Source organism: Mycoplasma tracheobuteonis (assembly GCF_054456995.1).
This window is the reverse complement of record NZ_JBTKTG010000004.1, coordinates 1-57,671: the sequence shown is the minus strand read 5'-3', so window position 1 is coordinate 57,671 and position 57,671 is coordinate 1. Positions and strand designations below refer to the sequence as shown.

42 protein-coding genes, 5 tRNA genes and 1 other RNA gene (1 of these 48 running past the window's edge) are annotated in these 57,671 nt (G+C 29.1%); 26 read left to right on the top strand and 22 right to left on the bottom strand.

What is annotated here, in order from left to right:
• From ACX1M8_RS01650 to ACX1M8_RS01615, 8 genes are all read right to left on the bottom strand, one after another.
• Window positions 1-3,657, bottom strand: the 5' portion of a protein-coding gene (locus ACX1M8_RS01650) for a rhoptry family protein (protein ID WP_458836657.1). It extends 2,406 nt beyond the left edge of the window; only the first 3,657 of its 6,063 coding nucleotides appear in the window; its start codon is at window positions 3,655-3,657; its stop codon lies beyond the left edge, outside the window.
• A gap of 359 nt (window positions 3,658-4,016) precedes the next feature.
• A complete protein-coding gene (locus tag ACX1M8_RS01645; RefSeq protein WP_458836656.1) occupies window positions 4,017-5,765 on the bottom strand; it encodes a hypothetical protein in 1,749 nt (582 codons plus the stop codon).
• 34 nt (window positions 5,766-5,799) lie between these two features.
• A complete protein-coding gene (locus ACX1M8_RS01640; protein ID WP_458835703.1) occupies window positions 5,800-7,131 on the bottom strand; it encodes an ABC transporter ATP-binding protein in 1,332 nt (443 codons plus the stop codon).
• A 2-nt stretch (window positions 7,132-7,133) separates the two neighbouring features.
• Complete coding sequence (locus ACX1M8_RS01635; RefSeq protein ID WP_458616709.1) at window positions 7,134-8,411, bottom strand: ABC transporter ATP-binding protein; 1,278 nt, start codon at window positions 8,409-8,411, stop codon at window positions 7,134-7,136.
• Between the two features lie 7 nt (window positions 8,412-8,418).
• Complete coding sequence (locus ACX1M8_RS01630) at window positions 8,419-9,531, bottom strand: ABC transporter permease (RefSeq protein WP_458616707.1); 1,113 nt, start codon at window positions 9,529-9,531, stop codon at window positions 8,419-8,421.
• Entirely contained in the window at window positions 9,491-10,540 is a 1,050-nt protein-coding gene (locus tag ACX1M8_RS01625; protein ID WP_458616704.1) for an ABC transporter permease, read from the bottom strand. The genes ACX1M8_RS01630 and ACX1M8_RS01625 overlap by 41 nt, the downstream gene beginning before the upstream one ends.
• Before the next feature lie 3 nt (window positions 10,541-10,543).
• A complete protein-coding gene (locus ACX1M8_RS01620) occupies window positions 10,544-13,603 on the bottom strand; it encodes an ABC transporter substrate-binding protein (protein WP_458836655.1) in 3,060 nt (1,019 codons plus the stop codon).
• Between the two features lie 12 nt (window positions 13,604-13,615).
• Window positions 13,616-19,399, bottom strand: a complete 5,784-nt coding sequence (locus tag ACX1M8_RS01615; RefSeq protein WP_458836654.1) for a PDxFFG protein — start codon at window positions 19,397-19,399, stop codon at window positions 13,616-13,618.
• 139 nt (window positions 19,400-19,538) lie between these two features.
• Here ACX1M8_RS01615 and ACX1M8_RS01610 point away from each other — a divergent pair, with 139 nt between their 5' ends.
• Complete coding sequence (locus tag ACX1M8_RS01610; protein WP_458836653.1) at window positions 19,539-21,950, top strand: hypothetical protein; 2,412 nt, start codon at window positions 19,539-19,541, stop codon at window positions 21,948-21,950.
• A 31-nt stretch (window positions 21,951-21,981) separates the two neighbouring features.
• Here the strand turns inward: ACX1M8_RS01610 and ACX1M8_RS01605 are convergent, their stop codons facing one another.
• The 6 genes from ACX1M8_RS01605 to infC all read right to left on the bottom strand — a co-directional run bounded on the left by ACX1M8_RS01605 (window position 21,982) and on the right by infC (window position 28,325).
• Window positions 21,982-24,930, bottom strand: a complete 2,949-nt coding sequence (locus ACX1M8_RS01605; RefSeq protein ID WP_458836652.1) for a hypothetical protein — start codon at window positions 24,928-24,930, stop codon at window positions 21,982-21,984.
• A 113-nt stretch (window positions 24,931-25,043) separates the two neighbouring features.
• Window positions 25,044-25,925 carry a translation elongation factor Ts gene (gene tsf, locus ACX1M8_RS01600; protein WP_458616691.1) on the bottom strand — a complete coding sequence of 294 codons (882 nt, stop codon included), beginning with the start codon at window positions 25,923-25,925 and terminating at the stop codon, window positions 25,044-25,046.
• 36 nt (window positions 25,926-25,961) lie between these two features.
• The gene (gene rpsB / locus ACX1M8_RS01595; protein ID WP_458798107.1) at window positions 25,962-26,792 is read right to left on the bottom strand and encodes a 30S ribosomal protein S2; all 831 of its coding nucleotides are present in this window, start codon (window positions 26,790-26,792) and stop codon (window positions 25,962-25,964) included.
• A gap of 371 nt (window positions 26,793-27,163) precedes the next feature.
• Entirely contained in the window at window positions 27,164-27,517 is a 354-nt protein-coding gene (gene rplT, locus ACX1M8_RS01590; protein ID WP_078747324.1) for a 50S ribosomal protein L20, read from the bottom strand.
• A gap of 60 nt (window positions 27,518-27,577) precedes the next feature.
• Window positions 27,578-27,757: a 50S ribosomal protein L35 gene (gene rpmI / locus ACX1M8_RS01585; RefSeq protein WP_369810263.1), complete on the bottom strand. Its 180-nt coding sequence runs from the start codon at window positions 27,755-27,757 to the stop codon at window positions 27,578-27,580.
• A complete protein-coding gene (gene infC, locus ACX1M8_RS01580; protein WP_458836659.1) occupies window positions 27,747-28,325 on the bottom strand; it encodes a translation initiation factor IF-3 in 579 nt (192 codons plus the stop codon). The genes rpmI and infC overlap by 11 nt, the downstream gene beginning before the upstream one ends.
• A 379-nt stretch (window positions 28,326-28,704) precedes the next feature.
• On the opposite strand from infC, the gene whiA reads away from it, so the two are divergent.
• Entirely contained in the window at window positions 28,705-29,568 is an 864-nt protein-coding gene (gene whiA, locus ACX1M8_RS01575) for a DNA-binding protein WhiA (protein WP_458807148.1), read from the top strand.
• Window positions 29,569-29,665: 97 nt separating this feature from the next.
• Here whiA and ACX1M8_RS01570 read toward each other — a convergent pair.
• The 5 genes from ACX1M8_RS01570 to ACX1M8_RS01550 all read right to left on the bottom strand — a co-directional run bounded on the left by ACX1M8_RS01570 (window position 29,666) and on the right by ACX1M8_RS01550 (window position 30,146).
• Window positions 29,666-29,749 (bottom strand) — tRNA-Leu (locus ACX1M8_RS01570).
• Window positions 29,750-29,830: 81 nt separating this feature from the next.
• Window positions 29,831-29,906: transfer RNA gene (locus ACX1M8_RS01565), tRNA-Thr, on the bottom strand.
• A 3-nt stretch (window positions 29,907-29,909) separates the two neighbouring features.
• Window positions 29,910-29,985, bottom strand: a tRNA-Val gene (locus tag ACX1M8_RS01560).
• A 5-nt stretch (window positions 29,986-29,990) separates the two neighbouring features.
• Window positions 29,991-30,066: transfer RNA gene (locus ACX1M8_RS01555), tRNA-Glu, on the bottom strand.
• A 5-nt stretch (window positions 30,067-30,071) separates the two neighbouring features.
• A tRNA-Asn gene (locus ACX1M8_RS01550) sits at window positions 30,072-30,146 on the bottom strand.
• Window positions 30,147-30,374: 228 nt separating this feature from the next.
• Here ACX1M8_RS01550 and ACX1M8_RS01545 point away from each other — a divergent pair.
• Window positions 30,375-31,904, top strand: a complete 1,530-nt coding sequence (locus tag ACX1M8_RS01545; RefSeq protein WP_458836651.1) for a transposase family protein — start codon at window positions 30,375-30,377, stop codon at window positions 31,902-31,904.
• Window positions 31,905-32,151: 247 nt separating this feature from the next.
• Window positions 32,152-32,248: signal recognition particle sRNA small type (ffs, locus tag ACX1M8_RS01540), an RNA gene on the top strand.
• Window positions 32,249-32,312: 64 nt separating this feature from the next.
• Here ffs and rplL read toward each other — a convergent pair.
• On the bottom strand, window positions 32,313-32,684 hold the full coding sequence (gene rplL / locus ACX1M8_RS01535) for a 50S ribosomal protein L7/L12 (RefSeq protein ID WP_458616678.1): 372 nt from the start codon (window positions 32,682-32,684) through the stop codon (window positions 32,313-32,315).
• Between the two features lie 34 nt (window positions 32,685-32,718).
• Window positions 32,719-33,216 (bottom strand): 50S ribosomal protein L10, encoded by a 498-nt coding sequence (gene rplJ, locus ACX1M8_RS01530; RefSeq protein ID WP_458616676.1) that lies wholly within the window; start codon window positions 33,214-33,216, stop codon window positions 32,719-32,721.
• Between the two features lie 215 nt (window positions 33,217-33,431).
• Between rplJ and ACX1M8_RS01525 the strand changes: the two genes are divergently transcribed.
• From ACX1M8_RS01525 to ACX1M8_RS01460, 14 genes are all read left to right on the top strand, one after another.
• A complete protein-coding gene (locus tag ACX1M8_RS01525; protein WP_458810908.1) occupies window positions 33,432-34,793 on the top strand; it encodes a hypothetical protein in 1,362 nt (453 codons plus the stop codon).
• A gap of 22 nt (window positions 34,794-34,815) precedes the next feature.
• Entirely contained in the window at window positions 34,816-35,130 is a 315-nt protein-coding gene (locus tag ACX1M8_RS01520) for a 4'-phosphopantetheinyl transferase superfamily protein (protein ID WP_458616671.1), read from the top strand.
• Between the two features lie 10 nt (window positions 35,131-35,140).
• Window positions 35,141-35,911: a lysophospholipid acyltransferase family protein gene (locus ACX1M8_RS01515; protein ID WP_458616669.1), complete on the top strand. Its 771-nt coding sequence runs from the start codon at window positions 35,141-35,143 to the stop codon at window positions 35,909-35,911.
• Window positions 35,895-36,659: a segregation/condensation protein A gene (locus ACX1M8_RS01510; protein WP_458616667.1), complete on the top strand. Its 765-nt coding sequence runs from the start codon at window positions 35,895-35,897 to the stop codon at window positions 36,657-36,659. Before ACX1M8_RS01515 ends, ACX1M8_RS01510 begins: the two co-directional genes overlap by 17 nt.
• Complete coding sequence (gene scpB, locus ACX1M8_RS01505) at window positions 36,649-37,221, top strand: SMC-Scp complex subunit ScpB (RefSeq protein ID WP_458616665.1); 573 nt, start codon at window positions 36,649-36,651, stop codon at window positions 37,219-37,221. Before ACX1M8_RS01510 ends, scpB begins: the two co-directional genes overlap by 11 nt.
• A 58-nt stretch (window positions 37,222-37,279) precedes the next feature.
• Entirely contained in the window at window positions 37,280-38,155 is an 876-nt protein-coding gene (locus tag ACX1M8_RS01500; protein ID WP_458797827.1) for a pseudouridine synthase family protein, read from the top strand.
• 10 nt (window positions 38,156-38,165) lie between these two features.
• The gene (locus ACX1M8_RS01495) at window positions 38,166-38,468 is read left to right on the top strand and encodes an Asp-tRNA(Asn)/Glu-tRNA(Gln) amidotransferase subunit GatC (RefSeq protein ID WP_458807150.1); all 303 of its coding nucleotides are present in this window, start codon (window positions 38,166-38,168) and stop codon (window positions 38,466-38,468) included.
• Window positions 38,468-39,793, top strand: coding sequence for an amidase family protein (locus tag ACX1M8_RS01490; RefSeq protein WP_458797828.1), 1,326 nt, complete (start codon window positions 38,468-38,470; stop codon window positions 39,791-39,793). Before ACX1M8_RS01495 ends, ACX1M8_RS01490 begins: the two co-directional genes overlap by 1 nt.
• Window positions 39,786-41,207, top strand: coding sequence for an Asp-tRNA(Asn)/Glu-tRNA(Gln) amidotransferase subunit GatB (gene gatB / locus ACX1M8_RS01485; protein WP_458616657.1), 1,422 nt, complete (start codon window positions 39,786-39,788; stop codon window positions 41,205-41,207). The genes ACX1M8_RS01490 and gatB overlap by 8 nt, the downstream gene beginning before the upstream one ends.
• Window positions 41,191-42,315, top strand: a complete 1,125-nt coding sequence (locus ACX1M8_RS01480) for a YhjD/YihY/BrkB family envelope integrity protein (RefSeq protein ID WP_458616655.1) — start codon at window positions 41,191-41,193, stop codon at window positions 42,313-42,315. The genes gatB and ACX1M8_RS01480 overlap by 17 nt, the downstream gene beginning before the upstream one ends.
• Window positions 42,316-42,749: 434 nt before the next feature.
• Window positions 42,750-43,259 (top strand): MAG0490 family ComEA-like DNA-binding protein, encoded by a 510-nt coding sequence (locus tag ACX1M8_RS01475; RefSeq protein WP_458616653.1) that lies wholly within the window; start codon window positions 42,750-42,752, stop codon window positions 43,257-43,259.
• Between the two features lie 365 nt (window positions 43,260-43,624).
• Window positions 43,625-44,578: a ComEC/Rec2 family competence protein gene (locus tag ACX1M8_RS01470; RefSeq protein ID WP_458797829.1), complete on the top strand. Its 954-nt coding sequence runs from the start codon at window positions 43,625-43,627 to the stop codon at window positions 44,576-44,578.
• Window positions 44,579-44,581: 3 nt separating this feature from the next.
• Entirely contained in the window at window positions 44,582-45,517 is a 936-nt protein-coding gene (gene holA / locus ACX1M8_RS01465; RefSeq protein WP_458616649.1) for a DNA polymerase III subunit delta, read from the top strand.
• On the top strand, window positions 45,474-46,712 hold the full coding sequence (locus ACX1M8_RS01460) for a hypothetical protein (RefSeq protein ID WP_458834969.1): 1,239 nt from the start codon (window positions 45,474-45,476) through the stop codon (window positions 46,710-46,712). Before holA ends, ACX1M8_RS01460 begins: the two co-directional genes overlap by 44 nt.
• A gap of 32 nt (window positions 46,713-46,744) precedes the next feature.
• Here ACX1M8_RS01460 and ACX1M8_RS01455 read toward each other — a convergent pair whose 3' ends face one another.
• Window positions 46,745-47,668: a nucleotidyltransferase gene (locus ACX1M8_RS01455; RefSeq protein ID WP_458836650.1), complete on the bottom strand. Its 924-nt coding sequence runs from the start codon at window positions 47,666-47,668 to the stop codon at window positions 46,745-46,747.
• Window positions 47,669-47,815: 147 nt separating this feature from the next.
• On the opposite strand from ACX1M8_RS01455, the gene rpmF reads away from it, so the two are divergent.
• From rpmF to ACX1M8_RS01415, 8 genes are all read left to right on the top strand, one after another.
• Window positions 47,816-48,016, top strand: a complete 201-nt coding sequence (gene rpmF / locus ACX1M8_RS01450) for a 50S ribosomal protein L32 (protein WP_305938187.1) — start codon at window positions 47,816-47,818, stop codon at window positions 48,014-48,016.
• 124 nt (window positions 48,017-48,140) lie between these two features.
• The gene (ruvA, locus tag ACX1M8_RS01445) at window positions 48,141-48,740 is read left to right on the top strand and encodes a Holliday junction branch migration protein RuvA (protein ID WP_458616642.1); all 600 of its coding nucleotides are present in this window, start codon (window positions 48,141-48,143) and stop codon (window positions 48,738-48,740) included.
• Window positions 48,715-49,668 (top strand): Holliday junction branch migration DNA helicase RuvB, encoded by a 954-nt coding sequence (gene ruvB, locus ACX1M8_RS01440; RefSeq protein WP_458797832.1) that lies wholly within the window; start codon window positions 48,715-48,717, stop codon window positions 49,666-49,668. Before ruvA ends, ruvB begins: the two co-directional genes overlap by 26 nt.
• Window positions 49,669-49,766: 98 nt before the next feature.
• Window positions 49,767-51,785 carry an excinuclease ABC subunit UvrB gene (gene uvrB, locus ACX1M8_RS01435; RefSeq protein ID WP_458836649.1) on the top strand — a complete coding sequence of 673 codons (2,019 nt, stop codon included), beginning with the start codon at window positions 49,767-49,769 and terminating at the stop codon, window positions 51,783-51,785.
• On the top strand, window positions 51,778-54,624 hold the full coding sequence (gene uvrA, locus ACX1M8_RS01430) for an excinuclease ABC subunit UvrA (protein WP_458836648.1): 2,847 nt from the start codon (window positions 51,778-51,780) through the stop codon (window positions 54,622-54,624). The genes uvrB and uvrA overlap by 8 nt, the downstream gene beginning before the upstream one ends.
• Before the next feature lie 62 nt (window positions 54,625-54,686).
• Window positions 54,687-55,628, top strand: a complete 942-nt coding sequence (hprK, locus tag ACX1M8_RS01425) for an HPr(Ser) kinase/phosphatase (RefSeq protein ID WP_458836647.1) — start codon at window positions 54,687-54,689, stop codon at window positions 55,626-55,628.
• Window positions 55,621-56,598, top strand: coding sequence for a prolipoprotein diacylglyceryl transferase (lgt, locus tag ACX1M8_RS01420; protein WP_458834984.1), 978 nt, complete (start codon window positions 55,621-55,623; stop codon window positions 56,596-56,598). The genes hprK and lgt overlap by 8 nt, the downstream gene beginning before the upstream one ends.
• 55 nt (window positions 56,599-56,653) lie before the next feature.
• Window positions 56,654-57,580: an NAD(P)/FAD-dependent oxidoreductase gene (locus ACX1M8_RS01415; RefSeq protein ID WP_458616629.1), complete on the top strand. Its 927-nt coding sequence runs from the start codon at window positions 56,654-56,656 to the stop codon at window positions 57,578-57,580.
• The last annotated feature ends 91 nt before the right edge of the window (window positions 57,581-57,671 follow it).

The following is a 57,671-nucleotide window of genomic DNA, read 5'->3' as shown; positions in this document are numbered from 1 at the left end:
ATTAGCCAATTTTATAGCTGCATCATTAACTTTTTGAGCTTCTTTAACAATATTATTAATTTCAGTTTCGTTTGATGCTTGGTTAACTTGTGAAATATATGACTGAATTTGATCTTGAGTTAGTCCAGACATATTTCCAATTGTCTCTGATGCATTATTCTTTTGATTATTCAAATCTTCAATAGCTGTATTAAGAGCTGTAGCCTTTCTTACAACTTCTCCCACGCCTTCAGGAGTTGTTGCTTCATTAACTTGTTCAATATAACCTTTCTTTTGTTCTTCAGTTAATAGTGTTAATTCATTAATTGCGTTAGCTGCATCTTGCTTATCATCTGATAATTCTTTATTAAATGTATTTTCGTTTGTAGCTTTAGTTACAATTGGATCTATTTGACTTATATCTGTTGCACCATTTATTTGTGATATGTATTCATTTCTTTTGTCTTCAGTTAATGAAGTTAGACTATTAATAGTAGTAATAGCCTCTTGTTTTTTGTTAGCTAATTCTTGAGCAGTTGTATTTGCTTCTGTTGCAGTATTAACAATTTCATCAATATCAGCAGAATTATTTTGATTGCTTATTTGTTTTTTAAAGTCTGCTCTTTGTTCTTCACCTAGTGATGTTAAAGCATCAATCTTCTTATCAGCTTCAGTTTTCTTATTAGCTAATTCATTTGCAGAATTAGTAGATGTTGCTTCAGCTACGATTGGATCTATATCTTCCTTATTAGCTGCAGCATCAATTTTATCTGTGTATGTTTTTCTTTGTTCAGGAGTTAGAGACATTAATCCATTAACAGTTTTCTTAGCTTCGTTTTTCTTATCTGCTAATTCTTTTGCAGTTGTATTCGCTGCTGTTGCAGTATTTACAATTTGATCAATGTCAGTAAGATTATTTTGATTGTTTATTTGTTCTTTATAGTCTGCTCTTTGTTCTTCACTTAATGATGTTAAACTATCGATTTTAGCATTAGCATCTTGTTTTTTATCAGCTAGTGCTTTATTAGAAGTATTTTTTTCTTTAGCATTATTTACAATTGGATCTATTTGGTTTATATCTGTAGCACCATTTATTTGTGATACATAATCAGATTTTTCACCATCAGTTAATGAGCCTAATTCTTTAATTGTTTCAGTTGCTTCTTTCTTTTTAGTTGCTAATTTTTCAGCAACTGAATTTTCTTCTTTGGCTTGATTTACTAGAGTTTCAACAGTACCCTTATCATTTGCTTTATTAATTTTTTCTTTATAATCTTGTTTTTGTTCTTCTGATAACGAAGTTAATCCACCTATAGTTTCATTTGCGGATTGTTTTTTATCAGACAATTCTTTATTAGATGTATTTTCAGCTGTAGCTTTATTTACTATAGCTTGAACAGCATTTTCGTTTTCAGCTTGCTCAATTTCTTGTGTATATGAAACTTTTTTATCTTGAGGAAGATTTTGTAAGTTTGAAATATTTGTTTTAGCTACTGATTTTGCTTCTGCTAAATTCTTTGCTGTTTCATTTTGATTTTGAGCTTCTTGAAGAACATTTTCAACTGTTTGAGTATCTAGTGCTTCATTTATATTTTTTGTAAAGTTAGTTACTTGATCCTTAGACAAGTATGATAAATTTTTAAGCTCTTTGATAGCATTTTCTTTAGCTGTAGCTAATTGTTGAGCTTGAGTATTAGCTTCTTTGGCTTCCTTTAAAACTTCATCAACTTTTTGAGTGTTATCTGCTTCATTAATTTTAGAAACATAAGCATTTCTTTGTTCTGATGTTAAAGCTTGTAAGCCATTTATTTCGCTTGTTGCTTCTTGTTTTTTATTAGCTAGGGCTTTTGCTGTTTCATTAGCAGAATTTGCAGCTGTTTTTATAGGCTCTAAATTATCTTTATTATTAACTTGTTTAATTTGGTCAATATAAGTGTTTTTTTGTTCTGGGGATAAATATTCCAATCCGTTAATATATGATGTAGCTGCTTCTTTAGCCTTGTTTAAAATTATTTCTTCATTAGCTTTTTCGGCAGTAGCTTTTACTTCATTGATTTTTTCAACATCTTCTAAAGAAGCAACTTGTTTTAGATATTCATCTTTTTGTGTTTTTTCTAATTCACTTAATTGATTAATTGCATTTGTGGCATCTTCTTTTGCACTAGTTAAATTTTGATTTCCATTTAAATGTTCAATAGCTTTATTAAGTTCTGTTAAGTTTCCTTGAATATTCGTCAAATCATTTTGTACTATCAACGAATCCCCATCTGCATCTTCAATAGGTCATGGGGATTCTTCCATATAAGATCTATTAATATTGTATTCTAAGCTTTTAAGGACTCTATTAAAATTTGATTTATTTGGTTTTGCAGATGCTTGAGTATAATTTACAGTTTTTTGAATTTCTTTTGCTCTTTTTACGAGTTCTTGAGCTTTTTGTAAAAGATCAAAGTAATCATGTAATTCTTTTAGTTTTTTAGAATCAGAAGATATTTCACCAAGATACTTTTTATATTTGTCTTTTACTACTTCTGAATCTCCAGTAGAATTATCAATTTGATTTGTAATAGTTTTTGAGATTTGTTCTTTACCATCAAGTTTTTCTTGAGCAACTGTAAGTTTTGTGATAAGTTCATTAATTTGTTGTTCTGTGTCAGAATTACCATCACCATTAATAACTTTTGAGGCTTCATCTAAAATATTAGAAAAATTATCCTTGATCGGGTCAGAAGGTTCATTTGTAGCTTCAGTATAGTTAATTGTTCCTAATTCTTTTTTAGCTTTTTCAATAGTATCTCTTAAAACAGTCATCGTTTCATTAAGTTGACCTGCTTGATTCATAGTGTTATAAAGACTATAGATATTTTGTAAGATAACATCATCATTAGCAATTTTATCAGTTGTATTATTAGAATATTCATTTACTTTTGAATCAAGTGAATTGTCTTGGGTAGTTGTCAATGATTTATAGTATTTTTCTCGAATTTCACGAATATACTTACCTACATTCTCATTCATTATAACAAGTAAATCTAGTACAAAACTTTGTGCTTCTTCAGCTGTGAATGTATTATTAGCTATTTTTGCAGCAAATGCTTTTTCAAATGCATCTGATTTTGCTTCATAATCTGTCATCATATGTTCACGTAAAAAAGTACCTACTTCTGGATTTTTTGTAATTTCAACTAGTTTATTTATTTGAAAATTCATGTAGTAATTATCATATGCGACATCATAGTTTCTGATAACATAGTTTGATATTCAATTTTCTAAATATTTAAAAAGAATTTCTTCTGATGCTACCTTTCCAAACCCGTTTTCTGCAGCTAATTTAAAATATTGTTCTTTAGTATCGAAATTGGCATCACTTAATTTTTTTATAAGTTTATAGACAGAATCAATGTAACCATTAGATTTGTTTAAATTTTCTAATGATTTAACATTTCGATTATTAGGATCATGTTTTTGAAAAGGATAGTTGTTTTCTATTAAATAATGATAAATACTTGTAAATGAGTTTTTTAGCTTTTCAGTCAAGTCCTTTAAAGCCACAATTTTTTGCTTAAATTCAATTAATTCATTGTTATTTTCGCTTTGTGCACTAACAACTGGCAATAAAGGTAATACAGCTATGCTTGGTAGAGTAATTAATGTTTTTAAAATTTTGGATTTTTTCATATTTTTCCCCTTAAAATAGGATTATTCCTTAATTTCTATATATAAATGATATTATTTTCTAAAAGTTTTTTATATATTTTAAATATTTTTTATATATTTTATGGAAATTATGTGGTAAAAATATCGACCCCCAATAAATGTAGCTATATAAGTTTTCTCATTAAAACTTCTTTTTAATAATTTTATTTTCTCTCGCCTTTTGCAATCAGTTTAACCCTTAAGCATTTTGATAAAGCCATTATATATCCATGATAATTATGCATTATAAAAAGTTCACTATTTACTTAAGAAATAGTGAACTGAAATATAGTTATTTTTATAATTTATTTTGTTAATAAAGAGAAGTTTAATTTTATTTTCTATACATTACCATTTTTAGATAAATTTTGAGCCATATAAATTAGATAATTTGCATTTAATAAATAATTTACAGGTACTTTTCTATTTGATATTTTGTCTACCATAGATGGGCCATTAAATAAATCATAATATTCTTCAGCAGGGTTTTCTGAGTAATATAGGGCATCAATAGTGAAAATTATTCTTGATGCGTATTGTTTTATTGTTTCAGTTAATGTTGAAAGCATAATTTTCTTACCTGTTTGATCAGGACTTTTCTCAAATAATGTATCAATAATTAAAGATCTTAAATTCATTAATTTCATCTTAATGTACATATTTTTATCATCTTTTTTTATCTCTTCTAATTCATATTTAATTAAAACATCATAGTTTTGTTTGTTTTTTCTTGCAACTAGTTGCAGTGATTTAGTAGGTCTGTTTGCAGAAGAAGTTTTATCTGTAATAGCATCTGATGTAGTTGTATCTTTAGGTTTATTTGTGTCAGAATCAGAAGCTGTTGCATTTTCTTCATAAAGTGTTGATTTAATAGGAGCAAAATATATTCTTTTATCTGGTGTTGATAACTTATCTATAACAAAGTCTTTTTCAACACTTTTTGAAGGATCTTCTTTTGAAGTTAATTTAATTTTTAATGAAACAGAAGACTTAAATTGAGGTGCAGAAAATGAAAGAAATTGTGAAGGTGGGATAATTTCAAATTTAGGTTTAATGCTTCCTTCCACCACTGAAAAATCAAGCATTTCATCATTATATCCAGTAGCAATGATATCAGATTCCTTAACTAATGAAGGGAATGGTGCTTTCTTTGCAGCATCTAATTTAGTACTTAATTTAATATCATTTATGCTTGCTGCTAATATTTCGTCAATTGTTTGAACAGATTTCTCATCCTTAAAGCCTTCTAATTCTTTAACAACTGTAATTTTAGCTCCACTTTTTACAACAGTAATTGTTAAAGTAGCTTCTAATGTAGTATTAACTGCTTTTGGTCTAAATGATTCTACATCCACTGTATATAATTTTTGTACAGCCTCATCAGCATTACTAATTACTTTTATTTGTTCTTTTGTTAGTTCGCTAATTTTAATGTGTTCTTTATTATCTACTTGAATTGAAAGCCCTTTGATAAATGCTTCTCTTTTTGATTGCTCTAGCAATTCCATAAGATCGTCTTTACTAATATTAAAACCTTCTATATCATTAAATTTTTTAGTTTCTGATAATAATTTAGGCTTGTCTTTAGCAAACAGTTGAACTTCAAGATTAATTACATATTTTGAACCATCTTTAAGTTTCTTTTCTACATTTACTACAGTAAATCCATATTTATCGTTTTCGAATCCAGAATCAACGACTTCAATCTTTTTAGCTAATTCAGCTTTGTCCATTTCCTTGATTTGATCTGCAGTGTACTTAATTTTATCTTTAATATCAAGGTGTTGAAGTCCTTGGATTTTTGCATCTAAATTAGCTTTTAATTGTACATCATCTTTTGGAGAGACAACATTAGAATCCCCCCCGTTATGTCCTTTATCATTTGTATGATTATTACCATTATTATTTGATCCACCTTGAGGTCCTTGAGTACCTTGGCTTCCTTGGTTATCGTTTTTATTATCAGTCTTATCATTTGTACTTGGTTGCGTCTCATTAGGATTTTCTTTACTATTACAACTAATTGCCATTATAGGAGTTGATGCTATTGTAAGGCCACTAATTGTTAATAATATTGATTTTAATTTCATAACATGTTTCCTTTCTTATTTAGATTATTTAAAATTATTTATAAATTCCTTTTCTTCACTCATCTAACTCATCTGGTGTGGCTAAAATGTAGTGATCTTTATTTACTTTAATTCATTGTGGTTGTTTTAAAGATGTATATCCATGAATTGCAGGATCATAAGTATAACCAATTAAACTTCCTTTTTCACCTTCGATTGATGGAACTGCATCTAATAATGATTTTGTATAAGGGTGAAGTGAATGGTTCATAATTTCTTCTGTAGAACCAATTTCTAATAATCTACCCTTATTCATAACTGCGATACGGTCAGAAATATATTCAACCATACGTAAGTCGTGAGCAATAAATAAAATAGTTAGGTTGTATTTTTCTTTAAGTTCGTTAAAGATGTTTACAACTTGGGCTTGGATTGAAACGTCAAGCGCTGAAATAGGTTCATCGGCAATAAGTAATGCAGGACGAACAACTACAGCACGTGAAATCCCAATACGTTGTTGTTGCCCTCCTGAAAATTCAAGTGGGTAACGTTTAAGTACTGAATCATCTAGTCCAACTGATTTTAAGATATCTCTAACTAGGATTCTTTTACATTCAACTTCGCTAAGTTTATTTAATTCTTCTCTATGTTCTTTAGCTTTTAATAAATATTCATAAGCTTCTACTAATTCTGGATATGCAGCTAACATATTTGCAAAGTTTACATATAAAGCCTCAAATGCTACCATTTCATTTAAAGCAATATCAGCTGCTAATTGTTGTTTAAACTCACCGTAAAAAGTAGGATAAGATTCTTTATTTAGTCATTTTGTGTAAATTTCTTTTTCAACATCTTGGTCAATGTTAAATAAGTAAATTTCTTTTGCACTCTTAAGGTTTGTTAACCCTTCAGATACGACTGATTCAACATTAATATGTGGGTTAAGTGAGTTAGCTGGATCTTGGAAAATCATTTGCACTTTATTAACCATAAAGTTTTCAATTTCACGATATTCCTTTAGTTTTTTTCCAAATTTAAATCCACGTACCATTTTTTTAGGAATAACTTTATCAAAAATCTTAATTTCACCAAAACTATGTGGTGTAAGACCAATAATTGCTCTTCCTATAGTACTTTTACCTGAACCAGATTCTCCAACTAATCCAAGAACTTCACCACGATAAATATTCATATTCATATCAGTTACAGCTCTAAAAGCTTTTGAACCTACACCGTAGGTAATATCAACGTTTCTAAGTGTAGCAAGTAATGTTTTATCTTTTGGAACTTCTAACATCCCTTCAACACCTGGTGTGTTGAAACGAATGTATTTGCGTTTGAAGAAAAGAAATTTTCTTTTAGTTTCAATATAAGGTTTTTGTGCCATTATTATTTAGACTGTGCTAAAAACTCCTTTCATAACTTTTGAATATGTTTTGGTGGTTGATATTCTGGAGCACGTTCATCAAGAAGTGCTGATTTAACTCTATGGGTTTCTGATAAGTAGTAGAATTTAGGTTCTTCTTGGAAGTCTATACCTAGTGCATAGTCATTTCTAACTGCAAAGGCATCTCCAACAATATTATTTAAGTTAGAAGGAACTGAACCTCTAATTGTTGCAAGTCTATCACCTCTGTTAACATCAGGCATACTTAAAATTAATCCTCATGTATAAGGGTGTTGTGGGTACTGTAAAATTTCTTTAGCTGTACCTTCTTCAATAATTTGACCTGCATACATAATTGAAATGAAGTCACTAATTGAAGCTACAACCCCTAAGTCGTGGGTAATAAATACAATTGAAAGATTTAGTTTCTTTTGTAAATCTTGAATAACATCTAATACTAAGGCTTGAACTGTTGGATCAAGCGCTGTTGTAGGTTCATCCATTACAAGGATTTTAGGTTCTAAAGCAACAATAGCTGCTATAACAACCCGTTGAATCATACCCCCTGACATTTCGTGAGGGTAAAGTTTCATAACTCCTTCAGGATCTGAAATTTTTGTTAGTTTTAAGAATTCTACAGCTCTAGCGTAGGCTTCTTTTTTATTTTTAACAACTTTATTTATCAACATACCTTCAATAATTTGTTTTCCAACTTTCATTGTAGGATTTAGTGTTGACATAGGGTTTTGGAAGACAGCTGAAACTACTCTTCCACGGTAGTGAGATTTTTCTCAATCTCTGAATGTAAATTTCTCTACATTATTATTGTAAAGTTTAACTTCTCCACTGTCGATAACTGCATTATCACCAGTTAATCCGTAAAGAAGTGATGTGATAACTGATTTACCTGAACCAGATTCACCAATAATAGCATGAACCTTACCTTCATAAATTTGAAGTGATGGACCACGAAGAACTTTGTTCTTTTCGCCTGGTTTAGATGGGTTTGTGAATGATAATTCTACATTATCAATTTCTGCTGCAATTTTAACTTTTTCACCATTTGGTAAAACTTTATATTGCACGTTCTTTTCAAATTCTTCTCAATCAAATAAATTGTTTTTAGATGAAAGGAATGAAAATTTGTTTGCAAAATATACTGTAATTTTACGTCATACTTTGTGTGCTCAAGATTTCTTAGCTGATTTTTCTTCTGTAACAGAATTTTGTTCAGTATTTAAATTTTCTTGCTCGTTTGATAAATTTTGATTATTATTCATCTTTATCCTATCTTTGTCTTCTTAATGAGTCTTGAACTGTAGCCCCAATAAGTTGAACACTTGTTGTAATTAAAATTAAGAATGTTGCAGGAACAAATACGTATCTTAAGAAATCAGGGAATAATTTTTGACCATCTGATATTAAGTTTCCTAATGTAGGAACATCTTCGATTGCAAGTCCAATGAATGCAAGTGATGTTTCAGATAGCACAACTCCAGGAATTGTGAACACAAGTTGTGTGATTAAGATAGGTAAAATTACAGGTATATAGTTTTTAAGGATTTTTCAAGTAGGAGTTCCTAAGATTTTAGAAGCTGATACTCATTCAAAGTATTTAGCACGTTTTACTTGCGCTCTGATTTGGTTAGCCATACCAGTTCAAGAAGTTAATGAAAGTGAGAACACTATAACTCAGAAACTAGGTGAAATAATAATGGTCATTAAAATCAAGATGATAATTGTAGGCACAATTGAAATAACCTTAATAATGAAAGTCATTATTTTGTCAAACATTTCAAATTGTCCCATCATAATTCCGATTGTCAGTCCGATTACAACTTCAATTGCTGTAACAACGAAGGCTAAAGCAATTGAATAACGAAGCCCTCATCATAACCTTGCTCAATAATCTCTCCCAAGATCATCAGTTCCAAAGAAGTGATATACATTGTTTGAGTCAGTTGAGTTAAAAGTTAATGATTTAGAAGTAATGTTTGTAAGTGTAGGATCTTGAGTTGTGAATGGAATAATGATTGCAAGTAAGATTAATGTAACTAATGTAACAAATCCGAATACTCCAGCAAAAGAACGTGAGAATCTGTTGATAAATTCTTTGAAAGCTTTAGTTTCTGAACCCATATGCATATCATTTTCGAAATCCATGATTTTTCCAACCAATTTTCAACTTTGATAGTTAAATGGTTGTGCAATTGGGTTAGGTGCTGAAAGATCTTTCATGTTTTCTTCATTTTGTTTTCCTAATGAAGAACGATATCTTATGTTATCTGCCCATTTAGCGAAGAAGGCTTTAGCTTTAGAAGGCTTTTTTTCTTGATTTTGTTCTAAATCTTTTTTCATTCTAAGCTCCTCTTCTTCTGATTCTTGGGTCGATTGCTTCATATAAGATATCACGGAATGCATATGAAAGCACTGTTAAGAACGCAAACATAACAATTAAGAATAAGATAACGTTATAGTCTTTAGTTTGAATTGCTTGTAGTAAGGTATCCCCTGATCCGGGAATTAGGAAGATTTGTTCAATAAAGATACTTCCGATAAATGATCCGAAGATAACAGCAGGGAAGAAAGTTGCGATTGGGAAAAGTGCAGGTTTTAAAGCATGTTTTCAAACAAATCTATTTTTTGATACACCTTTTAAGTAAGCAAATTTAGCATGTACAGAGTTTAATTCTCTATTAAGTTCTGTACGGATATATTTAATATAAACAATAATACTTCCTAGTGACAAGGCTAATCCAGGCAAGATAAAGGTTGCAAAGTTAGTGTGGTCGAATACATAAGGAATACCGAGTTCACGACCTAAAAAGACTAGCACTAAGGCAAAAATAATTGATGGTACTGATGAGAAAATACTTACGATGATTGTTGAAATGTTATCAACTCAACCACCAGGGTTTTTACCAATTCAAATACCAAGAGGAATCCCAATTCCTACTGTAAGAACAACTGAGAAAATACCAACTAAGAATGATTTATAAAATCTATCTCAAATAAAGGTATTAATCTCTTGTCCAGGGAATAAGGATAGTGAGATACCAAAGTTACCAGTAAATAAACCTCTTAGATAATTGAAGTATCTTTGGATTAAAGGTAAATTTAGTCCATATTTTTCTTCAACACCTTTTCTTGAAGCTTCATCTAGCCCTTGAGTTAAAGGGTTTTCTCCAGGAACTGAGTTTATAAGGAAGAATGTAATAGAAATAACAATAAGCCCGATGATAAAGAATTCTAAAATAATTTTAAAGACTCTTCAAAATGTTTTTAAGAACGGAGAATCAATTGAAATTAACTTTTGCATTAAAGTTAAATCATTGCTTCTCTTGTTTTTGAAAGAAACTTTTGCACTGCTTAAATCATAAGTCTGATTTTGATACTTGATTTTCTGCATATTCTATCCTTCCTTAGTTGTTGGTAGACCATTTCTTGGTGGTCTTGTCATATCGTAGGCATATTGAAGTGAGAATCTGAATAATGAATCTACTCCTCCAACTTTTGTTACTTCTCAGTTTGTATCAACTTCCATTAGTGGTACAACGATTGATGCATCTCTTATAACTTTTTCTAAAGCACCGATAAATTGATATACCACACTTTGTTCTCAGTTATCTTTTACTTCTTCATCACTGAAGTTTCCTGTAAAGAATGATGAAAGTCTTGATGTGTAATTAAATTGTGATTCTTCAAATTTAGGTAAAGCAAGCTCGATAAATTTATTTCAGAATTTAGGGGCTTTTCTTACTTCTTGATTTTCTTCACCTGTGTTAAAGATATTATCTTGGTTGAACTCAAGTCTTTCTTGAGTTTCATTTGTTATATTAGCGATATCTTCAATAGATTTTCAAGTTGGTAAGAAGAGGTTGAAAGCTGAATTAATTCTTGCTTGTCTCTTATTAGCTTTTCCTTTATCGCTATCACCAGCATTATCTGCTAGCATTAAGTATTCTGTTAAGTATTTAATGTATTGTTTTGAATATCTATTCTTAATTTCTGGTTGTTTAGCTGCAACAGCTTTAGTTAATTTATCTAAATATAAATCATTGAATGAAAGAATTTTGCTTGAGGAATTGCTATTTAAAGCAATTTCGAAAGCTTCTTTCATTTCAGCATCTGCAAGTATTGTAGCTTTTACTAATTCAATATCGTTTGATAGTAGGCTTAAACGTGACACATTAGGATCTTGTTTTTGTAGTTGTTCTAATACTAAATCAGAAACATAGTCTGCATAAGTAAATGATCCAACTGGGTTTTCTTTGAAAGCAATTGTTTTTTGGTTAATTGTATCAACTTCATCTTTCTTAAAGAACGCCATAACATAGTCTTGTGCACCATTTCCACCAATTCTATCGTAGTTTTGGTAGATAATGTCGTATTCACCTTTTTCAATGAAGCTGGCAAAAATGTTTTCTGGTAAACTCTTAAGTTCGATTTCAACAAATCCACCAAAAGCTCTGTTCATAGCTTCTTTTAAGTATGATCCAGCTTTCTTTTGTTCATCTTGTCCGTTATTTAAGAATTGTAATGTTACCTTCTTAAGTCCAGGGTGTTTTGCTTTGAAACGATTAATGTAGAACTCAGCTGTAGGAATATCGTAAGCTAAATCTCTACGTTTTGTTTTTTCAAAGTTGAATCCTTTGGCCATGTGAACAACGTACTCATAGTTTTGTAATGGGAATTCTTTATTATTCTTAGCTTTTGCTTTAGCACCTTCAAAGAACATTTCAAGGTTCTTACCATCAAATGTTTTGTATTGCCCGTAAGCTGTTCAAGTATTTACTGGGAATGAGAAATCTCAACCAACAAATTTTAAAGCATCATCACGGTTAATTGCATAGTACATTGCATTTCTTAAGTCTTGATCTTGAAGGTAACTATCACCATTTGTTTCTTGGTCTAAGTTAAATCCAAAAGCAATTGTTCCAAAACCTTGGTTTTTGTTTAAGTATTTCTTGATGTTTTCATCAGCTCAATATGCAGTCATTTTTGAAGCAGGAATATATGTTTGAGAGATGTATCCATCTTCAAAGAATAAAGCATTTGTATTTTTATTTGTTGAAAATAGAATTCTTATTTTGTTAGAGATTGTATTTTCGGCATCAAAATATTCTTTATTTTTAACAAGATTGATGTATCCGTTAGGTCCTAAAAGAATTCCATCACTACCTTTAGGGATGATAAATGGTCCTGTAGTTAAGAATTTATCAGGTTCTGATCCGTATTTATCAATACCACCACCTTCTGTTTCAACATACTTACGGTTAATTGGTAATAAGTTAGATAAGATTGTGAATAGTAAGTATGATGTATCAGGTGTGTGGTTTTCATCAAATATTAAAGTGAATGAATTTTGATCTTGTGATAAAGATTTGATGTGTCCTTTTAAGTTAGATGATTCAAATCTTTGGTATGGATTTACATAAATGTTTTTTACTAATTTAAGTTTCTTAACTTTGTTGTTTTTATTTAAGTATTTAAATTCTTGAACTTCTGCATCAACATCAAAATCAGGATTTAAATATAAGTATTTAGCAACAAATTCATTGTCGTAGTCTAAGAATAATTGTCCTGTGTAAAATCCAAATTCCATAGCAGCTTGCTTAATTGCTGCAACCTCTTTTGTATCCAAAGGATTTCCTTGAGCATCTCTTGTTTGAGATTGAAATACTTTATCTTCAGGATCTTGGATATATCTACCTAATTCTTTATCGTAAACATATTTACGACGTCCGAATGGATTCTTGTATGTCTTATTAAACTTAGATAAATAATCTTTTTGAGCATCGATGAATTTATCAGCAGCTCTGAAACCATATTTTTTAATAGTATCTAACTTTTGAGATCCTGTGTTTAAATCAAGGATGTATTCAAAATAATCTCTAATATCTTGAGCATTGATAATATCACCATTAGATCATTTATTTTTCTTATTATTCACAAATCCAGTTACAGCCATGTAGTTGTTTGTATTTCTTGGATTTCTAAAAGCGTAAACAGTAGATTTTACAGTAGGTTGACCTGCAGCTGAATCATCAGCAAGTCCACCAACAGTGTTAAATTGATCAATTGAATAATATGAACCTGTAATTCCTTTAGTTCCATTATCTTCGCTTAAACGATCAGCATTTTCTGTAATGTATTTTTCAAAGTTAGCTGATGTTTTATCTTGTGGAGTTTCCATCATAACAAAGTTGTAACTTCTTTTTGCAGGAAGAACTCTTTTTAAACTTGTTGAAGGTCCATTTTTAAGGAAACTATCTACAAGTGATGGAACAATTTTATCCATTGACTTGTATTTAATGTAGTTCAAGTTATTAATTGGTTCAGTTGCTAAACCTAAGTCATAGTCAACTTTAATTGATTGTGTTTTTGAACATGATGTTGCAACAGCTACAACTCCTAAAGGAGCTGATGCTAGCAATAAATATTTTGATAGGTTTTTAAATTTCTTAGTCATCATTCTCCTTTCTTAGTGTGATATGTTGAATTGGAAGTCAACACTGATGATTGTTTTACCTGTAGGTTCAAGAACTTCTTGACCATCTTTTGTAACACTTTTTACTTCTGGAATAATCTTAATTGGTGATTGTTGAGCAGCTTTGGCATTTTCAGATATTGCATCAACATTTCCTAATGTAACTGGTTGAATTGCAACTTGTTTTTCATCTGCAAATTCAACATAATATCTATGTTTAGGTTTTAATAAGGCATCTCTATATTTAGCCATTAAGGTATAGTCTGATAATCATGATGTGTAACCATAATCTTCAATTGTTTTCTTAGTTGTTACATCACCTTGTTTTTGTAATCAGAAGATGTTATTTGTTTTATTTGTGTTAATCTTTAAGAATTTTTCTTCTTTAGTATCAACATCTGTGAATTTAATGTATTTTGCTCTTTGTGCAAGATCAAGAGGAATGTATCCGTACATCGCTAGAGCATCGAGTTCTTTATTTCTAAATAATCCAGAAATCGTTCTCTTTGAAACTCCGTAGTTTAATAATTGTGAAATGAAGAAAGCTTCAGGACGATTTGTAATTCTGTTACCTTCAAAGTCTTTTAGTCTGATATTTTCATCAACAATTGGATTACGTTCTGTATCGTATAATTCCATTTTAATTGTTTCTTTTTCGAATCTATCCTTGAAGAAACCATTACTATTTGAAATGAATTTTCCAAAATAGTTTGAATTAATAAATGAATCTGTGCTATAGAACTTCTTACCACTTATTTCACCGAAGTATTTAGCTTTAGAAGCTACAATTGTATTGATTTTTTCAGAAGTTAAGGCTATATATCTATTTTGTTTTGCTTCAAGGAATTCTTTATAGATTTTTCATTCTGGTTCAGAAGGGTCGATAGCTTCTAATACAGCTTTTGCTTCTTCCATTAATCTCTTAGCTTCTGCTATTTCTTTATTAATTCTGATTTCGAATGAAACATTCTCGTTATAGTATTGATCATATTTAGAAGCTTCAATAGCAGCTTTTAATCCTTTAGCAATATCTTGAGCATTATTTAATTTATCTCTAAGTGAATTTAATTTAGTTCCATCAACAACATAATCTAATCCAGTGATTGCTTCGCTTAATCCTGATAAATAATCTGGTGTATTTCCAAAATCATTTGTATTAGGAGAGTAAACTGTTTGCACATAATCTCTCGTTAAGGTTTCAGCTATACTGTAGATATAGTCAGTGAATTTATCATTTAATAATGGTTCAACTCTTGTGTCGTTATAGTTTTTAACATCACTAGAAGGTTCCCCAGATGAGAATCCACCTCAATTTAAATTAAATAATGAAGCATCATTTGGGTTTGTAAAGATTCCATGGTTTTTTCATAATAAGTTGTTTCCAACTAATGATAAGAAATCATTAAAACTTAAATATTTAGCTGAATCACCTAAATTTTGATCTTTAAGCATTGAATTAATAAAATCTTGTAATTTAGCAACATCAAAAACTAATTCTTTTGTTTCAGTTGATTTTGTTGCATCTTCAGCATAGTATTTATTAAATGTGTCGTTTAAGACAGGAACACCATATAATTTTGAAAATACAGCACGATTTTCTACTAATTGAGTAGCAGGTGAGAAATCTACAACACTTAATACAAGATTTGAATGTCTGAATCTATACATAGCATAGTTTGCTAAAGCTTGGTTTTTAGCTTGTGATAATTCAGGAGCATTTGTAATTTCTTTTCTTAAGTCTGATGTTTTTGAATCTGTATCTTTTTTAGCTATTTCATTCATTGCATTAAGATCAAATTTACTTTGCACATAATCGATATCTCAATTATATGTTCCAGTTTCAGCATCATATTTAGCTTTAGAATAATCCATTGATCCAAATGTTAATAAATCAAACACATTTTTAGCTCTAATACTTGGTTTTGTTTGAGTATTGTCAGCATTGAAGATATTTATAACATTTACTTTATTTGTTCCTGGGTTTACAGCAGATAATAATAATCTATCGTTTTCAGTAACATGTGTTGAAAATGGATTTATAGTGATTCCTCTAATCTTATCATCAAAGTCACTTCTCTTTAATTGGAATGCTCTATCTAGAACTTCATTTGAGTTAACAATTGAACCATTGCTATCGAAGTATCCTAAGAATGTATCATATTCACCTTTTAAGTTTCCTGTGTTAGGAACTTGTACATATCTATAAGGAGCAATACCAGTTGCTTCTAGGAATGTAAATGCAAAGTTCTTGCTTCATCTAGCTTTTGTATCATTTCCATCATATCTAGATGCAAGATTACTAATATTATTTGCAAATGGATCACGGAAGTTAGTTAATGTGCTTAGAACGTAATTTCCATCCATAAATGGAAGAATAAATTTGTTAGCAGTTAAAGCTGTATCACCATCATTTTTAAATGTTACAACAGGATCAATTAGTCCATCTCTAGCTACCAATGCAGCTGATTGAGATAATTTACCATTAATGAAATTGTTATAGTATCTAGCTATAGATGTTACTTCATTATGAGCACCTAAGTTGTTTATAACAAAATATGTATTTGCTTCACGTTTTTTAGCACCATCTTCTCAATTTCTGATGATGTAAGCATTGTATCTTGGATCTATTTCAGTTTCATTGCCTCTAGCTTCAAGTCCTTTAAGAATTGAAGATAAATCAGTACTTTCTTCAAAAATAGCAGTTAAGAAGAAATCAATTTTTCCACCAATTCTAGTTCCACTTGTATTTCAACCAGAATCATACATATTCTTACGTATAGTAGCAGCGATTGAATCTTCGATAACTTTTGCTTGCCCTCTTAAATATGTTAAGCTTTCTTCATCTAATTCAACACCTAGAGGAACTTGGATGACTGGTTTGCCATCTTTCTTGAACATATTGATTTTTCTTACGATTTTTGGATTCTTTTCATCTAATTCGTAGATTTTAACATTAAAGTGATCATCATCAATGAATGTTACTATATCACTTAATGGTTTTCCTGAACCATCTTTCATTTGAGAAATAATATCACGAGCAGAAATTGGTACTAATTTATAGTCGTAGTTTCCACTAGCATCTTGAAGTTTCTTAAATACTTTACCAATACCTGAAATTTCAGGGTTAAGTGTTCCTGAATCAGCATCAAATGAGTTAGCAATAAATAAATCACCTAAAGCAACACCTCTTTCTTTAGCAGCCTTTACCATTCCAGCAAAATCTTGTAAGAAACGACGTTTTGTATTTTTTAAGATATTGTAAATATCATCACTTGATTTATTTGTTCCTCAAATATCAGCTAAAGCTTCAGTTTCGTATTTTGGTTTTCCATCAATTTTAACTACATGACCATTTTCATCAATGATTCCAAATCTGAAACGTATGAACTTACCATTTTCAGTAGGTTGGTTGTTAGCATTAACTCTAATTACTTCAATATTTGTTCTAGCTTCTAAATAGTTAACTAAGGCTTCATATGAGTAATATGAAGATTCGTTAGCTCCACCTCTTGTTGAAAGACCTCCAACAATAATTGGGTTTTTATCATTAATTCAAGCTTGACCTTGATCTAGAGTATAGTGGTGTCCATATTCGTGAGTTGCAACATATTTTAAGAAATCTGTAGGCACACCTTTAAATCCTGGGATTAAGGCTCCTAAAACTAAAGGAAGTCCAATTCTATCTCCAGGTGTAAGTCCTCTATAGTCACCATCTTCTAATTTGTATTCATAAACACCATTATCGTTAACACTTTTTACAATGTGAGGTCCACTTAATTTTCTTAATAAGTGTGGGTATTTAGCTGTTATTTTATCAAGTAATCCATTATATGCTTCTGTGTATACTTGGTATTTTCTAGCAGCAAGACCTTTAATTTGTTGTCCGTTAGCATCTTGTAATGTTTTATCCTCTGGTGTATAGAATAAAGTTACAGGATCTATAGAGCCTAGATATCCGATTGCATCTTTGAATTGATCAAAACCTTCTGGTTTGAAATTATTTGCTTTACTTGCTGAAAAATCTAGATATAGCTTTTTACCTGTTTCAGCATTTTCTAAAGTAATTTCTAATGAATGCAAGTTATATTGAGGAATATTTGTGATATTTGTTTCTTTTATAAAGTATTTTTGAACTAAGCTACTTTGTTTTACATAATTATCACCTAATTGAGGAAGATTGTTGATTGCCTCAAGGAATGAAGGGAAGAATTGCATTTCATCCCCGTTGTTAGGTTTGTAAACATAAAGTGTATCGTGTTTAGAAACATATGAATCAATATCATAGAAATCAAGGAAGCTCTTAATTTTGCTATTAGCTACTTGTTTAAATAACTTGTAAGATTCAAATGATCTTCCTTGGAAGAGACTTGAATTAACTATAGTTGTGTATTTATTAGATAACTTTTCAATATTTTTCAAGCTTGCTAATGTTGTTTTAATAATTGTAGTTACTTCTTCTTTTGTTAGAGAAGATTCTATATGTGAATTTAAGTCTTTTCTTGTTGAATCAGCTTTTGCTAAAACATCCTTGAATTTAATGAATAACTCATTTAATTCTTCTAATAACGAATCTTCTGTATCTGTAGCAGCTTCAGAATCTGCTTTAGCGCCTTTTGCATTAGGCATTCCTAATTGTTTCTTTAATGAATTTAAAGTTTCATTTAATTTTTTAATTTCTGCTCTTGTTTGTACTAAATCCATTTTAGGAGCATTAAGATATTTGAATGTAATGCTTAATGGTTTATCTTCATTTGATGTTGGAACATCAGAATTTTTATCAATTGCAGTTTGAAGTTTTGCTTCAACAATTTCAACATCTTGTAATTGGCTAAATTCTGCATTAGCTAATTCATCTGCATATTTATTTTTTAATTCTGCAAATTGTTCTTCAGTTACATCAAAAGGAAGGTAAAGAGTTTGATCTCTTAACGGGAATTTTAATTCTGATGATGAATTGTCAAAAAGTACTTTAAATTTTTCACCATTTAATTTACTTGTGTTTAATATTTCTTTGTAACTATCTGTTAGTTGTTGGTTTTTAACAGCAGAAGCATACGGGATATTTTTTAAGTATTCATCTAAAACATCTTTAGATACTTCACTGCTAAAAGTTTGATAAGTTAGAGCATCGGGTGCATTACCTCTTCCACCAAGTGATGAATAAATAGGCAATGAACCAAAGAATGCATCTGGGAAGAATTTAATTTCACTTACTTCCTTGTGTAATGTAGAGTGAGAACCTAAAGTAATAGCGTTACCATTTTGTTCAACCCCAGGCACAATTCTGAATGAATCAAGTGTAAGAAGGTCTGGTCCTCATGCTACATTTTTAATAAACCAATTTGAAAATTCAATAAATTGTTCAGGATGTACAGCTAAAACATACTCATTGTAAAAGCTAAATGAGCCATATTTTACTTCAAGTACGAACGCTTCATTGTATTTTTCAAAATATGCATTAAAGAAATCAGTGAAACTGTATTTTTTCTCAGGTGCATCAACAAATGAATATTGACTAGCATCTTCAGAAATATTAGCTACCTTAGTTTTCTTTTGAGGATCTAAGATTGCTAATTCAGGTTTTAGATTTCCTTCAGCATCATATATTTTTGCATAGTCATTATTGAATAGCATTTTATTAGCAGGAGATGTGGGCCCTAACTTTTCGTCAGAGTTTTCAGCATAAGCAACCATTGAACCGATTGCAACACCAGCTCCAGCTGATAAAATTGCTAATGATAATAAAACTTTTTTCTTTAATGATCAATCTTTAATCATGTTCACATCCTTTTCTTATTTTGGTTTATCTTATATTAATATAATTAATATAAGTATTTTACCATAATTTACAAATTACGGGTTTTGTTAATTTTTGGTTCGTTTTTAGCTAAATTTACTCTATATTATGGAGGACAAAATGAATAAATGAACTAAAAGATTTTTACTAACAGGCAGCATTGCTTTTGGAGCATCAGCAATCGTTTTAGCCTGTGTCCTAGGCACAAAAATGCCTAAAAAGAACTCTAAGGTCACTCCTAATGGCCCTATATACAGCAGGGATCCTAGCCTTATTGCAAATCCTGAATTAAATTCTGGACCTATTTCAGAAGATTTTGATGATAAAATTTTTAAGCCTAATAAAATTCATTTACCTAAGTTAAATCAAAAACCTTTTGAGAACAGAGAACTGCTTTATCTTAACCTTGATACTAGTAAGCCTGAAAAAATTTATTGGATAAATGGTAGTGAAAGTAACAAAAATAAATTACTAGATGATTTTTATAATTCAATAAAAAAACTAAATGAAGAATATGTTAAATATTATGGTCAATCTTCTCTTTTTAGAGAAGTAGGGCAAGATGTCCTTAAGTTTATGAGAATTTCACAAGCAGGCAACTATTTTGATAATACTATAGATAATTTCATTAAAAATAGTACCTTTAACTTTATCTGAAATAAAGAATATTTAGCGGATAGATTTATTAGTAGCGATCTAAATACAAAAAATAAACTCAAAGATACTCTTGCATCAGACATTTATCTCCTTAAAATTTTTATAGAAAACATATATAAATCAATTGATTTTAACTTAGATTTTAGAAATCGTGAATTTAGGTTCTTCAATCATAAATTTGATTTATCAAAATTACTAACAGACTTTTCCGCCTATAAGATAGGCATAAAAGAATTTATAAATTATTTAAAGTCTATTGTTGTTACTCAAAACAATATTGAAGATATTGTTAATGAATTAGATTCTAGAATACTTAAATTAAAAACCTTAGGAATTACAGTTCGCGATCATGCAGATAATTTATGTAGATACGGTGAGACATATCACTATTGATCTGGTCTACGATTTGTATGCAATACTTTTACTTTATTTAGAGAATCGAAAACAAATGCAGGTGTCACATTAGCAAATATTTTTAAATTCAAATTATTAGATTCCATAAAACAAGACATAAAAGTCTATAACAATAATTTAAATAACGAGAGCTTTAATCCAGATAATTATTTGCATTTGCTTAATATAAAGTACGAAAAAATATCTGATAGCATTCTAAAAGTAGGATATAAGGTGGAAAAATCTGATGATTCTTATGTCAAAACTGCTTCATACTTATTTAAGAGATTTGGCGAAAATTGCAAAAAAATCAAAGGTTTAAATACTAAATATATCAAAAACAAAGTCATAGATCATATTATTAATTTAAGATATTTTGTTGAAGAAGTCTATGATTATGCACTAAAATTCAAAAATGAAGAGGCAGATCGTTTCTGAACAGGATTCATTGACGATATTATAAGTGGTAGAGAATGAATTGAAAAGCACTCAGAACAAATTTTTGAATATAATCAAGGGCTAAATGAAATAAAGCCTAGTCAAGATATCTTATCTTCAAGATTAGCAATTGTTAATAAGCATATAAATGATTTAACAGAATTAAGTCAAAATTATATATATGATAAAAACTTTAAGAACATTGAATATAATAATTTAATTTCTAGATTAGAACAATTTAAAGGATATAAGCAACGCATAGAATTAGAATTGGATAAAGCTAATAAAATGATTAGTAAACTACCATACGAAAAAATCGATAGCGCAGATCAAAATGGAACATACAGGGGTTATGATCTAATATATATGGCTTTTGATCAAGATGAGTCTCCATACCCAAGTGCTTTTGCCGCAGACTTTTTACACCCGCATTTTGGAAAACTTAAAAAATTAAATGTATTAGAAGACTTGATTAAAATCAGTAATTACTCAGTACAAGATTTTGTAGCCGATTGAAAAGGTAGTATATCTATAAATTCAAAAGATGCCGATAATATTATTAGTACTTATAATCTTGCGGCAGTTCAATCTAAAAAAGAATTGTCTGAATATATTCAATTCATTAGCTCGAAAGCATTAGAACAAGTCGAAAAACTGAATAAAATTCATGATAATTTATGCAACAATATTCAAGATACCTTTAAAAATTCTTATAATAGGAAAATACATGAATTTGATTATAAATTCAAGAATGATGTTGATAAACTAAAAAATGAAATTAAAAGAATCGATGCAGAGCTTTTAAATAAATCTAAATTAAGCGATTTCAGAATACAAACATTAGAAAATCTAAAGAAAACGTACGATAAAATAATTGGAATATTAGGTGGTAAAGAGCCTAATTATGCCGAAATTGATAGTTACTGATTCAATGAAAATGAGTATGCGATTTGAACGAATGAAATGAAGGTTTATATAAGTCATATTAAAGAAATCGAATCATTTACATCAAATTTATTTTACGATTTAAATAAGGCAATTTAGTAAATACCCCAGCAATTTAGCTGGGATATTTTTAATTTTCAAATTGAGCTTGATTTTTATTAATAAATTCAAGTAAGTCTTTAATAGAGTTATATTCGGCAAGTGCTATTAAGATTTTTGCTGGATTTTCTAAATCATTTTCTAAATTACGGTAAGTAGGCTTTGGATTTAGTTCACCTATATATACTTGTCCATCTAATTCGCTATTTCTTAGTTTATTATAATATGCATCACGTGCTGCTTTTAATTCTGTTTTCAATGATTCTAAATTATCTTTATGTTCAGCTAGAGCTGAAAAATATTTAATATGAGCTTGGTAGTAAGTTTTTTCAAGATCACTTAAGTTCTTTGCTTCCACTACAGGATCAATGCCGTTATCCATAGGTTCTGTATCAGCCTTTGCTCCTGTAATATTTCTAAACGCCATATTATTTTGTTGTAATTTTTCAAGAGATTTTGTTGTTAAGGCATATGCAACAGGATCTAATGTTTCATATTTATCTGTTACGCTGTGATCTGCAATAAATGATGAATTTGCTATCGCACCTTGTCTTATAAGGATATAAACTTCATTTAATGGAATAAAGAATGCATTTTCTTTATAGTCAGCAGCTCTCTTTCTAAATGATCTCGCTTTATTTCTTTCGCTTTCAGCATCATCTTCAACATCAGTCATTGGGTTAATTTGGCTAATTTCATATTGTTTTGATGCATTATTTTCATCCTCATCATCAGTATCTACATAAAACATTAAACCAAGTTTTAAAGCTTCTATTTTTAGCTTATTATATTCTTCAACAAGTTTATCATCTGCTGTATTTGCAATAGCTTCTAATTGTGACTTAAGTTCTTTTGTTTTTAAAATTAATGAATCTAGTCAACTTGATATCGCTGAACTTTGCACATTAAAATATCAAATTTCTGAATTGTTATCAGGATTTGGTGCTCTATGAGAGGTTAAATCTTTAACAAATTTTGTAATAATGCCAACATTTTCTTGAGCTTGCTCTTTAATTTTAGCAGCCTCAGTAGCATCAAATTTCATAGCTTTGAACTCACTTACTATAGATGTATATAAATCAAAAATAGCTTGAGATTCTTCAGCAATTCTTTCACTTTCAGCTTTTAATCTGTTGTATTTTTCGATTTCTTTATCTACTCTTAAGTATTTATTCATAGTTTCATCGTCTTTAGAAATTCCTAAAGTTTTAAAGTAATTTAACATTAAGTTAACTGTATTAATTTGACTTTGAATTTTCTTTAATGCAAGCAATCTGTCGTATGCTTGGTATATTGTATCTTCACGATTTGCTAAAGCATCTCTTCTAGCAACTCCAAAGTATTTATAAAGCTCATAATATGTTTGTCCAATTGCTTTTTCTTGCTTAGTTTCATCCAAGTTTAAATATTGTGAATAAAGCTTGCTAATACCTTTATTAATTTCTTGACTTAATGCAGTATTTTGGTCTTTTATCTTTGCTAATTCTGCTTCTTTTTCAATATTGTATGAAGCTAATTTATATTTAAATTGTTTTAAGTAAATTAAAATAGCATCTTTTGTGTAGAAATCTTGAATTAAGTTAGATCTGGCCATATCCACAACATCTTGATAGTATGATGTGAAGTAATTTGCATACATAATAGAATTCATATAATCTTTATTGTATTTATAGAATTCACCATATTTAGCTTTTGTAGGTTCTACAATTTGTGCAAATTGTAGTAATGATTCTTTATCATTGATTTGATTTAATAATGGAACAGCTGATATCTTAATAGTAACATCAAAGCTTGGTTTAAATTCATCTGCTGTTGTAGGGTTATAAATAAATTTGTCAAAAGCTTCTCTTTCTAGCTTCATATATAGTTGGATTTGGTGAATTAAATCTTTTCCTTGTGATTTTGCTACTTTGTAACTTTCAAGAATATCACTAACTTTCTTTACATTTTCTTCAAAAGTCTGAACTTTTTTGTCTTTAGCTGCTTTTTGTGTTTCATCTGATTCAGGCATAGCTTTAGCAGCTTCTAATTTTTTATTTTGTAATTGAAGTAATTTGTCTAAATCAGAAATTCTTCAATCAAATAGTACATCCATGAATTTTTGATTTTCAAATGGTGATATCACATTTATATTTAATTGTGTTTCGATTGACTTAAGAATGTTTGTAAATTCTAGAGCTCCTAATAAAGCTTTATATACATTATTTGAATTAGCATATGTTAATTTAATTGAATCAGCGTCTGTAATAGCTTGATTAATAGCATTTGTTCAAATTTCGATATCATGTTTTGATGATTCATTTTGTGCAAATTCTGGTTTTAAAATCTTAAACATTTCAATCATATAGATGTTTAGACGACTTACCATTTTAATTGCATCAATTGCTGAAGGATCTCTTGAAATAAATTTTTGTTGGATAGTTTTCACTTTATCTGAAGCTGCATCATATTGTGCTTTGGTTTGTAAAAATTCTTGTGTAAGTCTAGTGATTTCAGTTGAACTAGCTACACCTGTAGGATTATTACTATCTAGAAGTTGGTTAACATCTACGCCTAATTTTTCAAGGTTTTTTGTTAGCTTATCAACTTTTGTTTTGAGTTCTTTTACTTTGGCATTAGCTTCATCTAATTCATCACGAGTATTTGCAACTACCACCTTACTTAAAGCTGTAATTTTATCATCCATTTCACGAATTAAATCTTTAACTAATTCTACATCTCCACTTGTTAATTCATTTTCTGATTTTTCAGCTAATTGAGCTTTTAATAATTCAGTTCTTGATTTAAGTGATTTATATTCCTCAGGTGATAAAGAATTAATTGTATTTAATTTACCATCAGCTTTTGCAAATAAACTTGTTTTTTGTGTGTTTAATGCTGAAGTATCTTGTGTATTTTGGGCACATGATAAGGCAACCATAGGCGCTAATGTCATAGAGCCTAATGCTAAGGGAAATAAAATTGTTTTTAGACTTTTCATATTAAATTCCTTTGTTTTTATGTTTTATTTTAATCAAAATATATTTATATAAAAATAAACGCATACACTGAAAAAGCTCAGTAATATGCGTTTACACATAAAATGTAGTTAGATTATTTAACTACCATACCAGCGACTTCTTCAGCAAAGTTTGATTGAACTTTTTCAATCCCTTCACCTACTTCATATCTTACGGCACTTACTAATTCACAGTTGTGGTTTTGTAAGTATTTAGCCACAGATAATGAGTCTTCCATAACAAAAGCTTGTTTTTCTAAAACAAATTCTGATAATTGTTTGTTTAATCATCCTTCTGTTATAGAAACTTGAATTTTTTCAGGTTTATTTTCGAAACCAGCTGGCTTAACAAATCCTTCTTTGATTGATTCTAATCTGTCTGCTGGAATTTCGTTTACAAGAATAAATTCAGGATTCATAGCTGATACATGCATTGCAACATTTCTAGCTGCTTCTGTGTTGTTACCTTTAACTGTAACAACAGCTGCAACTTGTTGGTTTGCGTGAACGTATATTCCTAAAACTTGGTCTTCTTTAGCTTCTACTCTTGTGAAACGACGTAGAGAAATTTTTTCCCCAATAACAGCTGTAGCATTAACTAATGCTTGTTCTACTGTTTCGCCATTTGATAATTTAACTCCTAATCCTTCTTCTAATGTTTTAGCATTTGAGTTAAATAAAGCTGTAGAAACTTCATTTAATAATTGAATAAATTTATCGTTTTTAGCAACGAAATCTGTTTCTGAGTTAATTTCAACTAAGATAGCGCGCTTTTCGTCACCTAAAGCTGTAACTGCACCTTCCGCGGTAATCCGCCCTGCTTTTTTAGCTGCTTTAACGATACCATTTTCTTTTAGCCAAGCAATAGCTGCTTCAATTTCGTATCCTGTAGCTTCTAAAGCTTTTTTACAGTCAACAAGAGCTGAATTAGTTCTAGTTCTTAATTCTTTAATTAATTCCATTTTGTTATCTGCCATGATAACCTCCTAAATTTTTATATCTAAAATTATATATTATTTTGCTTCTGTTTGAGCTTCTGTTGTTTCAGCAACTTTGTTGTTTCCAAATGATGGTAATACAACTTTTTCATCGTCTTGGTAAGCAAATTTAACTTGTCCACCACGAGCTTTAACAATAGCGTCAGCTAAGATTGTCATAATTAACATAATTGATTTAGCTGAATCATCATTTGCAGGAATTCCAAAATCAAGTAAATCAGGGTTAGAGTTTGTATCTAAGATACCAATAACTTTAATTTTCTTTCTTCTAGCTTCTTTAACTGCAATTTCGTCTTCGTTAGGATCTGCAACGATCATAACTTGTGGTAAACGTTGCATATCACGAATACCATTTAAGTTTTTGTGTAATTTGTCTAATTCTTTATTGAATTCTAAAGCTTCTTTCTTTGTGTAACCTGCGAAGTTTTTAGCAGCTTTTGCTTCTAAATCTTTCATTTTTTGTACACTTGACATGATTGTTTGGTTGTTTGTTAATGTTCCACCTAATCATCTTTCTGTTACGTATAATGAACCTGTTCTTTCAGCAGCTTCTTTAACAGCATCACGAGCTTGTTTCTTTGTACCAACAAAAATAAATGATGCACCTTTAGATGCTAATGTGTTTACAAGTGAGTAAGCATATTCTAAGTATTTTTGTGTTTTTGTTATATCGATAATGTGTGAACCCTTGTTCTTTTTGTTAGGAACGATGAATTCTTTCATTTTAGGGTTTCATGCGTGTGTTTTGTGTCCAAAGTATGCACCAGCTTCTAATAATTTAGTTTTTGATACAATTGGAGCTTTTTGTTCTTTTTGAACTTTTTCTTTTTTGTTTTCTGTTGTCATTGTAATTTTCCTTTAGTTTGTTTTTGCTAAATAAATATTTCTAACACCTAGCACTATGATTAGCACACCCAAGTGAATCCATATTTATTGTTTATAAATTATGCATAAGAATTTGTCTTTAAACTCTTGAGTTAATTATATTATAAAAAGCTAAAAGAGTAAATCTTTTAGCAATTCTTTTATGACTATGTACAAGAAGAAAAATATTTTTTATTGCTGAACTTATTAAGTTATTATAAAAATCCAGTAAGGTATGCATTATCTAACTAAGAATTAAAAAGATGACAACACCACTTTAGCCTTTAGTGTAATGCCATCTTTTACGTTTTAAAATTTTTGCAAAATAAAAAGTGGGTAATCCCACTTAATAATTATTTTGCATCTTTAGCGATTTGAACTAAAACTGAGAATGTTTTAGGTTCGTTGATTGCTAATTCAGAAAGCATTTTACGGTTGATTGTAACATTAGCTTTTTTAAGTCCGTTAATGAATCTTGAGTAGCTCATTCCTTCAGCTCTAACAGCTGCGTTAATACGAGCGATTCATAATTTTCTGAAGTTTCTTTTAACTTGTTTACGGTCTCTGAAAGCATATGTTCATGATTTAACAACTGCTTGTTTTGCTACTTTGTACCCAATTGATTTGTGCCCAAAGTATCCCTTAGCTAATTTTAGTCATTTTTTACGTCTTGCTCTTGTAACTGTTCCACCTTTAACTCTTGCCATAATTATTCCTTTCTAATAACGTAAGTATCTATGTATTTGAAATCTAATTGATTAACAAGATTAGATTAATGCTTTAAATCTTTTAAGATCAGATTTTGACATTTGAGCAGATTTACGTGATTGACGTTTTTGTTTTGTTGTTTTATTTTGAGCTAAGTGAGAACGATATGCTTGTTCTCTTAAAATTTTACCTGTTCCTGTAACTTTGATACGTTTTTTTAACGCACTTTTAGTTTTCATTTTTGGCATTTAATTCTCCTTCTTTAGCTTCTTGATTTGTTTCAAGATTCTTTTCTTTTAAGTATTTTTGAATTTTTTGTTTATTTGGTTGGAGATTCATGTCAAGGAAACGATCGTTAACTAATTTAGGTTCAGATGTTTTTTCAGCAATATCTTCAACTAAGGCAAAGAATTTATCGATAGTTGCAAAACCTAAATCTTTTCTTCCTATTTCACGACCTCTTAGTTTTAAAGAAACTTTAATTCTGTCGCCTTTTATAAGAAACTCTCTAGCTTTTCTAGCTTTTGTTTGTAAATCATTTTCTCCAATCATTGCAGTTAATCTAACTTCACGATTTTGGATAATAGTTTGCTTTTCTTTTAGTTCCTTGTTTTTCTTCTTACGGTCATATTTGAATTTTCCGTAATCTAAAATACGACAAATTGGTTTAGGTTCAACACTAATTAAAACTAAGTCCATTTTATAGCTTTTTGCTATTTCGATAGCTTCATTTGTATATTTAACTCCAAGTTTTTCACCATCAGGTCCTAACACAAAAACTTGTTTGAATGGTATATCACCATTAATGTAATGCTCTGAAGTTGGTTTTTTTCCTTTTGCTTGAATAATAACTCCTTAAATAAAATTTAAATTTAATAAAAAGTGGCTATACCACTTCATCTACTAAAAAAGGTATCAGAATTATGATACGTTTAATTGTAGCTAAACCCAAGACTATGGTCATCAGGTGAGAAGTGTCTTCTACTTTTCTGCAATTAACTCTATTGCTTTTTAATTTTAACAAAAAAAATATTTAACAGAAATTTCAATAGCAGGTTTCTTATTCGAGTCACTGATTTATAGCACTATATATAAGGCAATTTCGTTCTTCTTATATGCAAACATAAAAAAAATCAAAAATTCTCAATAATTTTGATAACTAAAATAATTTTTTATAATTGATTTTATGAAAAAGACACATACAACATCATTCAGTTTTGAAGTAAAAAAGGAAGTTATTAATAGCATTAGTAAAAAGCAAGAGATCATATCTTTTATTAATGGTTTTATTTTTTGTTCAGGTGAACTCGACAAAAATAATAACTACATTTTATCAATTAAGAATGAATACTTAATTGATAAACTAGTTCGTAAACTAGAAAAAATAAATATGCCTTTTGAAAAAAGTAAGCATACTAAAACAAAAATAGTAATAATAAACAACCCTATGGTGCATCCTGATTTAGAATATAAAGATTACTTAACTTACTTTTTTGCTGGTGTCTTTTGTGGTGGAGGAAGTATTTCAGGGAAGAATTCAACTTCATATCACCTTGAAATATCTTCACATAATCGTGGTAATCTTGAATTGATCCAAACTAAATTAAATGAATATGAATTCAATTTTAACTTCCTCGAAAGAGGTAATAAATATATTATTTATAATAAAAATAAAGATAAATTAATTGATTTTTTAGCTGCTATTAATGCTAAAAATTCATGATATGATTTGCAAAATTTAATTATTAAGCGTGATTTTGAAAACGTTACTAATCGTATAAATAATATAGATTTAAGTAATATTAATAAGATTGCCCAAAGTACAATAAAACACATAGATAATATTAATTATATTTTTGAGCATAATTTAGAGGATCAATTTGATGAAAATCAGCTTGTTGCCTTTAGAATTAAGGCAGAAAATAAATGGATTTCTCTCACAGAATTATCATATCTACTAGAACATCAACACAATATTTATATATCAAAAAGTGGACTAAATCATTGATTTAGAAAGCTGAATAATATTGTAGAAAGCGAAAAAAAATAATGCACTCGTTATTATAATGAGTGCAGCTCTTTTTTTAGCAGTTTAACAAATTCTTTTTGAATATTAGTGGATTTTTAAATAACTAATACTCCATGCTTGGTGCGCGAGAAGGGACTCGAACCCTTATGCCGGAGGCACTAGAGCCTAAATCTAGCGTGTCTGCCAATTTCACCACTCGCGCGGGTAAAATATATTTAAAAAGTTTTAAAAATTATTGAACCTCGGTCCAATAATAGATAAATTTTCAAATTTAAACCGATATTGGTGCCGTTTATAGGACTCGAACCTACGACCTACTGATTACAAGTCAGTTGCTCTACCAACTGAGCTAAAACGGCAAATGGTGGAAGATAAGGGACTCGAACCCATGACATTCGCCTTGTAAGGGCGACGCTCTCCCAACTGAGCTAATCTTCCAAAAATGGCAGTCTGTACGGGGATCGAACCCGTGTATGCATGGATGAAAACCATGTGTGTTAACCGCTTCACCAACAGACCATAAATGGCGCCGATTATTGGGATTGAACCAACGACCAACTGGTTAACAGCCAGCTGCTCTACCGCTGAGCTAAATCGGCAAGCCTTATTTATTTATATCGCTTATATATTATAGCACACAATTAAATTTTAAGAAATTTATTTTTTGTTTTTTTTAACAACTTTTAATGTGTGTTTAAAAGCAAGATTATTATACCTTATAATTTTAAAATTGATTAAAAAAAATAAAAATTTTTGTAAAGCTATAGAATAAGCTTTATTTTGTCACCCCCCTCTAGAAAATAGTTGTTAATGTATAAAATTTTTATATGAATTTAAGAACAAATATAAGTAAAAGAAAAGCATTAACAAAATATGAATTAAACAAGAAGGAAAGAATAGAAATTATTGTTTCAAATCCAAACCTAACTAATGAAATTTTAAGTGTTAAAACAGGATTAAATATCAGAACAGTTCAAAGATACAAGAAATTAATAAGAGATCAAAAATCAGCAAAGCTTGAAGTCTCACATGGTAATAAAGAAAAGGAGAAGAATAAGAGATTATCAGACAGTGTAATTACAGATATTTATGTAGATTACTTAAAAATATCTAACACAATTATCGTTACCGACAAGACAACAAATCAAATCTCTATTAGTGAATATTACAATTCGTTTTTAAGTGATGAACACAAAAATAAAATTTCATATGCACATCTAGTCGAAAGATTTAACAAGCTTGGTTTTAAAACAATTCATACAACAAAAAGAGGAAGAAAAATACAAAGAGAAGCTAAAAAGTCCGTTGATAAAAAGGTATATTTACTCCTCAATAATATCGAGTCGCAAATTCAGAAAAACAGAATCAGCAGACAGGTCTTACATTTAAGTAAAAATTTAAAATTTGGTGAAATTGTTGAAATAGATGCACAGTTTGAGCCTTATATCAATGGTGAAAAAGTTTATTTATATCATGCAATAGATGTAGCTACAGGAATGTTACTAGCTGTGTGATTCGAAAATGAAGAAACTAACCTTGGTTATCAAAGACTCCTAGAAATCTTATTTAAAAATTACGGATTTCCTAAGTTTATATACACTGATAAAAGACGAACATTCTGGGGAAGTGATAATACTGAAACTGCTTTTGAGAAGAATTTAAATGCTAAAGGTATAAGAATTATTAGTTCAAGTAATCCCAAACATAAACCACATGTGGAGAGGTCTTTTAGAACAGCACTCGATAAATACCCTACATACATTTATAAAAATGGTCTACAAACTCTTTCCGATCTTAAAGAACATTCAGAAGGCTTTAAAAACTACTACAATCAAAGACTAAAAAGAATTTTAAACAAGGAATCGTTATTTAATCTTGAAGGGACAAAAAGAGAAAATTGAAGAGTGGATATCGAAGTAAATAGAAAAATATTGAATGGTGTTGTCAGATATGGAGGCATTAATTATGCTGCCTTCGACGAAGAAGGAAAAAGAATTATCTTTCCACTACATTCGAATGTAAGACTGGTACATTCATCTGATGGCAACATCTATTTTAAATATTTAGACAAAAAATATTATGCTAAAGAACCAACAGGAGTTTACTTAACAGAAACAGAATTATGAGCATTATCAAAAGGATTAGATATATCAATACCAGCAGTAGAAAAACTAGAATTACTATATAAAAGAAGTAAATCATTCTTTGATACAATCAAAAAATACATCGATAAAATGAATGAGCTTTTATCAAAATTTAACCAAGATAATGAGGAAATAAAAAAGACAATGCTTGAACTTTTTGGATCTCTCAAAACATTGTCTTCTAAAGTAAAAAGTGATATTTACATAGAATAAATATCAACTATATTTTACTCTATTCTATCTACTCTAGGGGTGACAAAATAGAGCTTATTTTACATAAAATTGATTAAAAAAAATAAAAATTTTTGTAAAGCTTTTAAGGCCATTAATTAAAATAAACAATTACTTTTATCCCTATATCAATTGAATATTTGATTATCAGAATTATTTTTATATAGTTTTTCTCTCCTAGAACATATGTGAATAAAAATATTGTAAATTTAACAAAATACTGTTATAATATATCCGCCATTAGAACAGCAACCCACTAACCTGGTCAGGACAGAAATGTAGCAGCCACATGAGGAAGTGTTGTGTCTAGTGGTTTTATTATTTTTGTTGAATTTTATTAAAAAAAGAGGAACTAACCTCTTTTTTTATTAATAAATTATATATAAGAAATTATTCAACTGTAACTTCAGCACCAGCTTCAACAAGAGCTGCTTTAATTTGTTCAGCTTCTTCTGGTTTGATGTTTTCTTTAATAACAGCAGGTAATGTATCAACAATTTTCTTAGCGTCCATTAATGGTAATCCTAATAAGTCTTTAACTACTTTGATAATAGCAACTTTTTTACCATTGTCAGCTTTTAAAACAACTTTAACGCTTGATTTTTCTTCGTTTCCACCTTCTGCTGGAGCAGCTGCAACAGCAACAGCAGCTGTTGGGTCGATTCCGAATTCTTCTTTCATTGCTTCTACAAGTTCCATAACTTCTTTAATTGACATTTCTTTTAATGATTCAATAAATAATTCTTTTGTTAATTTAGCCATAATATAATGTCCTTTCTTAAATTTGATTTATATATTATTCTGATTTACCTTCACTTACAAGTTTAAGTGATAATGAGATTTGTTGTAATGGTGCCATCATTGAACGAGCAAGGATACCAAGTGCTTCTTCATAAGTAGGAAGTGTAGCAACTTCTTTAACACCTGTAGCATCAATAACTTTTCCTTCAAAAGTACCAGCTTTAACTACCATTAATTTGTGTAGCTTAGCAAATTTAGTTAATAATTTAGCAGCAGACATATCATCATTGTTTGAAAAAGCAAAGATGTTAGGTCCTACTAAGTAATCAGCTAATTCACCAATTCCTGTTTCGTTTGCAGCAAGTTTGAATAAACGGTTCTTGTAAACCTTAATATCAACACCTAATTTTTTAGCTTCTTTTCTGAATTCTTCTAATTCTGAAACTGTTAAACCACGGTATTCTGCAAAAGCAACAGCTTGTGAGCTTTTGATTTTGTCAACGATTTCTAAAACAACTTCTTTTTTAGCTGCTTTTAATTTTGATTCTGACATATTTTCTGCCCCCTTTCAAAATTTCGCAATACAATTGAACATTTAAAAGAGATACACTCGGTAACCATTAATTAAGCTTACGCAGTTACTGTCTTTATGTATTGCAGGTAAATTATAATATAAAAATTTAAATCTTGAAATGAATATTTTCGATTTATAATATTATGTAAAATTTTCTTTATAATTATATATAATTATAAAAATGGAGATATAAATTGAAAACAGCTAAATCTAATTCTGTAATATTCTTTTATTTCAAAAACAAATATAAGGAACTTGAAAAAAATATTCTTTACCGTACTAAGGCACAAGAATTATGTATTTCTGACATACGAAACGTATTAGAGACATTAAACCTAGAAGATATTCGTGATAATGAATATAAAGAGCCTGAATTGTCAGATTATAAAAGCAATTTTTATGATTATCAGTATTATGATATCTTAGAAAATCTTCCCATTGTTCAAAAAATTAATCGCTATTTTCAAGATGAAGAATTCGATACATTTCTACATATCTTTCACTTTTATTTAAATGAGGAATATGTTCAAGATATTGATAAGCTAGATTTTTCAAAAATTAAACTTAATCCCGAATGTGAATATATACCATCCGATACCAAAATAAACAGGGTTAACTCCCACTTCGAATTTGATGGTACAAAATATGTTTTATCTGAGGATTCAACATACGAGTATTTGGCATCAATTCCTGATTTTTTCAATAACGATGAACATAAAAAATATGTTGTGTTAGATAGTTTAAATCGTCCTAGATATGTTATTGATTTACCCAATTACTATAGAGAGCCAAATAAATTAGTTGTAGCTAAATTCAGTAAAAATATTTTTGATTTTCTTAAAGAAAATAATAATAGTTTTTGTTTGGTGCTAGATGATTTAAATCAAATAAAAAAGAATTTAAAAACACTTGCAAAAAGAGTTTCTCACAACTGTTTAAAGCAAATGAAAACTAAAAAATATAAAAGACCATTTTTAGTTACTAAACAAATTGTTGGAGATCAAAAATACTATATCTATGGTTATTTTATAGACACAAATAAAATATCAATGATGAAGTCTGTTGAGCTACTTAAACAATTTTTATATGAATCTGATATCAATGATTATTTATTTGATATCTTTCAAAAAGATTATATGCAGTTCTTTATAACTAACACTAAATTAAATTTGGATAAATCAACAAATCTTATCATGCACGCTTCAAGGCTTCAACAGGATGAATTTCTTTTCAATAAAGCTGTTTTTACAACGCAAAATCTAACAAAGAATATATCTGTTTCATCTAAAAAATTATTAGGCTATTATTTGCTTTTAGATTTATGCTGTTTAAATGATATTCACGAAAGAATTTCATACATCATGGAACGAAGATTTGAAATCAAGAACACCTTAAACTTATTAGATTTAATTCATATTTTAAAAATTAATGAAGTAATGTATAAATTTAAAAATGTTTCATTAGAAATCCATCCCTCTAAAATGAACGAAAAGAACGGAATTTGACTAAATAATTTTTACTGAGAATTGCTAGTTTCCATAATTAAAAATAATTAATAAATTTTATATAATTCATTACATGAATAGTTTAGGTGTTGATATAACTAATATTTCTCGCTTTTATACCAAAAGTGATAAGTTTGTTAATCGTGTCTTATCTCAAGGCGAACTTATTGAATTTAAAAAGTTGGATAACGACGATGCTAAAGCAAGATTTTTAGCTCGCTCATGAGCAATCAAAGAAGCAATTTTTAAAGCCGATAACACTTATATTGACTTTAGAAAAGTTGATATCAAAAAAGATATTGAATCTAAACTATGAAAATTTAAAGATTTCTTTATTTCAATTAGCTATGCTGATGACTTTGTTATAGCTGTTGTGCAAAAAAGATAGAAAGGTATTTATGAAAAAAACTGCACTTAATATAACTTTTAAGAAAATTATTTTCTCTCCTATTTGAGCTTTACGTTTCTTAAACCTAAAATTAAAATATCGTAAATTTAAAAAGGATGAGGAAACTTATCAATCAGTAGAACGTTACAGATACTTACTAAAACTAAGTAAGAAAATTCTCAAATTATACAATGTAGATGTTGTAATCGAGAACTATGAAAACTTACCTACAACGGGAAATGTATTAGTAGTTCCTAACCACAAGTCATTATTTGATCCACTAATTATGTTAGTCGCAATGGAAAAACAATCTTATGAAGCTAATGCTAAAGAATTAATTCCTACATTTATAGCCAAAAAAGAACTTTCTGATGCTAAATTTATCAATAGTGCTTTACATTTACTTAATACATTTTTTGTTGATAGAAACAGCATTAAACAAAGTTTAGTTGAAATGAATAAATTTGCTGAATTTGTAAAGTTAAATAAAACTTATGGTGTTATTTTCCCTGAAGGAACAAGAGTGACTGAGGATGGATTAGGTGATTTCAAATCAGCTCCATTTAAATTAGCTCAAAAAGAATACTTCACAATTGCTCCTGTAGCAATAAAAAACTCTCTTAAAGCAAACGATAGTAAACGCAAAGGAAGATTAACAGTAACAGTAAGCTTTTTAACACCATTAAAACCAAATAGTTTTATTACTCAAGAATCAAGTAAAGTAGCCACTTATGTTCAGTCAATAATTGAAAAAGAGGTAAAAGATGGCATTGAAGACTAATCCATACTACAGTGAATATACATTCCAATTGCAAGATTTCGATGGACCATTAGATTTACTTTTATCCCTTATAAAAGATAAAAAAATAAGTATTTTTGATATCAACCTTGTGGAATTAGCTGATCAGTACTTAAAAATTATTAATCAACTTAAGGAAAGTGAAATCGACATTGCTGGTGATTATCTTGTAATGGCTGCAACTTTACTAAAAATTAAAGCAAGTATGGTTCTACAAGATCCTGAAGAGGAAGAACCTTCTGAAGTTACTGAAGAAAAAAATAAATTGATACAACAGCTTGTTGAATATCAACAATTTAAAGAAATTAAAGAAGCACTTAAAACATTCGAATCAGATCGTGAAGATATGTTTATCAAAGCACCATCAAATGTTGATGACTTTATTGTAGATAGTGATGATGCAAGACTTGATGGACATTCTAATCCGGTTAAACTGATTTCTGTGCTTAGAAAAATGTTTGAAAGAGTTTATGCTCAACACTTACGTACAACTAAACTAGAAACATTTAATCTTTCACCTTCAGATCAATTCCCTTTTATTAAGAAATTATTAAAAGAGCACGAAGTACTTACATTTGAAATGGTATTTACACAGCCATCAATGAATCACTTTGTTGTAACATTACTTGCAGTATTAGTTCTTGCTAAACAACAAGTATTAGTTATTGAACAAAAAGAAGAATTTGGTGAAATAATTATTAAACGAGGAGAGCTTTATAATGAAAAATAAAATTTTAGAAGCATTATTGTACATCCAAGGTGATGATGGTTTAACATTAGAACAAGTTAAAGATATTTTTTCACTCGCAACATTAGCTGAAGCAAAAAAAGTTATGTCTGATTTTCATAGTTACTTTAACGATATGGAGCTAGGTATAAAAGTTGTTAACTTCAATGAAGTTTACAAATTCGCTACTAGAGAAACATTTAAAGATTATGTTTCAAAAATGGTTTCTATAGTTAAAAAACAAAGATTATCTAATGCTGCTATTGAAGTAGCTGGAATTGTTGCTTATAAACAACCAGTAACACGTAGTCAAATTTCAGTAATTCGTGGAGTTGCATCAGATCAAGTAATTAATACATTACTTGTTAAAGGTGTTATTGAAGAAGTTGGAATTGCACCTACACCAGGAAATCCTGTATTATATGGTGTAACTAACAAATTCTACGATCACTTCAAACTTACAAGTATGCGTGATCTACCTAAATTAAACGAATTCAACTACGTAGAAGGTGTTGAAAACGAAAACAGTGATTTCGATTTATTTTCATCACAACGTGAAGAATAAGTTGGCTTAGCCAATTTTTCTTTTTAAAGAATAAATTATAATAATATAAAGAGGTTATATGTTAGAAATTAAAGCAACAAAAAACGACGCAGGAAGAACTGTGTACAAGGTGATAACAAAATATTGTTCATCCCTACCATTAAGTCGTATTGAGAAAATATTCCGTAAAAAAGACGTTAAAATCAACAACGATAGAAAAGTGACAAAAAATCAAATAATAAATGAAGGTGACTTGATCCAAATTTATGGAATTTTAGAAAATGAAGCAGAGTTTAAATCAAATGAAACATCAACTGTAAAACCTAATTTTAAAGTTCTTTATGAAGATGATAATATTTTAATCATCGATAAGCCAGCTGGTGTAGAAGTACACGGTGAAGATAATTGTTTAGATAATCAGGTATTAGCTTACTTAAACTTTAAACCAGTTGATAGTTTTATGCCTTCACACATTGGACGCCTAGATAAAGAAACGAGTGGAATCATTTTATACGGAAAGAATTATTCAACATTATCATTTTTTAATTCCAATCCAAATACATTGGTAAAAAAATATACTTTTTGAAGCAACATTAACTTAGATAGATATACAGAAGCTAACCCGTTAGAAATTAACTTATATACAATAAAAGATGAACCTAACAAAAGAATGAAAGTAAGTCCTAAAAAACTTCCTGATTCTAAACCTTCTAAAACATTATTTTACATGGAAGATGGTAAAAAAATAGCTCAACTTATCACAGGAAGAAAACACCAAATTAGAGCTACATTAAAATACCTTGGATATCCTATTTATGGAGATAAAAAATATCACGGACCTAATGCAAAAAGGCTACAACTTCATTCTTATAGTCTTAAATTTAAGAACTTAACTGGTGAACTAAAATACTTAAACAACTATGAAGTCTTTTCACTTCCTAACTTTAAAAAATAAGGAGAACAATATGAAACAAATTTCAAGAGAAAAACTTATTGATATCGTACAATCACTAATGTTGCGCCCAAGCGATGATGTTTTAGATAAAATATTAGTTTCCTGAGAACAAATACAAACTGAACTTGAAGGATTAAATAAACTAAATTTAGATAATCTAGAGCCTATGGAACGTATCAACGAAGACTTGCACATAGACTTATTACGTGAGGATATTGAAGATGATTCTTATTCAATAACACAAGAAAATATATTAACAAACGCTCCTGCAACTATCGATGAATTTGTAGCACTAACAAAGGTGGTAAAATAATGAGAGAATTTAAAAATAAAGGTAATTTTTCTAAAGCATATAATGAACTAAGCAGTGATAAAAACAATGCTGTTGCTTACTTATATTCAAATAATTCATACAGTGAAAAAGAAGGAACATTTAATAATGTTGTTGCAACAATAAAAGACGTTTTTGCTACTAAGGATGCTCCAACTCGTGCTTCAAGTTTAATTTTAGAAAACTTCCAACCATTTTATAACGCTACAGTAGTTCAAAAATTAATTGATGCTAATGCACACATTGTCGCAAAAGTAAATAACGATGAATTAGCTTTAGGCGGAACTGGAACATATAGTGCTTATGGGCTAATTGTTAATCCACGCGATAAAGAGAGATTTGCAGGTGGTTCATCTTCAGGTTCAGCTGCAACAATGTCACCTAATATTGGTTTTGCACTAGGGAGTGATACTGGAGATAGTGTTAGATTACCAGCTTCATTTAATGGGCTAGTTGGTTTCAAACCTTCATATGGTGCTATAAGTAGATATGGTATGTTCGCTTACGCTTCTTCATTAGATACAGTTGCTTATTTCACACATTGCGTTAACGATACTATAGTTGCTGCACAAACACTGTATGGTGTAGATAATAAAGATATGACTAGCGTTCCTGTTCAAATAGCAAATGCTGTTAAAAGCAAACCTAATAAAATTGCTGTTTTAGACTTTAGTCCATACTTAAAAGACTATATGTTAGATGCGTTTAATGCTTTTGTTGAAAAAATCAAAGCAAATGGCATACAGGTAGAAATTATTAAACCTAATTTAGAAATTTTGAATGCTATTAATATTGTTTACCGTGTAATTAGCTTTTCTGAAGCAAGTTCTAATTTAGCTAACTTAACAGGTATTGGTTTTGGAAATAGAGCAAATGGAGATTCTTGAGAAGAAATTATGCTAAATACAAGATCAACTAATTTTGGAAAAATGGTTCAAGAACGTCTTGCATTAGGTAGCTATTTCTTATATACAGAAAATCAAAAAGACATTTTCTTTAAAGCTCAAAAAGCTCGTAGATTAATTAAAAACTACTACACAGAGTTACATAAAACATATGATTGTATCTTATTCCCAGCTTATGCAGGAATTGCACCTAAATTTAGTGATGATACAAGCTCAAATGGTGTGATGAACTTTATCCTAACAGGAGCTAATTTAGTTGGAAACCCTTCAATTACAATTCCGCTCGGAATGCATGAAGGTATGCCTTTTAGTTTTGCGTTAGAATCAGCTATTTATAGCGATGAAAAATTACTTGGGTATGCAGAATACTTAGAAGAATTAAGAGGAGAAATCAATGGATAATTTTGAAGTTATAATCGGGATTGAAATCCACGTTGAATTAAAAACTAAAACTAAAATGTTTTCACCTGCTGGAATTGATTTTAATGCAGTTCCTAACACAAAAGCAAATCAAATTGATTTAGCGTACCCTGGTACTTTACCCCAAGTAAATAAACAAGCTGTTAAATATGGAATCGCCTTAGCTAAAGCTCTAAATATGGAAATTGATGATGAACTCCACTTTGATAGAAAGAATTATTTTTATCCCGATCTTCCTAAGGGATACCAAATCACACAATTCTATAGACCTATCGGTAAAAATGGTAAATTAGAAATACCTACAAGTTTTGGACCTAAGATTATTGATATTGAAAGAATCCATCTTGAAGAAGACACAGCTAGACAACATCATGATGAAACAGGAACAAAACTAGACTACAATCGTGCCGGTATTCCTTTAATTGAAATTGTTACATACCCTGTAATTAGAACAGCCGAAGAAGCAGCTAACTATGTCGATATGATTAAGAAAACTGTTTTAGCTCTTGAAATTTCAGAAGGAAAACTAGAACAAGGTTCTTTAAGAGCTGATATAAATATTTCACTTAGACCTTATGGCGTAGATAAATTCGGTACAAAAGTTGAAATCAAAAATATGAACTCAACTTCAAATATTAAAAAGGCTATCGAATACGAAATCAAACTACAAAGAGAAAAACTTCTTCGTGGAGAGGAAATTCTTCAACAAACGAAACGTTTTGATGATAGCAATAATCAAACAGTTGTAATGCGTACTAAAACAGGTACAACTGACTATAAATACTTTGCTGATCCAAATATTCCTATTATTAAGCTTTCAAAAGAATTCATTGAAAGTGTAAAAATAAATGAATTACCTAATGAAAAATTAGCTAGATATACAAATTATGGAATTCAAAACATTTATATTCAAAGTCTTATAGATGACTATGAATTAAGTAAATATTTTGATTCAATTCCATTCGCTGATAAAGATAAACTTTCAAAAATCTTTTTTGCTGAAGTTGTCTCGCTTGCAAACTCAATGTCTAAGCATCCAGTTGAATTACATATTCAACCTAAATTGCTTGCTGAAGCATTAGATTTACTACAAGAAGAAATTATTTCAGGTAAATCTATTAAGAAGCTTATCCCATTATTAGTCGACTATAATGGTGAACTTGAGCCATTATTAGTTGAACACAACTTAAAGCAAATTACTGATCCAACTGTAATTAAAAATCATTTACTTCAAATTATTGATAAAAATAAAGAGATGTTATCAGAATACAGTACTCGCCCAGAAAGGGTTGTTAAATTTATTCTAGGTGCATTAATGAAAGAAACTGGTGGTCAAGTAAGTCCCGTTCTCTCGAATCAAATTGTTGTAGAGCTACTAAATGAAATGACAAAATAAGAAAAATGATTTTTATTCAAAACTAACAAAAAGTAAAAATAAAAATCGCCTTATTAAAAAGCAATTCCATCAAAACTTAATTTTTCCAGATCGTTTTGTTATCTTTTTAGTTTTATATGAATTTCTAATTAAAAAGATTCTTATTACATTTTTTGCTAAATTATTACTCAGAGCAAGAAATGAAAGCGAAAATCGAAAAAGAATTAAAGTTATTGATAATGTTTATAACAATTTCAACAGTAAAGAGTATAACTTTATTTGACTTTCAAGTGCTTTTTACCTTCTCATCTCTTTTGTTCCTGTAATTTATATCGTGTACTTATTAAATCTATTTTTCAGTAATATTCCATCATTTTACAACAGTATAGGAAAAGATTTTAATGATCACTTTTCAATGCTTACACTAGGGAGATTCCTTCCTGGTTCTAATACATATCTTAAAAATATAGTTGCTACAGGTCCTGATGGAACCAAGGGATTTCATTTACAAGCAATCCTACCTAATTTAATTCTCTTTTTATCCTCACTTTATATTTCAAGTACAGGATATGGAAAATTAATCTCATCAACAAACTATATTTATGATCACTATAAGATGGGTACATACTGAGGTAATAAAATTAAAGGTTTCTTCATCGTGCTTTGTGTTTCAGTTCTATTTTGAGGATTTTCTACGGCTGATATTGCTTTAGAAAAGAAAATAGGACTAAATCATCCTGCTACGATTACAAAAGAAAATAAGATAGCCTTTGATCCAGAATACTGACTAAATATTATGGTATATTTCATTTTTGCAATAATATTTATATTCTGTCTTCTTATTATGCTTTTTAAATTAATTCCTTCATTTAAATTAAACTTAAAAAGTATTTACAAAGGTGCATTACTATCTGCTACACCAACTATATTATTAGTTCTGTTATTTAATACAATTAATAGTTATTTTAGTTATGATAAATTTGGTGGGGTGGTTGGATTCTTCTTTACCATCGCATTCTTTATCAACTGATTTGTGTACTTTATGTTTCTAGGTATAACCTTTAATAATGCTTATTATAAAAATTATATTAGTACTCGTACAATCAACAAAAGACAATGATTATTTTAAAAATTTACTTACACTATTCTTTATAAAAGAATGGTGTTTTTTATTTAATTCACCTACGCTATAGGGATAAAAAACTATAAAAAATTTTTTTGCTCATAAAAAAATAGTGTATTATATGTATGGGACATGAGAATGTCCTGTATACTGCTTAAATAGTAAACTATTTATTATTTTGTACTAAGTTATCGTGCTTAAAAAGTCGCATTTTAAGCAAATCATTTATATATACATATTTATTTTTTATTTTACAACTTGTTTTTTATTTCTTATATATCTTAATATATTTTATAAATTCTTACACATCCAGTATTTTATTTTTATACATATAATATATAAGGCCACAGATATCTCTGTGGTTCTTTTTTTGCAAATTGACAAAAAAGCTATTTTGTTCACATTGAGTTCTTTTTTGCATAATTTAATATATAAGATGTATGCGAAATAAAAAAATTTGGTTTTATGTAATCGGTATTTCTATCGCTAGCGCTATCGCAGGATTTGTTTTATCACAGCGCTTAGTCCAAAATCAAAATACATCAGCAAGCGATAAGGAAGACAAAAAAGATCAAGTTTATCACTACAAGCTGAGTGGTAATGTTTTGCATACAAAAATAGATTCAATTAAACCACTAACATATCGTGAATTGTTCTTTATGGCTCAAGTAAAAACAGGATCTAATCTAGATAATTTTAAACTTGATAACTATGCAGATGATAAAAAAGTTATTTTTATACCTAAATATGATTTAAATTTATACTGAAGCGACATCAAATCTATCAGTGACTTTATCGCCTTTGGTATAGATAAAAAATTCGCAAAAATATTATTTGAATATCACAAAAAACATAAATTTGATGTTGTAACATGGAATGATATTGAATCCATAAAAGGTATCGGCTCAAGAACATTTGAAAAATTAAAAACATTTTTAATTTTAGAATAATGTGGATAAACTTTTTTATCATAATTTCCTTATTTTCCTTGATGATAGCCACAAGAAATTGATACATAGCAATTCCTATTTTTCTCCTTATAATCTATGTAGCAATTATAGATATTAAATTTATGTGGTCAGTGTGACTGTGTTTGTTTATCTTGTTTCTCTTTTTAAATTTGCATCAGTTCATTTACTCGCGTATTTGGTATGTAGGCAAACAGATTCAAGGAAAATTTACGGTAATAGATGTAACTGAGAAAAATGTCTATATTAGAGATGAATGATTTCGTAAGTTAGTTGTTTGAAAACGAGATCTTTATCCAGATATAACTATTTACTCTCAGTTCTATGCTGTAGGAAAATTAAAAGAAATGGATTATGCATCAAATTATTATCAAGCTAATAATATATATTACATCTTAAATGTAACGGAATTTACTAGAGCAGATAATTGATGAAATATAAGGAATATATTTTTTAAGCATTATTTAAATATAGATTTGGGTTATTATAAATTAATAATTCCACTATTATTCGGTTTCAGCATACAAACAAATAATGAAATAGTTTCTAACCTTAAACAAATGGGTGCAGTGCACTTGATCGTAGTTAGTGGATTGCACTTTGCTACGGTATTTGGACTAATTAATTTAATAACTAAAAAGATAGATAAAAAGATGATCTTAAGCACATTCTTAATAATCATCTACTTCTTCTTTGTTAAAAAATCTATTTCGGTAGTTCGTGCTTTTGCTTTTTTACTTATACAGCAATTTCTAATGAGAAAAAAGTGGCATGATAAGGTATCGCTACATCAAATTCTGTTTTGAATTTCTTTTGTATATTTGCTGTACTCGCCTAAAAATGTTTTAAATTTAGGATACTGGCTTTCTTTCATCCTGACCTTTGCCTTAGTTCTATATAGTCAAGGCCAAGCAAAACTCGAAGAAGAAGATCCTAAAAAGAAAAGGTATGCTAAGACCATTTATACTCTAAAAATTTATATTATTTCTTGATTCTTATCAGTAACTATAATTTCTGTACAGCAACACAGTTTCAGTGTATTAAGTTTCTTATATATTTTATTCTTAACACCTATATTTCAATTGTCTATTATCTTTTTTACAATATTTTTTCCACTAACATTTCTATGTATTCCTTTCTCTAACATACTTGAGAGCCTTATTCGGCATCTACATTCATTTAACATGAGGATTGAATTTAACGGTACAAATTACCTATTAATGTTGTATGTTTTAGATTATTTTATTTTAGTAAAACAATCAATTATTTATAAGAAAAGTGACGTAAGAAAGTATAATTAAATTATGACTATAATCACTGGAACAAATCGCTATTTTGTAGAGCAAAAAATTAAAGAAATTAAAAAAGGATATAATCCTGATTCTATTGTAGAGATAAAAGATGATATAACAGATTTAGACTTTTTAACTACCTTACTTTTATCTAATTCATTATTTAAGAACGATAAATTATTGATCCTATATAAACCTAAATTTTATAGGGACAAAACATTTCTTAAAAATAACAAGATAAATGCAAAAGAGTTAGCTGAATTATTTAATAAATCTGATACCAATTGTGTTATCTACTTAGAGGAATTAGCACAAGCTGATATTAAATTTCTAGATTTGCTCAGTATACACAAGAAGTATGAATTTAATTCATATAGCGAAAAGGAATTTAATCAGTGGGTAAATAATCGTTTTAAAGAATATGGCCTAAATATCAAATATAATGACTTGCTATATTTCTTAACTAAAATACCTAATGATGTTCAGGTTGCTGAAAACGAAATTGATAAATTATCCTTATTAGGTGAGCCAATTACAAAAGAATTAATAGATAGTTTCATTACTCAATATCCAATCGAGGATCCTTTCTATTTTTCTAACGCATTAGGAGCAAATGATTTATCTGATATCTATAAAAGGTATTTATTACTTACCTCACAAGGCGAAGAGCTTAATAAATTAATTTATACAATAAGCAACACAATGTGTTTAATCAATAGATATCAATCATATTCGCATGTGCTACAGCACAGGGAAGAAATTGCTTCTAAATTAGGCATTTCTACAAAAAGGCTATTTGTTATTGAAAAAATAGCCAGCAATTATAAAAACAGCGATGTTAAACGTATTATTTTCGAACTCGGTGATATCGACTATAAAATTAAAACTACGGGGGTAGATGCTAATGATTTATTCCAATCTTTCTTGACAAAAAACTTCGGAAAATAAAATCGATTCTTTTATTGTTCTAGATGAAGAAATTTTAAAAAATAATGACTTGGTTGTTTCTGTAAAATACTTTGAAAATATTTTGCAAAAATTAGCAGAAATAAACGCATTCCACTATAACGTAGGGATAGTTATTCCTGACCTATATAATTTTTACAATTACCATTTAATGCTTCTTGATGATGAAAATGAAAATTTAGCTAAAAAGAGAATAAAAAATTTGCATTTATTTTTAAATAAGGCTGCTAAATTAAATGCTAAATTCTTTTTTACCTTGGAATTTCATAGTATTCCTTCATTTTCTGATGTTTTAGCAAGAATAGATTTGGATAATTTTGAGGTTAAAGATAATATTGATACAAAATCTTCATTAAAATATAACAATTTACTCTACACTCAAGTTATTAAACTAAAAAAGAATGCCGAAGATAATGATCTTTATAAGCACATTAAACAAATTTATCTCAATTTATCAAAACAAATTAAAGTTGATGGTTTCTTTATTAGCAATTTATATGAATTTTGTTCTAATAAACAAAATCAAATTCTAGCTGATGATTACAACTTTATTAATCAAACGTTAATTCAAATCCAAAATGACTTAAACATAGATATAAACATCTACGAACCCGATAATAAAGCAAGCTTATTTTTAAATAAAAAGCTACAGAATTTAGAAATATTCACTGATATTATTCTATATAATGAATTTAGCAAAATTATTAAAGCAATAGAAAAATTACTCAAAAAGAAAGTAAATATTATATTCAACTCAAATAAATTTTTATCAACACATACAGGATCACTTTCTTATAAAGATACACAAGTTCGTATCATATTAGAAAATCTGGCTGCTTCAACTAAAAATTATTGTTATTATTTCGCTTTTCAAAACAAGGAAGATGAGTGAAATGTAAACTTATTCGATTATTTATTGCTACAAGATAGCATTAATAATTATTTCATTTCTTCCTTATATAAAAGAAATGATATTTTGAAGTATTCTTCATCAAATAAAATTAAGATTAAGACTTTGACATTTAAACAAAATACTTATAAATATATAATCTCAGGTGATATTGAATATAAATTTAACTTTAGATATCAAAACATTAAACAACACTTAAAAATTATGTGAAAAAAAATCCATAAAGAAATACATTCTTATGGATATAAATGAATTAAAATCAAGTAAATTCATGATGGTGAAAGTATTATTTACTTTCACTATTTTTTTATCTTAAGCAAGACATTTAAGTAACATCTTTGTATTCTGCTTCTTGTATATCTTTTTGAAACGCAAGCATCTATAAAATCATGATAGTTGTCATTTAGTAAAATTTGTTTCTTAAATAAATTTTCCAATCCCTCTGAAATTAGTTTAAATTCCCTTAATTGCTCAACTGAATATTTTTGAATAATTTTCTTAAATTTAGGATAAGTATTTGAAATATCTCTTTTATTAGAGTATTTTAATTTCATAGGTGTGTAAAAGGAGATGTCTTGATTGTTTTTTAACATTTCTCTTATTTTAGTTGCACTAGCAAAATTATTATTCACTGTTTGAGAATGAAATCCAATAGTTCTTTGGATACTAATCGGATGAATGTTGAAATTTTCATTGATTATTGTTTTTACATATTCTAATCCCAAAATATCATTAGGCATTTCGATATTCTCATTCAACAATGCTTGAATAGCTAGATTATTTGCTCTAGGAAAGCTATTGCCTCCCTTTTTCATAAATTGCCTTACAAGTTCATTATATTCAACATTCTTTTCTTTAATAGTTTTTGCTATATTTAAAAATAAAGTTACATCATTTGTTTCTGAGCCAAAAACCAAATATTGAATATTATATTTATTTAATAATTTAACACCTGATTGAGCAAAAATATGAGCTGCTTGAATAACATCTCTATCATCCATTTTGACAACTTTATCTACACCATAGGCTTTTGCATATTTTTTTCTCTCTCTAAAGCTCGCGCAAGTGATCTCACCTCTTTGAGAAAATTTATTCGACATTGCAACAATTATATAAGCATTAGGAATGTTTCTTTTGATTCAGTTTATTTGGTAAATATGACCATTATGAAAAGGGTTATATTCAGCTATGATTCCTACTCTAATTTTCTTATTTTTTTTCACAAATAAATTATAATTAGAATACTTAAAAATAAGTATGATATTTTTGAAAATTAATAGGATTTTTTACTAATTAATTATTTTTAAAATTTGATTTTTATAATATAATAAATTAGCTTATTAATTAATACATACTTCAAAGGGGGTAAAATGGCTATTGTTCCAAAACGTAAAACGTCTAAACAACGTAAACACAAAAGAAACACTCACTCAGCTTTAGATACACCTAACCTTGTATCTTGCAAAAACTGCAGTCAAAAAATTGAACAACATGTTGTATGCAAATTTTGTGGATTTTACAAAGGTAAAAAAGTTGAAGGCTATGTTGCATTAAACGACAGAAATAACTAATAACTTTATTAATTAATCATTCTTATAAATAATTAAAGCACTGGAAAAAGTGCTTTTTTGTTCGCTTTTTGTTCTTTTTCAAGCATATTTACTATATATAGTGAGAGATGAAGAAAGGAAACGAATGAAACTTTATATATTTGGAGAAATTGTTTATAAAAACAAAGGAAGCATAATCTTAGAATCAAGATCAGAAGGCTACTTAATGAATGTACCTAATGATTCTAGATTTGAAGTAGGCCAAAAAGCTAAAATTTATCTTTATACACATAGAACTGATTACACAGAATGTACTTATGGGTTTAAAGATTTTAAAGAAAGATTGTTATTTATGGATTTAATAACCGTAGAAAAAGTAGGTCCTAAAATTGCTATGATATTACTAGATAGAGGCTGAGAATACATTGCTAGATTAATAGCAAATGAAAATTATCAAGAACTATCATCAATTCAATTTATAAGCGAAAAACTAGCTAATATTATTTGTGTTCAACTATCTGAAAAATGATCAAAGATTATAACTAATGCAGATAATAAAAAAGCAGAAAAGTTACAAACCAGAGAAGAATTAAATAAAACATTACAACAATTAGGATTTAATAAATCACAAATTGATCTTGCTTTAAAGAAAATTAAGCTATCAGATGACTTAGATCATATGATAGAAGAGAGCATTAAGCTTATAGCAAATGATGGAAATGAATTATCTAGACTTGAGGCCTAATAAATTTTCAGAGTTTATTGGGCAAAATAAATTAGTCAAAACACTTCAAGCTATGATGCGAAGTGCTCAAATTCAAAATAAAATTTTAGATCATATATTATTATATGGTTCACCTGGAATGGGTAAAACAACTTTAGCAACATTAATTGCTAAAGAAAATAAGTCACGTATTCACTTTATACAAGGCGCTAATATCGAAAAGAAATCTGATTTAATCAGTGTTTTATCAGTCATTAATGAAGGAGATATAGTCTTCATTGATGAAATTCATAGTATTAATAAAAATGTTATTGAATTTTTATATGGAGCTATGGAAGATTTCGTCTTCGACTTAATCGTTGGTGCCGAAGGAAATTCACGTGCAATTAGAATGAAAATAAAGCCATTTACATTAATTGGAGCTACTACTAAATTAAACGAAATCTCTCAACCACTTAAAGATCGTTTTGGATTTGTGGGAAGAATTGTAAACTACACACCAGAAGATATATTTAAGATATTAACCATAACTAGACAAAAATTATCAATTGATGTAAGTGATGAAATACTTAAACTAGTCACAAGTTACTCTCGCAGAATCCCTCGATTAGCTAATCACTTACTTGAACGTGTTAATGATTTTGCATTAGCGCATAATAAAGGCATTATTAATAAGCGAATCGTTAAGAAAACTTTTAAATATTTAGATTTATATGAATATGGACTAACTAAAGATCATATTGAATATTTAGAAGTTCTAAAAGAGGGTTTTGAAGAAAAATATGTCGCATTAGATACAATTACAGGTTTATTATTACATACTAAAGATAGTATTGTTAATGAAATTGAACCTCCATTGTTGTTATTAAAACTTGTTGAAAAAAGTTCGAAAGGAAGACGTATAACATCAGAAGGAATTGATTATTTAATAAGACAGAAATTATATTAAAATAAATGTAAAAAGCTAAATATTGCTATATTTATAGTGTATATTTAGCTTTTTTATAATTTTGATAAAAGCCATAAAAGAATATAATATAAAAACTTATGGGAATATTTAAATTACATTCAAATTATCAACCAACTGGAGATCAACCTAATGCTATAAAACAGCTAGTTGATGGTATTAAAAATAATGAAAGAGATCAAGTGTTACAAGGGGTTACAGGTTCTGGTAAAACATTTACAATAGCAAATGTTATTAAAGAATTTGATAGACCTGTAATTGTCCTTTCTCATACAAAAACATTAGCTTCGCAGCTATATAGTGAGCTTAAAGGCTTTTTCCCAGAAAATGCTGTTGAGTATTTTATTTCATACTTTGATTACTATAGACCTGAAGCATATATACCATCAACAGATGTTTATATTGATAAAGATTCACGAACAAACGAGCAAATTGAAATATTAAGACTGAGCGCTATTAATTCACTACTTACAAGAAAAGATGTTATAGTAGTCGCTAGTGTTAGTGCTATTTATGGCGCCTTAAATCCAGAAGTATATAAAGAATCATTTTTTAGATTTTATATACATCAACCAATCTCAATGAAGGATTTCATAAATAAGCTAATTCAGATTAAATACGATCGTAATGATGCGGTTCAAGAAGCAGGGGACTTCACCGTTAAAGGTGATGCTATTTTTGTATATCCTGCTGATAACGAAGAGGCTTGTATTCGTATAACATTCTTTGGCGATGAAATTGAAGAAATTGCTTCAGTAGATCCTTTAACTAAAGAAGTGAAAGATAAACCTAAAATTTATATATTATCGCCAGGTAATGCTTATGCTACTGAAGATTCCATTTATGATGTGATTATCCCTAAAATAAAAGAAGAACTAGATAAAAGTATTGCAGCATTTCAAAAAGAGGGAAAAATTTTAGAAGCTTCTAGATTATCTCAAAGAGTCCAAAATGATATGGATGATATGCAAGAATTTGGGATATGTAAGGGAATTGAAAATTACTCAATGTACCTTGATGGTAGAGATTTTGGGCAAAGACCTTACACAATATTAGACTACTTCCCGAAAGATTCATTAATGTTTATCGATGAATCTCACAAGCTAGTTCCACAAGTTGGTGGGATGTATGCAGGAGATCGTAGTAGAAAAGAAAATTTAGTAAACTATGGATTTAGATTACCTTCAGCACTAGAAAATAGACCTCTAAATTTTGATGAGTGAGAAAATAATTTTAATTTTTATAAAATTTACATTTCAGCTACACCTCGTGAATATGAATTAAATAAATCAGAAGGAAAGATTGCTAAATTATTTGTTCGTCCAACAGGTCTAGTTGATCCTGAAATAATTGTAAAACCTACTAAAAATCAAATCGAAGACATTTATGACACAATCATAAAACAAAGAGATACTAATTCAAGAGCTCTTATTTTAACCTGATCTAAAAAACAAGCTGAAACTCTATCAGCATATCTACAAGAAAAAGGGATTAAGTCTGCTTATTTACATTCTGATTTTAATACTTTTGTACGTAATGAAATACTTAGAAAACTTCGTAAAGGAGCTTACGAAGTTGTTGTTGCTATTAATCTTCTTCGTGAAGGTATGGATATCCCTGAAGTTTCTAAGGTTATTGTTCTGGATGCCGATAAAGAAGGCTTTATGCGTAATACAGAAAGTCTTATTCAAATTACAGGACGTGCAGCTAGAAATGCAAATGGGCAAGCCATATTTTATGCAGATAAAATTACTCCTAGTATGCAAAAATGTATTGAAGACAACCTAGAAAAACGTGCAATGCAAATAGCGTATAATAAGGAACACAATATAATACCTAAAACAATTATTAAACCTATACCTGAGCCAATCCAAGGTCACGATATAACAAATGCTATCGAGGCAATTATTACTAAATCACAAGAAAAAGGTAAGGTTACTAAAAAGCAAAAACAAGAAGCAATCGATGAAATTAGAAAACAAATGGAACAAGCTGCTAAAGAACTCGATTACGAAAGAGCAATTCAACTACGTGATATATTACTCGAATTACAAGTTGATGAAAAACATAAGCCAATAGAGGAGGATATAAATGAGTAAAGAAGACAAATTAATAATTCAAGGTGCTAGAGAAAATAATTTAAAAAATATTGACCTAACTATTCCTAAAAATAAGTTAATTGTATTTACAGGGCTTAGTGGTAGTGGTAAAAGTTCTCTTGCCTTTAACACGATATATGAAGAAGGACGTCGTAGATATGTTGATTCTCTTTCTTCATATGCTCGTATGTTTTTAGGTGGTACGAAAAAGCCGGATGTCGATAAAATAGAAGGGCTTTCTCCCTCTATATCAATAGAGCAAAAAACTGTTCACAACAACCCCAGATCTACAGTTGGAACAGTTACTGAAATCTATGATTACTTTAGATTGCTTTTTGCTCGTATAGGTAAACCTTACTGCCCTAATCACCATATTGAAATTAGTTCACAAACAACTAAAGATATATTAGACTCAATATACCAATTACCCGAAAATTCTAAACTAATTATTTATGCTCCTTTAGTTGAAGGCGAAAAAGGAACTCATGCCAACTTACTTGAAAAACTTCGTAAGGATGGTTTTGTAAGAGTTAAAATTGATGGTGATTTTTATATGCTAGAAGATAATATCTCACTAGCTAAAAATAATAAACATGATATTGACTTAGTCATCACGCGTGTAGTACTAAATGAAGAAAAGTATGTTCAAATTGCAGACTCATTAGATGTTGCAGCTGAGTATTCAAATGGGTTAATTAAAATTGAAGATGTTGAAACAAAACAAGTTTATACTTATTCTAAAACTCACTCTTGTGTTTATAAAGACTTTAATATGCCTAAAATTGAAACTCGTTTATTTTCATTTAACGCCCCATACGGTATGTGTGAAAACTGTAAAGGTTTAGGTGTTGAATTTAAAGCTGATTTCGATGCAATCGTTCCTGAACAATGAAGAACTATAAACGAAGGTGCTATTAAATATTTTGAAAATACAATTAACACAACAAATCTGGAATGGCAAGAGTTTGATCAACTTCTTCAACACTATAATATAGACAAAAACACACCAATTGAAGAATTAACTCAAGATCAAAGAAATATTATTATGTATGGTTCTAATGAGCCTATTGCTTATGCATTGAAATCTTCTTCTAATAATATTATTCGTCGCGATAGAATGATAGAAGGTATAGTAACTAAAATTGAAAAATTGTATTATGAAACTTCATCCGACAGAAGACGTGAATATTTAAATAAATACATGGGTTCATTTACTTGTTCAGTATGTAATGGATCTCGTTTAAACGAATCTGCTAGAGCTGTTCTAATCGATAATAAAAATATTTATGACTACACACTGCTTTCTGTCGAAGAATGTTTGGATAATGTTCAAGGATTACTAAACAAGCTTACACCTCAAGAACTGCAAATTTCAAACCTTATTACTAAAGAATTAATCGATAGATTAACATTCCTAAAAAATGTTGGTTTGGACTATTTAACACTTAACCGTAGTGCTGAAACACTTAGTGGTGGGGAAGCTCAAAGAATTAGATTAGCTACTCAAATAGGTTCTAACCTAACGGGGGTTCTATATGTACTTGATGAACCTTCTATAGGTTTACACCAAAAAGATAATTTAAAACTTATTAATACACTTAGAAAAATGGTTGATATAGGAAATACTTTAATTGTTGTAGAACATGATGAAGACACAATGTTTGCTGCTGATTATATCGTGGATATTGGTCCTCAGGCAGGTATTCATGGTGGTGAAGTTGTAGCACAAGGTACTCTAGACGATATTATCGCTAGCGAAAGATCTATTACTGGAAAATACTTATCCCAAGAATGAAATATACCAATTCCACTTGCTCGTAGAAAAGGTAATAATAAAGAAATAGTTATTAAGGGTGCTAGAGAAAATAATCTAAAAAATATCGATGTAAAAATTCCACTTGGTAAACTTGTCGGAATAACAGGGGTTTCAGGTTCAGGTAAAAGTACATTGATTAATGAAATTTTTGTTCGTGGTATCCAATATTCATTAGACTTACTTGATGGTATTAACCATAAAAAAGCCAAATTTAGCTCAATTCAAGGATTAAATAATATCGATAAAGTGATTGCTGTAAATCAATCACCTATAGGAAGAACTCCTCGTTCTAATCCAGCAACATATACCGGTGTTTTTGATGATATCAGAGATATTTTTGGTAATGTAGCTGAAGCCCGTGCTCGTGGTTATACTAAATCTCGTTTTAGCTTTAATATCCCTGGTGGTAGATGTGAAAAATGTTGTGGTGATGGTTTTATAAAAATCGAAATGCACTTTCTCCCTGATGTTTTCGTTCCTTGTGATCAATGTGATGGAAAAAGATATAATCGTGAAACATTAGAAATTAAATATCATCATAAAGATATTTCGCAAATTCTTGATATGTCTGTTGAAGAAGCTATTGACTTTTTTAAAAATAAACAAAAAATCCTTGATAAATTACAAATTCTTATGGATGTAGGTCTAGGATACATACAATTAGGACAAATGTCGACAACTTTAAGTGGTGGAGAAGCTCAAAGAGTTAAATTAGCTACTTATTTACAAAGAAAACCTACAGGCAAGACTGTTTATGTGTTAGACGAACCTACCACAGGTCTTCATACTCACGATGTTAAAAAACTTATCGACATCTTAAATCGTATTGTAGACAATGGGGATACAGTTGTTGTTATCGAACATAATTTAGACGTAATTAAGTCTTGTGATTATTTAATTGATTTAGGTCCTGATGGTGGAATACATGGTGGTCAAGTTGTTGCTAGTGGTACTCCTGAACAAGTTTCAATTACACCAGGAAGTTATACTGGCGAATTTCTAAACAAAATTCTAAAAAAATAATTATCTTATTTTAAATAAGATAATAACTTATATAATTAAATAGATTTTATTTAAGGAAGTTTATGAGTAAAGAAAAAAAGAAAATGAACATCAAAAGAATTATCGAATTCTTTGATTTAAATATTATTAATGGTAAAGATGTAGAACTTGAATATAATGATATTTATCTCCCAGCAATTAAACGTGTTGGGTTAGAGCTAGCTGAACATTTTGAAAATGATCGTATTTCAAAAAACGTCATAGCTTGAGGTACTGCAGAATCTACATGATTTAGTTTAATTGGTAAAACCAAAGCATATGAATCATTAGAATGAGTATTTTCACGTAAACCACCTATCGTTATATTGTCAAAAGGATTCAATAAGCCTGCTATAAATTGAGTTATTGATGTTGCAAATAAATACAAAATCCCTGTAGCATTGGTTCGCATGTCTACTTCTTACATCTCTACAAATATTGGTTCATATTTAAATAATTACTTCGGAGAAGTTACACAAGTACATGGAACACTTGTCCTTATCGGTGGTACCGGTGTGCTTATCACAGGTGAATCAGGAATTGGAAAATCTGAAGCAGCACTTCAGCTAGTTCAGCAAGGTAGTGTTCTAATTTCTGATGACGCTGTATTAATCAAAGATAACGGAAATATCTTTATTGGTTCATCACCTGATATTACTCGTAACTTCCTTGAAATTAGAGGGATTGGTTTAGTTGATATTACACAACTTTACGGAGTTTCCTCAGTTGCTAAATCATCTATGATTGATTTAGTTATTGAATTAGTTCGTCAAGAAGGTAAAAATGATTTTGATCGTCTTGGAACAGACTACTTGGAATATCCTATTTTTGGTAGATCAATTAGAAAAATGCAAATCCCAATTAAAGAAGGGGGCTCAGCTGCTTCCTTAATTAAGGCTGCAGTAAATACATATTTAGCTAGAAATTCAGGAATGAATGTAGTTGAAATGTTATATGAAAGAGCACAAAAGGAGAATAATGAATAATTTACCTTCGTTTTTACCCAATAGTCCCATAAGAGAGGGAGAGCCAACAATCTTATTCAATATTGGTAATTATTCAATGCACCTTTATTCATTAATGATTATGTTTGGTTTCTTATTTGCTATCTTAACTGTTTTCTTTTTCTGATATAAAGAAAATTGAGATGTAAATATCTTATTCGTAGTTATCATTATTACAGTACCAGCAGGTATCTTTGGTGGTCGTTTAGGATTTATAATCGAACGTTTAATTTACGATCCACAAAATCCTTTCCCTAATTCGCATTGATATGCGATTTGGGAAGGTGGAATGAGTATTCAAGGAGGTGTTATCTTAGCTGCTGTTCTTGATACTTGTTACTTATACACAAAACGTCAATACATCGATATGAGAAAATGCTTTAGCTATATTCTTCCTGCTGTTTTAGTCGGACAATTCGTTGGACGTTTTGGTAACTATGCAAACCACGAAGTTTATGGAAAAATAGATTGAAGTGGAAATAGTGTTATTTCATTAGGGCACACATTTGCTTCTAATATGTATATTTCAGATCAAACAAGTGATAATTTAGGATTACTCGGTGCTTATAGATACCCATTATTCTTATATGAAGGGCTAGCTAACTTAGTTGGATATATTCTTCTTTGCTGAGTATTTAATTACTTTGGTATTTTTAAACCAGGAGCTACAGGTGCATTATACCTATTATGATATGGTGTAACTCGTGCAGCGATGGAACCATTAAGAGAAGAATCATATAACCTTTATACCTATGTTGCAGTTATCTTCATTATTCTTGGGGTTATCATTTTTATGTACTATCAATTTTTTGCAATTGTTAAGTATGATAAAAAACTTGACAAATATAGATGAGTCTATGAAATGAAAGATAAAGAAAAATACAACAATTATGTTTACAGAACTACTCTTAAACATTTAGTATGCTTTACTAAAACAAAAATCAGAAAATAAAAATTGCATTAACTAATGCTTTTTTTATAACTATAATAATTAAAAAGGAGTGTATATGAATGAATCATATGATTTAGTAATTATTGGTGGAGGGCCAGCTGGTTTAAATGCTGCGCTTTATGCATCTAGAGCAAATTTATCAGTTGCCTTCATCGAAAAAGGAACACCAGGAGGTAAGCTTTCAGCTACAAATAAAGTTGAAAACTGAATTGGTACAGAAATGATTGAGGGTTGGGAATTAGCTCAAGAATTTTTTAACCACTCTCAAAAGTATGGTGCCAAATACATCTATGGTGATGTTGTAGAAGTAAAAAATATTGATGTAACACACAAAGAAGTTTATCTAGCTAGTGGACAAATGATACAAGCTAAAACTATCTTAATTGCTACAGGAATGAAAAACAAAATACCTACATTTATTAAAAACATCGATAAATTTATGAATCGTGGTGTTAGTTTTTGTGCCATATGTGATGGTCCTTTATTCGGTAAAAATCCTACATTAGTTTTAGGAGATGGTAACTCAGCTGTTGAAGAATCAGCTTACTTATCAAGCATCGCTTCAGAAGTGCATTTAGTAATTAGAGGTGGTGATTTTGCTGCTGAAAGAAGACTAGTTCAAGACTTATACAAATTGCCTAACATTAAAATTCATCGTTTTTCTCAAATAGTAGAACTTAAGGGTGAAAATCAACTCGAAAGTGCAATTATAAAAGATCAAGATGGTAATGAAGAAGAAATCAAAGTTTCTTCATTCTTCCCATATATCGGCATGGAATCAACAGCCTGATTTTTACAAGACTTAGATATTCTAGACTCAAAAGGATTTATAATAACTGATGAAAATATGGAAACTAAGGTTCCTGGTATTTTTGCAGCTGGCGATATTAGAGTAAAAGATATACGTCAAATCGTTACTGCAGCTAGTGATGGTGCTATTGCTGCTAAAAAGATTGTTGACTTAGTTAATACTGAAAAATAACTAAAACTTTTGAAAAATGTGGAATGTTCCACATTTACTAAAATGCAATTTCCATTGCAACACTAAAATATCTGGCTTTTATACCAGATAT